Raw genomic sequence first — 57,671 nt, 5'->3', positions numbered from 1 at the left:
AAAAGCCCAAACAAAGAGAATATTTTGCTATATTTTTGGAAGTTTACGAAATGAATACCTAATTATTGTTATTTACTTGACAAATAAGGTAGAACACTTGTATATATAATATTAAACAGTTTAACATAATACAATATGGTGTTGTCCGTTCATAAATGCGGATAACTTAAAAAGGAATCTGGTAAAAGCCAGGACAGCCCCCGCTACTGTGAGAAGGACGAAACTCAAAGACCACTGGAGCCATCCGGGAAGGTGAGGAGTAGAATGAATTCGAGTCAGGAGACTTGCCATATTGCGTTGTTACAGTCATATTCGGTGGGAATTTGAATGTATGGACAGCACAGGGAAGAACGTTCGGGGGCAGATGTACGTCTGCCTCTTTTTTTGTGGAACAGAAAAGAGCTTGTTCACACTGATATGTGAAAATTCTTTTTATCGTTTAAACGTTCTGCTACGAATAAGCGTTTAAAAAAAGATATTGTCCGCTTGCGGCGGACCGCGTGTGCTGATAATTCCAGAAAAAACTCTGCAGATTCTCCATCGTTTTTGAACAACAATTGGGGGACGCAGAGTTTTTTTATTATAGCGGGATACACATACAGAAAGGTGTCAAGAAAGGAGAATGAAATGGAACTGAATGAAAAAATCAAGGATTACTGGGAAGGAGAAGCTGATGTCTACAGCCGCGGAATCCAAGAAGAATTGAATGGACCTGCCAGACAGGCATGGAAAGAGCTAATCGGTGAATATTTGCCAGCAGAGAGAAATTTGAAAATATTGGACGTGGGAACAGGCCCTGGATTTTTTCCAATTATTCTAGGCGAAGAAGGCCATCAGGTCATTGGAATTGATATTACAGAGAATATGATCGCCTGCGCCAAAGAAAATGTCAAGCAATGGGGCCAGCAAGCACAACTTCTGACAATGGACTGCCAAAATTTAAAATTCGAAGACGAAAGCTTTGACGCAATCCTCTGTCGCAATATCACATGGACTTTAGACGACCCTAAGAGAGCATACAGGGAATGGTTTCGGGTACTAAAACCAGGCGGCAGTTTGCTGGTATTTGACGCCTGCTGGTATCTTCATCTTTTTGATGAGAGTCTGGGACAAAAATATAAAGAAAGAGAAGAACAGATTCGAAGAAAATACGGAAGAGGTATCCACGCTCACGCAGATGAAGAAAAAGGTAGAGTGCTGAGTAAAAGATTATATCTAAGCGACAAGCTCCGTCCCCAGTGGGATTTAGATTGCCTGCTCAAATTGGGTTTCTCCAAAGTGTTTGCCCAAAGGGACATCACAGATCGTGTGTGGGACGAATTGGGACGTGAATTAAACGGTTTGACTCCGGAATTTCTTGTGGGTGCACAGAAGTAAAGGAGTCTGCTATGGGAAAATACATACGTCTGATTACCTTTCTAGGTAAAGCTAAAAAAGAGACAGCGGTAAAGACCACAATCAGTCTTGCCGTCGTGGCGCTTAGCTTTACTCAGGCATTTTTTTTGGCCCAAGGAGTGAGCGCGGTGTTTGCCCAGGAAGAACTACAGACAGTCTTTACCTGGTTTCTTCTGTGTCTTGCAGCACTTTTGGCAAGGGCTTGGATTCTTCGCTTTCAGGAAGGATATACCAAGAAGATGGCAGCAAAAGTCAAAAGCGTTATTCGGGATGTCATGTTGGAAAAGTTGATGGAATTAGGTCCGTCCTACCGCAATGAGAGGCGAAGCGGAAATCTTCAGTCTCTGATTACGGATGGAGTGGAGTCCTTTGAGGCTTTTTTGACACAGTATCTTCCTCAGATTTTGGTTGTTCTGGCGACGACGGTTTTTTCCACAGTTTACCTCTGGTCTTTAGATCCTGCCGTAGGACTGCTGGTTTTGGTTTTGACAATCCTGTCCATTGTAATTCCACATCTTTTTATGCCCGCTGTCTCACGGGTGATGATTGAATACTGGCAAGAATATGCTCAGCTAAATTCCCAATACATTGATGACATGCAGGGAATGAGTACATTAAAATCTCTGGGTGCAAGTCAAAGAGAGGGAAAAAGACTGTCAAAAAGTGCATGGAAGTTCGCAGCAAATTCCATGAAGAATCTGGGAATCTCCTTGTCAGACTCGTCAGTGATTGTCGCCTGTACGACCATTGGCACTGCCGCTAGCGTAGCGTTAGCGGCAGTTCATATGGCACAGGGAAATATCAATTACCAGTCTTTGCTGATTATTTTGTTTCTGTCTGGAGAGTGTATGAAGCCATTAAATGACTTAAATACTTACTGGCATGGAAGCTATCTTGGGCTTTCTGTCGCAGAAGAGCTGTTTGAAGTTCTAGACGAACCGGTTACCATCAAGGATGGAAAAACAACTTGCTGTTTTTCCGATACACTCCCAGAAATTCAATTGAAAGATCTCACCTTTCGCTATGAAAAGGAAGGGTATGATGTCCTTAAACACGTTGATATGAAGATGGAAGCGGGAAAAGTGACCGCGATTGTGGGAAAATCTGGTTCCGGAAAATCTACTATAGTCAATTTACTGCTTCGTTTTTACGATTACGATTCTGGAACGATTCTGGTTGGAGAAAAAAGTCTAAAGGAATATGCGGCCCAGTCTTTTAGGAGTCAAATCGCGGTGGTGTTTCAAGAATCCTATCTGTTCTATGGAACTGTGAGAGAAAACATTAAGATGGCTCGTCCAGACGCCTCTGACTATGCGGTGGAGCAGGCAGCCAAGACAGCAAATGCTCACGATTTTATCATGGAGCTTCCGCAAGGATATGACACTGTCGTTGGAGAGAGAGGGGCTACGCTCTCAGGGGGTGAAAGGCAGCGGATTGCAATCGCCAGGGCAATCCTAAAAGATGCTCCAATCTTGATCTTGGACGAAGCCACTTCCAGTGTAGATCTCAAAAATGAGAAGGAAATTCAAGAGGCTTTGGAGCGCTGTATGCAAGGTAGGACAACTGTGGTAATTGCACACAGGCTTTCCGCAGTGGTGAAAGCTGACCGGATCTATGTGTTGGAGCAGGGAAGACTGTCTGGTTCTGGAACACACGCGGAACTACTCAGTAACAATAAGGTATATCAAGGATTAGTAAAGGCACAAAATTATGGAAAAGAAGAATCACAATAAGACAGGAAAGACAAGATTGCAAAATGTTATTCGCCTATCGACAAAAATAAAAGCGTACCGTCTGAGGATGTTTGGGGCTGTAGTCTGTGGCATAGGGCATCAGTTGTCTATCGTCGGGGTCTCTGTTGTGGGAGCCGGTCTGGTAGGAATGGCACTAGAAGGGACTTTGTTAGAACATCGACATCAAGTTTTTCTTTTGTTGGCAGCTGTGGCAGCAGCCAGAATTGTTTTCTACTTTTTGGAGATGTGGCTGGCTCACGATGTGGCCTTTAAAGTTTTGGCAAATTTTCGAATTATGTTGTTTGATGCCATAGAGAGAGTATCACCAGTACTTCTCTTGAATATGCGTTCTGGCCAACTGGCATCCACACTGATGAGTGATGTGGAATTGTTGGAATGGTTTTTTGCCCATTCTTTTGGAAGTATACTGGTGGCTACCTTTGTACCAGTGATTTTAATGATCTGCCTAGGATATCTCTCACCTATTTTGCCAGGAGTCCTGCTCGTTTTTCTCATACTCATTCTCTGGATTCCAGCTTGGATGAGAAAAAAAGCAGACAGACAGGGAAAAATCGTTCGGGAGCAACTAGGAGAAGCCAGTGCGGTGACGATGGAAGGAATTCAGGGAATGAAAGAAATTCTGTCTTTAAACAACCGCTCCCGTTACCGCAGAAAAAATACTGCTTATATGAAGCGTCTCTATGACAGTCAGCTGGCATATGGGAAACGTCTCGGAACAGAAGGTGCCTTTTTGCAGGCAACTCTCGGAATATCCATGTTGTGCGTGGCTGCCATTGCAGCACAGATGGCTGCAAAAGGGGCGTTGAATACAGCTATGTATCCCGTAGTTGTAGTGTTGGCCGGGATGGTACTTGGGCCGGTGGTGGAGGTTTGCGGTACAGCCCGTAATTTCGGATTAATTTTTGCGGCTGCTGACCGGGTCTACCGAGTATTGGAGACCAAACCGTTAGTTGAGGATCTTGGGGAAAATATCAGCCCTGAGGAAATACTGCCTGAAATCCAATTTGAACATGTTCGTTTTCAATATCGCGAAGAGCTGGAACCTGCGTTAAAAGATATCTCCTTTTGTGTACGGTCTGGAGAGACAGTCGCCCTTGTGGGACCGTCCGGAGCAGGGAAGAGTACCTGTATTCAGCTTCTGTTAAGATATTGGGAGCCTCAAAACGGACAGATTAAAATCGGAGGAAAAGATCTCAGAGAAATCTCTTTAGAGAGTCTTCGTCAGCTGTCTTCTGCTGTTTTGCAGGACGTTTACCTCTTTCGGGATACTCTGCGTGAAAATATCCGTCTGGGAAGATGGAACGCTTCCGATGAGGAGGTGGAGGCAGCTGCAAAGATGGCTCTGGCTCACGATTTCATTGTTAAGATGAAAGACGGGTACGACACCATTGCCGGTGAGGGCGGCGTAAAACTTTCCGGTGGACAGCGCCAGAGAATTGCTATTGCCAGAGCACTGCTGAAAGACACGCCTATCCTAATTCTGGACGAGGCTGTGTCAAACCTGGATACGGAAAATGAGAGAGAGATCCAGGAATCCATCCGTACTTCCAGCGAAAACAGAACTACTTTGATTGTAGCGCACCGCCTGTCTACGATACGTTCTGCGGACCAGATCGTCGTTTTGAGAAATGGTCAGACAGTTCAAACCGGAACTTATGAAGAACTGTCCTCTGAGGACGGATTTTTCAAAGAACTGATCTCCTCTCAGTTTAAACAATCGTAGGAAAAACTTTAACAGATCTATACATAGGATTTGAAAGGATAGAAGGGAAGAAAAAAATTGATAAAGTATATTGGAAAAAGGTTGCTGGCGCTGATTCCCATTCTGCTGGCAGTGTCAATGTTAGTATTTGGACTAAGCGTTCTGTCCTCAGGAGATGCCGCAAGAGTTTTAGCCGAACAAATCTATGAACATCCGACTCAGACCGAAATAGAACAGGTACGCCACGAAAATGGTTTAGATCAGCCAGTATACCGGCAGTATATTCGATGGTTTACGAACGTTCTGCACGGAGATTTTGGGGAATCCTACTCTACCCGTAAACCTGCGATGAAAGAGCTTATGAGCAGATTTCCAGTCACGTTGGAGCTGGCTGTGACTGCACTAGTCATCTTGTTGGCCGTATCCATTCCTCTTGGGATTATCTCGGCAGTCTGGGAACATTCTTGGATAGATAAAATTCTGCAGGTGTTTTCCTTTTTCAGCGTCTCCCTGCCGCCTTTCTGGATCGGACTTATGCTGCTATATTTCTTCGGTGTAAAGTTTCAGTGGATCTCCGTTATCGGTGGTTCTACCGGGGGAATTCCAATACTAGCAGCTATCACGATGGATATTGGTTATTTTGGAATTTTAATTCGTCTGATGCGGACAAATTTAAGTGACACCTTAAAAAAAGACTACATTCGCGCTTGCCGGGCAAAAGGCTTGCCAGGCTTTTGGGTTGTTTTGAAACATGGAATGAAAAATGCGATTCTTCCGGTCATTACGCAGCTTAGCACCATCTGTGTGAGTCTTCTGTGCGGTTCCGCGGTAATTGAATCTATTTTTTCTATTAAAGGAATCGGTGAGATGGCTTTGGAGGCAGTATACACCAAAGACCTGCCTTTGCTGCAGTGCTTCATTTTGGTGTTGGCCTGTTTCGTGGTGATTATGAATTTACTGGTAGATCTTATCTATTCTATGGTTGACGCCAGAATTCAGTTAAAGTGAGGAGGCAGACAGATGAAAAAGAAAGTAAAAGAGCTTGAAAAGAATGGTGTCTTCCATAGTCAATGGAGTGCGTTGATGAGTCAGACACGTTCGAAAATAGGTCTGGCAATCGTTCTGCTTTTTGTCGCGGCAGCAGTTTTTGCGCCGCTGATTGCCCCCAATGATCCACTTCTGGTAGATGTTTCTCACAAACTGGAAGGCCCAAGCAGCACTTATTGGTTGGGAACCGATCAGCTGGGACGCTGTATCGCATCTCGTTTGCTTTGGGGAGGACGAAATTCTCTTCTTTACGGCGCGATTGTATTGGTGATTACACTGTTGGTTGGTGTTCCCATCGGTTTGATCTCCGGCTATGTGGGTGGAAAAACAGACCTATTTTTTATGAGAGTGATTGATATTTTTATGGCGATGCCAAGTTTTATTGTCGCGTTGGCCATTGCCGGTACACTGGGGGCTAGTGGAAAAAATCTGGTTTTGTCTATGTCTTTTGTCTATTGGGCAGGATATGCAAGGCTTTCCCGGGCATTGACCATTCAGGTGAAAGAACAGAACTATATGATGGCCCTAAAAGCAGGAGGGTGCGGCCACACACGCATTATTTTCAGACATGTTCTCAGAAACATTGCCCCTTCCATCATCGCTCTGGCCACAATGGAAATCGGAACTATTATCTTGGCTATTGCCGGATTTTCTTTTATCGGACTTGGCGTACAGCCGCCTACACCGGAGTGGGGAATTATGCTAAGCGACAGTAAGAATTTCATTCAGACGTTTCCGCAGTTGATGATTTATCCGGGAATCGTAATTGTGATCGTTGTAATGGCTTTTAATTTACTGGGAGAGGGAATGAAAAATGGAATGGCAGGAGAATAAAACTTTGAAAATTCAAAATCTGCGAGTGGATTTTCTGACAAAAACAGGGACCATACAAGCTGTCAAAGGAGTGAATTTAACGGTCCCAAAAGGGAAAATTACTGCACTGGTGGGAGAGAGCGGCAGCGGAAAGTCTGTAACTTCTCTGGCTGTGCTGGGGCTACTGCCTCGAAACGGAAAAATCGTGGAAGGAGAGATCACAGCGGAAGGAATGGAGTTTGGAAAGCTCTCCAAAGAACAGAAAAAGAGATGGAACGGTAGTACTGTGGGGATGATTTTTCAAGACCCCAGTGCTTCTTTAAATCCCCTCTATACTGTGGGAAACCAGATCACTGAGGGAATTCGGCAGCGGCAGAAAATGAAAAAGGAAGAAGCGGAAAAATTAGCTTTATCTTATCTGAAAGCAGTCAAACTTCCAAATCCGAAGCAGCTTATGAAGAAATATCCGTTTGAGCTAAGCGGCGGGATGTGTCAGCGGGTAATGATTGCAATAGCCATGGCGTTGAAGCCCAAATACTTGATAGCAGACGAGCCTACCACTGCCTTGGACGTGACGGTTCAAAGGCAGATTCTCTCGGAAATTTATCGGATGAGCCGAGAACAAAAAATGGGAATCCTGTTTATCACTCATGACCTTGGAGTCGTGGCTGAGATTGCAGATCAGGTCTACATTATGCAAGTTGGAGAGATCGTGGAAGCTGCTCCGGTAGATGAGATTTTTCACAGACCAACCCATCCGTACACGAAAAAGCTGTTAAGTGCTATTTTGTAAAGGAGACAGACAAATGGAATTTTTATTGGAGACAGATCATCTAAAAAAATATTATGGAAAAGAAACGGCATCGAAAGGTAGCAGAAATTCCATAGTAAAAGCTGTAGACGGAGTCTCTTTAAAGATCGAAAAAGGAAGATCTTTGGCACTGATCGGAGAGAGCGGCAGCGGAAAGACCACATTTGGAAAACTGGTAGCTGGTCTGGAAAAACCTTCCGAGGGAACCATTTCTTTTTTGGGCAAGGAAGTACAGAATTTAAAAGAGCGGGACTTTCGGCCATTCAGAAGAGAACTACAGATGATTTTTCAGAGCAGCAATGGCGTCTTTGACCCCACTTATACCATTGGGGAAAGCATTCGGGAAGTCATGCAAAATTATATGCCGATGTCTCCAGCAGAATACGAGGATGCCATTGACGAGATCTTGGAAAAAGTGGGATTGGAGCCAGCGATGAAACATCGGTACGTAAGCCAGTTAAGTGGAGGACAGTGTCAGCGGGCCAATATTGCCAGAGCTTTGGTACTGCGTCCTAAATTGGTCATCTGTGATGAACCGGTATCCAGCCTGGATTTTTCTATTCGAAAGCAGATTTTAAATCTGTTAAATGATATGCAAGAGGAGTTCGGTCTTACTTATTTGCTAATCACCCATGATTTGTCAAACGTTCCTTATGTGTGCAAAGCAGTAGCCATTATGTATCAGGGAAAAGTGGTAGAGTACATAGACCGAACAGACTGTATTTGGCAGCTTGCCTTCCACCCTTATACGAAACTGCTGTTTCAATCCATCCCGGCTACGGATCCTCGTAAAAGAAAAATCGGAATGAATGACACAGAGCTGCACATCTCTGAAACCGCTGCGGTACAGGGCTGCTGTTATCAAAACCGCTGCAGTTTATGCACGAAAAAATGTAAAATAGAGGAACCGGAGTTGGTATTGGCAGGAGACGAACATTGGGTCGCCTGTCACCATTTCGAAAACATGAAATAGAGGAGAAATGAAAAATGAAGAAAAGAATTGTACAATTATTTTTGACTTTGACTGTAGTCGGCGCTACATTGCTGACGGCAGGATGCGGAAAAAAAGAACAAACTGCTGCACAAGGAGACTCAGACGGGCAAAAAGTCATCACTGCCTTAGTCTCATCTGATTTGAAGCCGGAAGAAGCAGATACCATATCTGGGATTAACGAAGATTTCCGTCTGTTTGAGATGGTTTTTGATCCGTTGGTGAGGTACGGAGAAGGTGGCGAGATTGAACCAGCTCTGGCAGAATCCTGGGAAATCAGTGAAGATGGAAAATCCTATACCTTTCATCTGAGAAAAGATGTAAAATTTTCTGATGGTACTAAATTTAATGCTGACAATGTAATTTTTAACGCTTCACGTTGGGATGAGAAGCAAACATTCTCAGCAAAATTGCTAGATGTAAAAAAAGTTGACGATTACACGGTCACCTTTGAGTTTGACCAGGTGGCATATCCTTGTCTGATCGAATTTACATACCCCAGACCTTACCGGATGCTTGGAGAAAACGGAGTAGACGAAGAAGGAAACTTCAAAGAGATGATTGGTACTGGCCAATGGATGATAGAGAGCTATAAGACCAACCAGGAGGTAGTTCTGGTTCCGAATCCCAATTACTATGCAGACGCACCGAAGGTAGATAAAGTTGTTTTAAAATTAGTCGACGACGGACAGGCCAGAACGATGGCACTCCAAAGCGGTGAGGTGGACATCTGCCTTGCGGATCTTCCCACTGAGAGCTGGCCTGTAATTGAACAAGATGAAAATTTAGAAGAATTTGAAGCGCATGCCACTCAGACCTACTATCTGATTCTCAATTATGAAAATGAATTCCTGAAAGATGAAAAAGTTCGCCAGGCCTTAAATTATGGGATCGACAAGAACGGACTTGTAAATGACCTTCTGGATGGGGATGGCACACCGGCAAAAGGGTTGTTTCCAGATAATACGCCCTACGTGACAGATGAAAATAGCCCCGGATACACTTATGAACCTGAAAAAGCAAAAGAACTGTTAAAAGAAGCCGGATATGAAGATACAGACGGAGATGGAATCGTAGAAAAAGGCGGAAAGAAGCTGTCCTTGCGTCTGGTCTTCCAAACAGAAGAATACGCTAACTGGAAAACGATCTGCGAATATCTGCAGTCAGAATACGAAAAAATCGGTGTGGAGATCGAGCTAAATCAGATGGAATCTGCCGCATATTACGACGCGATCTGGTCTACCCGGGATTACGATATGATTATGTACCGTTCTTATGAAGATTCCTGGAATCCTCACGGATTTTTGAGCAGCATGTTCTATCAGACAGAAGGGAATCCAGCTGTGTGCTGGTATGATGAACAGATCAGTACACAAATTGGGCAGGTTTTACAGACTTTAGACGAGAATAAGCGCACTGAATTATACGATTCTATTTTAGGCAGAATGGACGAACAGGCAGTGACAGTTCCTCTTTACTATCCCAGAAAAGTATATGTCTACAATAAGAATCGCCTTACGGGTATTGAAGAGGCTTCCACTTCCTATGAAGCAATTCATTGGGGAACCGTGGATGTACTTTCTTAAATTTTACCTTATGAAACCCTCTGCCATGTGCAGAGGGTTTTTACTTTCTCAACAACACAAAGTCCTCCTGGAGCCAAGCGGAAAAATTATCAACTGCTCCAATTATTCTCTGAACTCTAAAGAAATAAAAAAGTATAAAATATTTTAAATGAAACTCTTGACGAATACTTAAAGTTATTATATACTAACTTACCGTAAGGAGATGTTATTTTCCAGAAAAAGAGCATATCGTGCATTTCCAGTGCTAGTTGATAAATACAGTATATTGAGTGGATTATTCAAAGTAAGATAATAAGCGTAGGAACATGGTAAGGAGAATTGAAAAATGAATTTGTTGGATGCCAAAGAAGGAGAAGAATATATCATAAAGAGCATTTTGTCAAACGATGAAGAATTGGAAGCCTTTTTGTTTTCTCTTGGGTGTTACAGCGGTGAACCGATTACTGTAGTTTCCCGAATGAAGGGCGGCTGTGTTGTTTCGATCAAAGACGCCAGATATAACATTGATACTGATTTAGCGAAAGCTATTTCAATATAAGTAACAGTGATTTAGTTCGCTGTTTTTTTGCAAAACAGGTTAGTGAAGAATAACTTCATAAGACCAAATGAAGGAGGAGATTGTTGCTATGAGAATTGCTTTTGCTGGAAATCCAAACAGTGGAAAGACAACCATGTACAACGCGCTGACAGGCAGAAATGAACGTGTTGGAAACTGGGCCGGCGTTACGGTGGAGCGGAAGGAAAGTCTTATTAAAAAAGGGTATTATGACGGAACACAAGAGGTGGTCGCAGTGGATTTGCCAGGTGCATATTCCATGTCGCCCTTTACTTCAGAGGAGAGTATTACTAGCAGCTATGTGAAAAAGGAAAATCCAGATGTGATTATCAATATCGTGGACGCTACAAACCTGAGCCGAAGCCTTTTTTTCACCACACAGCTTTTGGAACTTGGAATTCCGGTAGTGGTTGCCTTAAATAAAAGTGATATTACAGAAAAGAAACAGACTCAAATTGATGTAAAGCGTCTATCTGAGAAATTAGGGTGCCCAGTTGTCAAGACGATATCTACGTCTTCCGGCCATGAAGGACTGAAAGAAGCTGTCAGCCAGGCCGTATCTCTGAAAGGAAAAGGACAGAAGGCGCCTTATGTTCAGGCTGATATCGACTTGAAGGATAAAGACGCAGTAGAAGCTGCTGATAGAAAACGATTCGATTTCGTCAACAGTATTGTAAAAGATGTTGAGAAGAGAAAAGTTCTGACAAAAGACAGAAACGCCCAGGATAAAATTGATGATATCATCACCCACAAGATTATCGGTATTCCGATCTTCGTAGCTGTTATTGTTCTGGTGTTTTACATATCCCAATCTACTCTGGGTACTTGGATTGCAGACTGGCTGGTAGGTTGGATTGAAACCTTCCAAGGCTGGGTAGGCGGATTACTGGAAAATGCAAATCCATTCCTGTACGCACTTCTGGTAGATGGTATCATCGGCGGTGTCGGTGCGGTAGTTGGCTTCCTGCCGTTGGTAATGGTAATGTATTTCCTGATCGCATTGTTGGAAGACTGTGGTTATATGGCACGTGCTACTGTTGTGCTGGACCCGATTTTCAAGAGAGTTGGTCTTTCCGGTAAATCCGTAATTCCAATGGTAATCGGTACCGGTTGCGCGATTCCTGGAGTTATGGCTTCCCGTACTATCCGTAACGAGAGAGAACGGCGAACCACTGCGATGCTGACTCCTTTTATGCCCTGTGGTGCTAAGCTTCCTGTAATCGCGTTGTTTGCAGGTGCATTTTTTGCAGATTCCGTTTGGGTAGGTCCTGCCATGTATTTAGTGGGCATCGTTTTGATCTTGCTGGGCGCTTTGCTAGTGAAGAAAATTACCGGTCAGAAATACCGTAAATCTTTCTTCATTATCGAACTTCCCGAGTATAAAGTTCCGAGTTTGAAAAGAGCTACATTTTCCATGTTGGAACGAGGGAAAGCTTACATTATCAAAGCAGGAACCATCATTTTGGTCTGCAACACAGTTGTACAGATCATGCAGAGCTTCAACTGGCAGTTCCAGTTGGTGGAGGAAGGCGCAGAGGGAACCTCTATTCTCGCCTCTATCGCTCACCCGTTCTCTATCCTGTTTATCCCTCTGGGATTCGGTGTATGGCAGTTGGCAGCAGCGGCTATCACTGGCTTTATCGCGAAAGAGAATGTAGTCGGTACTCTGGCTGTTGTATATGGCGTTACTAGCTTAATTGATACTGACGAATTGGCCTTGGTAGGCAGCGGAAATGAAGTTGCTACTATTATGGGACTTACCAAAGCAGCAGCACTGGCTTACTTGATGTTTAACCTTTATACACCCCCTTGTTTTGCTGCTCTTGGAGCGATGAACTCTGAGATGCAAAGTAAGAAATGGCTATGGGGTGGCATCTGCCTTCAGTTGGGAACCGGTTATACAGTGGCATTTTTTGTATACCAGATTGGTACTCTGATTACAACGGGTTCCCTCGGAACTGCATTTGTTCCCGGACTGATTGCAGTCGCTGTACTGGCAGTGATTTTGATAGTAATTATTCGCAGATCTGACCATAAATTTGCGACAGAATATAGCCTGCATGCAAGTGCAGCCACACAGAAATAAATAATAGACGGCAGGCAGAATCTAATATTCTTGTCTGCCGTTATTTTGCTATAGAAAATAGACGAAGGAGAACAGAATATGGAGAATTTTATTGTGATTGTTGTACTGGCATTGATCGTTGGAGCTGCGACTGCTTATCTCGTGAAGGCCAGAAAAAGTGGAATAAAGTGTATCGGCTGTCCATCCGGTGCAAACTGTCCCAATAACCCCAAAAGCTGCAAAAAGACTAACGTTTCTCATACATGCGGCATACAAAGCAGTGAACATTGCAAAACTTTTGGAAGTGACTGTATATCTTGTAAAGATCAGGAGGAGTCTAAAAGAAAAAACAACAGTTGATACAATTCCATTTAAGATTTATAATAAAGATAATGTCCATGAAAGATCTGCATTTTAGCAGATCTTTCATAAAATTCTGAAAAAGTAATGTTTGTGTAGGTAAAATCCAAACCTATGCAGAAGGAGACTCTGGTGTGACCAAACAAATGAAAAAAGCTGTGTCTGCGGACTCTAATACAGATAAAGCAAAAAAAAATCAACACTATTATTTGATCTGTGAACGGAAATGGCTCTATTTTGTCTTGATTGCCGTGGCAGGGTTTTGGGGAGCTTTTACTTATCTGCTCCGGGGGGATGTCTTTTGCAATGCGCAGACGGGAAATGTAGTTCTAATGGGAATGGCCTTAGGAACCGGGCATTGGATGGAAGGACTCTATTATCTCATTCCAATATCGGCGTATATGCTGGGGGCTTTTGTATCTGAGCTGCTGCCAAATCCCATTAAACACCGGCTTTTGGTACGGTGGGACACTTTGTTGATTTTAATTGAGATGGCGGTTGTTTTAGGCATCGGTTTCCTTCCAGAAAGCGCACCTGTGCAAATATCGCAGGTAGCCATTAACTTTATTGCTTCTATGCAGTATAATACTTTCCGTCAGGCGGAGGGAATTCCGGTGGCAACCACTTTTGCCACAAATCATATCCGTCAAATCGGCATTGGCCTTGCAAAGGAAATTCGTCATCGGCACACTGATGAAAAATCTCATCGGATTAAGCTGAAAATGCATCTGAAAATGCTGTTTTTTTTCGCTGTAGGCTGTATCGCAGGAGCTTTCCTATCCAATCATTTTCTGGGAAAAGCTATCTGGGCGACGCTACTCCCACTTGCCTTCGTTTTCTGTGTTCTACTTTATGCAGATCTTGTGGCGGAAAAATCCCGAATAGAAGAAAAACCTGCTGGCCATTGAGAGTCGAGCTTGCAGTTCTCATCTAAAATGTATATAATATTGAAGATTCTGTCCAGCTCTTGGAGCTTGACGAGATAAACTTCAAAAAGAAACTCTTTCAACAACGGAAAGGAAAACTATGAGAAAATTAGCTTTGAGTGATGAAATATTATTGCAGGTGGAAAATCCCGCCCGTTATATCGGTGGTGAGATCAATGCAGTGATGAAGAATCCAGATCAGGTGAAAATCAGGTTTGCAATGACATTTCCGGACGTCTATGAAATCGGCATGTCTCATCTGGGAATGCAGATTCTTTATCATATGTTTAATCAACGTCCGGATGTCTGGTGCGAGAGGGTATTTTCTCCCTGGACAGATTTGGACAAAATTATGAGACAGCAACGGATTCCTTTGTTCGCTCTGGAATCCCAAGACCCTGTCAGAGACTTTGATTTTCTGGGAATTACGATTCAGTACGAGATGTGCTACACTAATATTTTGCAGCTTTTGGATTTGAGCCAAATTCCTTTGTCTGCTGCAGATCGTGACGATACCTGTCCCATCGTCATCGGTGGAGGGCCTTGTGTGTACAATCCGGAGCCCATCGCAGAATTTTTTGACTTATTCTATATCGGAGAGGGAGAGACTTCTTACGACGCACTTTTGAATCTTTACATTCAAAATAAAGCAGAGGGAGCCGGGCGCAGAGAATTTTTGCAAAAAGCTGCGTCTATCCCCGGAATTTATGTGCCCTCGCTCTATGAGGTTCGTTACCATTCGGATGGAACTTTGGCTGCTTTTACCCCAAGCTTTCCTGGTATCCCTGAAAAAGTTGAGAAACAGGTGGTCATGGAGCTGAATAACTCAGCCTATCCTACAAAACCAGTTGTGCCATTTATCAAGGCGACCCAGGACCGGGTGACTCTGGAAATCCAGCGAGGCTGCATCCGTGGCTGCCGTTTCTGCCAGGCAGGGATGATCTATCGTCCCACCCGCGAAAAAGACGTGGAACGTCTGAAAGAATACGCGCGTCAGATGCTGGAGAATACCGGATACGATGAGATTTCTCTGAGTTCTCTTAGTTCCAGTGACTACTCCCAGCTCAAAGAATTGGTCAATTTCCTGATTGATGAGTTTAAAAGTCAGGGAGTTAACATCTCTTTGCCTTCTCTTAGAATTGATGCTTTTGCCCTGGATGTTATGAGCAAAGTACAGGATATCCGAAAGAGCAGCCTGACCTTTGCTCCGGAAGCCGGTTCACAGAGACTGCGGGATGTCATTAACAAAGGGCTGACTGAGGAGGCCATCCTGCAAGGGGCTAAGAGTGCGTTTCAGGGAGGGTGGAACAAAGTAAAGCTCTACTTTATGCTGGGTCTACCCACTGAGACGGAAGAGGACATGAAAGGAATCGCTCATCTGGCAGAAAAAATAGCTGAAGAGTACTATGAGATTCCCAAACCGCAAAGAAATGGAAAAGTGCAAATCACCGTCAGCACCTCTTTTTTCGTTCCGAAACCATTCACCCCCTTTCAGTGGGCGCCGATGTTCACCCAGGAACAGTTCGTGGAAAAAGCAAAGGTTGTCAAAGGAGAAATCAGAGCTCAGCTAAACCAGCGGAGTATCCGCTACAATTGGCATGAGGCTGATGTGACAATCCTGGAAGGATTCTTAGCCAGAGGCGATCGGCGTGCAGCCCAGGTAATCCGCTGTGCCTATGAAAAAGGAGCTCTGTACGATGCCTGGTCAGAGACCTTCCGGATGGATTTGTGGCTAGAAGCCTTCTCTCAGACTGGAATCTCTCTGGATTTCTATACCCTTCGCCCACGAAAGACAGAAGAACTTTTGCCATGGGATTTCATTGACGCCGGAGTTACAAAAGAATTTTTAATTCGAGAGTGGGAGCGGGCAAGAGAGGAAAAAGTAACTCCGAATTGCAGAATGCGCTGTTCCGGCTGCGGAGCCAAACGTTATCAAGGAGGTGTCTGTTATGAAGGTCAGAATTAAATTTTCCAAAGAGGGAAGTCTAAAATTCATCGGACATCTCGACACGATGCGCTATTTCCAGAAAGCGCTTCGCAGGGCAAAACTGCCGGTAGCTTACAGTGAGGGCTTCAGTCCGCATATCATTATGTCCTTTGCGGCTCCTCTGGGTGTGGGGATTACTAGCAGTGGGGAATACTTTGATGTTCAATTTACCCAAGAGATGTCCACTACTGAAATCAGCCAACGTCTCAATGCTACTATGGCTGAGGGAATACGGGTAATTTGTACCAGAAAGGTGGAAGACGGAAAGGCCAGCAAAGCAATGTCCCTGGTGGAAGCCGCCGATTATCTGGTAACATTTCATTCTGGTAAAGAACCTGAAATGGATTGGAAACGTCAAGTGGAAACATTCTGCGGTCAGGAGCAGATTTTAGTCACCAAGAAAACAAAACGCAGTGAGAAAGAAGTAGATATCCGCCCTTTCATCTACGAGATGAGGGTAGAAGATGACGGCCTATTTCTGCGTTTGGCAGCGGCCAGCCGGAATTACACGAAACCGGAGTTGGTTATGGACACCTTTTTAAAAAGCCTTGGCATTTTGCCGAACCCTTTTTCCTACCAGGTACACCGCTGTGAGATTTATGCTGACCGGTCAGAATCCTCAGAGTGCCATCTCTTCGTCCCTCTGGCCGACTTAGGAGAAGAAATTGAGTAGATTACTGTTTACAAAAATGAAAATTCATGAAGTTCCCTGTCTTGTCAGCGCCCTGGAAGAAGCTGGGAAGATATTAGAACTGAACTTTGTGAGAGAACAAAAAAAGAGTATTTTGGGAAATATCTATGTGGGGCAGGTGCAAAATCTAGTGTCAAACATTCAGGCTGCTTTTATACAGATTCAAAATGGCCTTCCCTGTTACTATTCTCTGAGGGAACAAGACACTGCCATCTATGCCCAGGAGCGCACCCATGAAAAACTGGTTCCCGGCGATCAGGTATTGGTTCAGGTATCAAGAGAAGCCATGAAAGGAAAAGCCCCCAGTGTGACTACAAGGCTGAATTTCACAGGGACTTATCTGGTGCTCACCACAGATAGCAGAAAAATTGCGTTTTCCTCCAAACTTGACGCAGACTCCAAAGAGAGGCTGGGAGCGCTACTTTCACCTCTGTTGGATGGAACATTTGGAATGATTGTGAGAACCAATGCGAAAGAAGGGACGCCAGAACAGATTCTTCAAGAATTTAGAGAGCTGAAAACCAGACTAGAACGGGTCTTGTCTCAGGGCAAAAACCGTCGCTGTTTCAGTCTGTTGGACGAAGCGGAGCCTTTCTGTCCAAAGATTTTGCACAATACCTACACCGAAGGTTTAGAAGAAATTGTCACCGATGACCCGCAGATTTATCTCAATCTCCAAGAGCTTTTGCACATGGAGAGAACTCTGGATATAAGCTTGCTGAGGTTCTATGAGGATTCTCTGCTGCCGCTGTATAAGCTGTACAGGTTGGAAACTGCCCTAGAGGAAATCGCCAGTGAGAAGGTATGGCTAAAAAGCGGGGGATATCTAGTGATTCAGCAGACGGAGGCTTTCGTGTCCATCGACGTCAATTCCGGCAAATTCGCGGGAAAGAAAAAAGCCGAGGAAACTTACCGCAAAATCAATCTGGAAGCCGCGGCACAGATCGCCCGTCAACTGCGCCTTCGCAACTTGTCAGGAATCATTCTGATCGATTTTATCAATATGGACAATTCGGACCACAAGGAGGAGCTGCTCCATGTACTTCAAAAATATCTGCGCAAAGATCCGGTAAAGGGCGTCGTCGTAGATATGACAAAACTCAATATTGTAGAAGTAACCAGAAAAAAAGTACGGCGTCCTCTTTTTGAGGACTTGTCTGAATTACGGGAGGAAACAGTATGTTAAGCTTTAACCATTTTAATTTCAACGTTTTGGATTTAAACAGAAGTCTGGAATTTTACAAAGATGCCCTGGGTCTTCTCCCAGTGAGAGAAAAAAATGCGGAGGATGCGTCTTTTAAATTGGTCTATTTGGGGGACGGACATTCCGAATTCACACTGGAGTTAACTTGGCTGAGAGATCGAACGAAACCCTATGACTTAGGAGAGCAGGAATTTCATCTGGCCTTTACCACCGATGAATACGAGGCTTTCCACGAACGCCACAAAGCGATGGGATGTATTGCTTTTGAGAATCCTGCCATGGGGATTTATTTTATCACGGACCCTGACGGCTATTGGATTGAAATCGTTCCTGAAAAATAAAACGTATTGTGTAACTATTCAGCCATAACAGCTTGGATTAGCTGCTATGCAGCTAAATCCTCGCTTATGGCTAAGCGCCATATGCTGATAAGAGCAAAACTCTTCTTCAAGCAAGTTCACTCCGAATTTTTGTTCTTATTAGCCGCATGGCTGAATAGTTATCATATTGCTGAATTTTTGTAAAAGACTTCTATACATTTGTCGGCTTTTTGTGTTATGATAGTAAAAATACACAAAATCAGGAAGGAGATATTCTAATGGTGTACAAAAAATTTGAAGAACTCTTGGCTCTGGTTGACACAAAAGCCGACAAAAAGACGGTGGCATTGGTGAGAGCGGAAGATGACCATGCCCTCGAGGCAGTCGCAGAGGTTGTCAAAAAAGGGCTGATCGATGCTGTCTTGGTAGGTAACCGGGAAGCAATCAAAAAGACAGCCGAGAAAATAGGTTTTTCTGTCACCGACGACCAGATTGTTGACGCAGAAGATCCAGAGTCCGCAGCGGCAGAAGGAGTAAAACTCATCAGAGAAGGCAGAGCAGATTTCCTGATGAAAGGAAAATTGGAGACTTCCCAGATGCTCCGGCCAGTGGTAAATAAACAGACTGGGCTGAACAAAGGTGGAGTCATGAGCCATGTGTCCCTCACTGAAGTTCCCGCCTATCACAAGATGGTGTTGACCACTGACGGCGGTATGCTGCCTTATCCGACTCTAGAGCAGAAAAAACACATCATCGAAAATGCAGTGTACGTGATGAACCGTCTGGGGTACGAAGAGCCCAAGGTATGTGTGCTCGCAGCGTCTGAGACACCAAACCCCAAAATGCCGGAATCCATGGAAGCAGCCGCACTCAAAGAGATGAATCAAAAAGGTGAGATCGAAAATTGTATCGTGGAAGGTCCTATCTCCTTTGATTTGGCTATGGTAAAAGAAAAAGCCGAAATAAAGGGATACGAAAGTCCTTGTGCAGGAGACGCGGATATCCTGATCGTTCCCAACATTCATGCTGGAAATATTCTTGGCAAGTGTCTCATAGAGATGGCAAACTCTAAGATGGCAGGATTGATTGTGGGAGCTCAGTGTCCCATTGTTCTCACTTCAAGAGGAGCTTCCTCCGAGGAGAAATTCAATTCTTTGATGTTGGCATGCATTGTGAGCGGCAAGTAAAAGGCTGCTCTTTGTTACTCATTTTCATGCACGATGCACAAAGCATGATTTTGAACATGCATTTCTTATAAATACTGAAGAAGCTTTTGATAGCTGAATCAAGTACATCCAAAATTATAGGGGGTTTACAGATGAACAACAATAAGAGATGGAGTTATCTGATTGCTGGAACAGTTATGCTTTTGTTTCTGGGGTTGATCTATGCCTGGTCCATTTTCAAGGCTCCTTTCAATGAAATTTATACGGATTGGACAGAATCACAGCTGTCCTTGACCTTCACCATATCCATGATATTTTTCTGTCTCGGAGGATTTTTCTCAGGAATACTCCTGAAAAAGTTCCCGGCGAGAATCGTGCTGTGGTTTTCCGCAGCTTTGCTGTTTATTGGATTTTTTGGAGTATCCAGATTAAATCCAGAGCAGTCTCGATCAAGTCTTATGCTTTTGTACGTCATGTATGGATTTTTCTGCGGAGGTGGTGTCGGCATTGGTTACAACGCCGTCATCAGTACAGTCAATAAATGGTTTGTGGACCGTCCAGGAATTGCCTCAGGTCTGATGCTGATGGGCTTTGGACTCGGTGGTATCATTCTGGGAAGTGCAGTGAACACTATGATCAAAGCTGTGGGACTGTTCACCACATTTTTGCTATTGGCAGTGATTGTGACCGTCATCTTAATTCTGGGTTCCTTCTTCATGAAAACACCGCCGAAAGTTGCCTCCAAAAACATGGAGTCGTCGGCAGAAGAAATTCCCAGCACCACGACCGCCGAAATGTTAAAGTCGCCTGCGTTCTGGCTGTTTGTAATCTGGGCAATTCTGCTGAATTCCGCCGGTCTTTTGGTAATCAACAGTGCGGCTACCATTGCGATTGCCTTTGGTGCTCCGGCAGTCGTCGGTCTAGTCGTCTCACTGTGCAACGGTGCCGGAAGAGTGATTATGGGAAGTTTTTTCGATAAGTTCGGCCCAAAACCGTCTTTGTTCCTAAATGTTTGCTTTACGTTCTCTGCCGGCCTTTTCCTGTTTTTAGGCGCGGTAAAACTAGGGATTCCTTTTATCTTAATCGGTCTTCTAATCGCGGGAATTGCTTATGGGAGCACTCCTACGCTGGGGTCTGCTTTTGTGCACAGACAGTTCGGCCCGAAATATTATCCGGTGAATTTCAGCCTCTCAAACTTTGCTCTGATTCCAGCTGCAATCATCGGTCCTATGATCTCTAGTATACTGATTGAACGTTCTGGTGGTGCCTATGATTCCACCTTTATCATGATTATGTTGCTGGCCATTATCGCTTTGGTTGTATATCTGGTCTTAAATAGATATCTCAAAAAGTCTTGACTTCATTAGGTTTCCATGCTATTATTATCAAGTATGCCGCACAAAGAGGTTCTAAGAGCCGCGAGGCCACCGTATTTGGCGAGTAATGTTTATAGGAGGTGCCATATGTACGCAATTATTGCAACAGGTGGTAAACAGTACAAAGTATCCGAAGGCGATATCATTAAGGTTGAGAAACTTGGTGTGGAAGCCGGAGAAACTGTTACTTTCGGTGATGTCCTTGCAGTCAGCAATGACGGTCTGAAAGTGGGCAGCGATGTGGCAAATGCCAGCGTTACCGCTTCTGTAATTGAAAACGGCAAAGGTAAAAAAATTGTCGTTTACAAATACAAGAGAAAAACTGGATATCACAAGAAAAACGGACACAGACAGCAGTACACCAAAGTTAAGATCGAAAAGATCAACGCTTAATCCGCTGTCAGTATTATGATTCGTGTAACAGTTGAAAAAAGCAATGACACATACGTAAGCTTTCGTTCAAAAGGACATGCTGGTTACGCCCCAGCAGGAGAGGACATCGTATGCGCGGCAGTCTCCGCGTTGATTATCACGACTGTCAACTCCATAGAGACTTTCACAGAGGATGCTATGGAGTTGAAGGAAGATGACGGATATCTGTTCTTTCGATTCACGGGTGTGGTCAGTGCTCAGACCAGATTGCTGATAGATTCGTTGGTATTAGGACTGAGTCAGATTCAGGAAAGCTGCGATAATAAGTATTTAGAGGTAATAACCAAGGAGGTGTAAGGCCATGATGAAAATGAACCTTCAGCTTTTTGCTCATAAGAAAGGAGTTGGTTCTACCAAAAACGGTAGAGATTCCGAGTCCAAGAGATTAGGTGCGAAAAGAGCGGACGGACAGTTTGTAAAAGCTGGTAATATTCTTTACAGACAGCGTGGAACCAAGATTCATCCAGGTTTAAACGTGGGATGCGGTAGAGATTATACTTTGTATGCTTTGACAGATGGTGTTGTGAGATATACCAGAAAAGGAAGAGATAAGAAACAGGTTTCTATCGTTCCGGTATCTGAGTAAGCAGTAACAGGAGGCTTCAAATCGTTCAGGTTTGGAGCCTTTTATGATGCAAGAAGGAGGTAAGCATGTTTGCAGACAGAGCAAAGATAATCATCCGGTCTGGAAAGGGCGGAGACGGCCATGTGAGTTTTCGGCGAGAACTGTACGTCCCCAACGGAGGACCAGACGGCGGGGACGGCGGAAAAGGCGGCGACGTGATTTTTGAGGTGGATAAAGGTCTCAATACTCTGACTGACTATCGTCACCGTAGAAAATTTCATGCTCAGGACGGAGAGCCGGGCGGTAAACGCCGCTGCCACGGGGCCAATGGAGGAGATATTATTCTAAAAGTTCCAGAAGGAACCGTTGTGACGGAAGCCCAGAGTGGAAAAGTGATCGCCGATATGTCAGGAGAAAATACCCGTCAGATCATTTTGAGAGGCGGCCGTGGCGGCAAAGGAAATATGCACTATGCTACCGCTACCATGCAGGTGCCGAAATATGCTCAGCCTGGACAGCCTGCCCAGGAGCTGGAAGTAAAATTGGAATTAAAAGTGATTGCTGATGTGGGACTCGTAGGCTTCCCCAATGTGGGAAAATCTACCTTTCTGTCCAGAGTGACCAATGCACAGCCTAAGATTGCCAATTACCATTTCACAACTCTAAGTCCAAATCTGGGGGTTGTGGACCTTGATAACAGTGGTTTCGTCATTGCAGATATTCCTGGCTTGATCGAGGGAGCGTCTGAAGGTGTCGGTCTAGGCCATGAATTTTTGCGCCACATCGAGCGTACTCGCGTAATCATCCACATCGTTGATGCTGCTTCCACGGAAGGGAGAGACCCAATCGACGACATTTATAAGATTAACCGGGAGCTGGAAGCCTACAATCCAGAAATCGCCAAACGTCCTCAGGTAATCGCAGCCAATAAAATTGACGCTATTTACGATGAGACGGACAGTCCGGTAGAACTTTTAAAGATGGAATTTGAGCCCCAGGGCGTCAAAGTCTTCCCCATCTCGGCAGTCAGCGGGGAAGGTGTCAGAGAGCTTCTCTATCACGTACAGTCTCTGTTAAATTCCACAGAACAAAAGCCAATTGTTTTCGAACAAGAATTTTTCCCGGAGGACGTCCTCATCACAGAAAATCTGCCCTACACAGTCACGGTGGACGAAACGGATGCCCACACTTACATCGTGGAAGGCCCAAAGATCGAGAAGATGCTGGGGTATACCAATCTGGACTCCGAAAAGGGCTTCGCCTTTTTCCAGCGTTTCTTAAAGGACAGCGGTATTTTGCAGGACTTAGAAAAAGAAGGAATTCAGGAAGGCGACACTGTCCGCATGTACGGATTTGAATTTGACTATTATAAGTAGAGAGGTAACAGTATGACAAGTAAACAAAGAGCCTACCTAAAAGGGCTGGCGATGAAGATAGAGCCAATTCTTCAATTGGGTAAAAATGGTGTGACTCCGGAAAATACTGCCTCTGTGAATGAGGCGCTAGAGGCCAGGGAGCTGATTAAAATTTCCGTGCTACAAAATTGCCTGTACGATCCCCGTGAGATGGCCGAAGTACTTGCAGAGCGCACACAGTCACAGGTGGTGCAGGTGATTGGCAAAAAAATTATCTTGTACAGAGAAGGAAAAAAAGAGAAAAAGAAAATAGAGCTTCCCCGCTGAAAGAGGATAGAGTATGAGCCAGACAAGAGACGAAAAACGCAGAAGAATCGGAATCATGGGGGGAACCTTCGACCCTATCCATATCGGTCATCTGATTTTAGGTGAGAAGGCATATGAACAATTAGGTCTGGAAAAAGTTCTATTTATGCCTTCTGGAAATCCGCCACACAAAAGACACCGAGCAGGCAGAGCTAGCGACGAGCAAAGAGTAGAGATGGTAGCTAGGGCCATCGCAGGAAACAGCCATTTTGAGCTTTCTACTGTGGAAATGCATGAAGATGGGTATTCCTATACCTACCGGACTTTAGAACAGTTAAATCACGCAAATACAGACGTAGAATACTATTTTATCATTGGAGCAGATTCTCTGTTTAATCTGGACAGCTGGATGAAGCCAGAGCGTATCTGTGCCGCATGTACAATGGTCGTAGCTACCCGTAATCACACCTCTGTCTCTAAGATCAACAGTGAGATGGCACGGCTTAGCCAAAAGTACCAGGGTAGATTCCTCAGACTGGACACTCTGAATATCGATGTCTCCTCAGAAATGCTCCGAAGCTGGGTACAGAGGGGAAAAAGTATTCGATATTACTGTACAGATTCCGTAGTCTCCTATATCGAGGAGCAGAAAATATATAGAACGCCAAAGGAGTGAATTTCATGGCGATATATGATCTGTATCAAATGCAGAAAAAACTAGAAAAATATTTGGATGAAAATCGTTTTCTCCATACGTTAGGAGTCATGTATACCTGTGCCGCTCTGGCAATGGTTCACGACTGTGATCTAGTGGACGCGCAGGTGGCAGGGCTGCTTCATGACAGCGCAAAATGTATCCCCAACAAAAAAAAGCTGAGTATGTGCGCGAAATATGGAATTTCCATCACAGAATTTGAGAGAGAGCACCCCTTTTTGATTCACGCAAAGCTCGGGGCCTACATTGCCAAAGAAAAATATGGTATTCAAAATCCGGAAATTCTAAGCGCAATCACTTGGCACACAACTGGAAAACCAAAGATGTCCAAGTTGGAGAAAATCGTCTATGTTGCGGACTATATTGAGCCCCAAAGAGACAAAGCACCGCATCTTGACTCCATACGCAGACTTGCCTTTCAAGATTTAGATGAATGTATTCATGAAATTTTAAAGGATACATTAGCTTATCTGGATGGCGGACCCGGGGATATTGACAATGCTACGAGAGAAGCATATAGTTATTATCATGAAATCCATCAAAATCGAAAACAGGAGGAAGAGAATGAGTATAGGAAAAGAAATGGCTAGGACAGCCTGCAAAGCTCTAGACGAAAAGAAGGCTCTGGATTTAAAAATCATCGATATCGCAGAGGTTTCCACAATCGCAGATTACTTTGTTATCGCCAGCGGCAGTAACCAAAATCAAGTGCAGGCCATGGTCGACAACGTGGAAGAGAAGCTCGCAAAAGCAGGCTACGAGCCAAAGCAAATCGAAGGCACACGCAGTTCCAGTTGGATTCTGATGGATTATGGAGATCTGATTGTCCATGTGTTTGACGAGGAAAACCGCCTTTTCTACGATTTGGAAAGAATCTGGAGAGACGGAAAAGAAATTGATCTGGAAGCATTAGCAGAAGAGTAGTAGTTTACTGTAATTATATTATGTAAACAAAAGCAACAACTGTAATTTCATTTACAGCTGTTGCTTTTTTATGTAATGTCTCACTCAAATAGACGGAACACACCGAACACTTTTCCCAAAATCTTAAATTCCTGATCGGAATCCACAATGATCGGTTCCATGGTATCATTCTCAGGTTGGAGTCGATAACAATTTTTTTCTTTGTAGAAGCGTTTTACGGTGGCTTCTTCTCCTAAAAGAGCCACAACAATTTCTCCGTTCTGCGCGTCTGGCTGTTGTTGTACCAGCACTTGGTCTCCATCGAGAATTCCAGCATTGACCATACTTTCTCCCTGGACATTCAGAATAAAACACTGTTGGTTTGGCATAAACTCAGCAGGCACAGGAAAGTAGCTCTCGATGTTTTCCACTGCCAGAATAGGCTGACCGGCAGTCACTGTCCCCACAACCGGTACATTCACCATCTCCCGGCGTAGAAGATTAAAGTTGTCGTCTAAGATCTCAATGGTCCGGGGCTTCGTCGGGTCACGGCGTATGTAACCGTTTTTCTCTAACGTCTCCAAATGTGCGTGCACAGAGGAGGTGGATTTCAGCTCTACCGCCTCACAAATTTCTCGGACGGAAGGCGGAAAGCCTCGATTCAAAATTTCGTTTTTTATGTACTCTAATATTTCTCTTTGTTTATCTGTAATTTTTCCATATCCCATGACAGGCTCCTCCATATCAAGATTTCTTATCTACGTATTATATATTTTTTATCATACCATATTTTTTGCCTGAATGCAAACAGACATTCGAGAAAATACTGATCGAGCAAGAAAACTACAATGGCAATTACTTTTTCTTATTCTTTCATTATATTTTTTAATTTCCATTCCGGTAATCTCATCTTATATAATGATATTTACAGAAAGTCGACATATCATGATGAGAGAGGAGAGGGGATATGGAAAACGAAAAAATTTTGGTGATCAACCCGGGCTCAACGTCCACAAAAATTGCTGTCTACAAAGGGGAATGCTCCCAATGGTCCGAGAGTATTCCCCACAGTTTAGAAGAATTAAGCAATTATACTTGTATCTACGATCAGCTAGAAATGAGAAAATCGTTGATTCAAAACTGCCTAGAAAAGCATGGAGAAGCCATGGAATCGTTTGCCGCGGTCGCAGCTCGAGGAGGCAACATGCCCGCAGTACATGCAGGAGCTTATGAAGTGAATGATTATATGGTAAATTTTCTTCACTATACGCCTGGTGACCAGCACGCTTCCAATATGGCGTCCCAGTTAGCTCTAGATTTGGCATCTCCTCAGGGGATTAAGGCATACACCTACGACGCTGTGACGGTAGATGAATTGTTGCCTGTAGCTGCTATGACAGGCCTAAAGGGAATCCCAAGGCAGGCTCGCGGCCACAATCTAAACACACGTGCTGCAGCGCTGACTTTCTGCAAAAACCACGATTTGAATTACGCCGATACCAATATGATTGTAGCCCATCTAGGAGGGGGCATCACCATCAACCTCCACAGCGAAGGAAGGATGATCGACATGGTGATGGATCAGGAAGGACCTTTTTCACCAGAGCGTGCCGGAGGCCTTCCCACCTACACCGTGGTGGATATGGCCTATAGCGGAAAATACACAAGAGAAGAGCTGATGAAAAGGCTTCAGAGAACTGGAGGGCTGATCTCATATTTTGGGACCTCTGATTTAAGGGAGGTGGAAAAACTCATTGAGAACGGAGACGAAGAGGCTGCCTTCGTGGAGGAAGGAATGGCTCTGGCAATTGCCAAGAGTATTGCGAAATTGGCGCCCACAGTGGAGGGAAAGGTCGATTACATCATCCTCACCGGAGGTCTCGCGCATTCTAAGAGGCTGACGGACCTGATTCAGAAAAAAATTGCATTTTTGGCTCCGGTCGCCATACTGCCTGGGGAAAATGAAATGCAGGCATTGGCTGAGGGAATTCTAAGAGTACTCAGAAAAGAAGAGACCGCCCATATTTTGCAGCCTTGAAATACCAAGCCACACAGAAAAAAACAGTTGAAGTTTTTCTTTGTGTGGCTTATAATTAAAAATACATCTATTTGAAAAACCCAGGTTTTTCAAATAGATGTATCGTTATTTCAAAGGAGGCGCTTTTAAGTATGGAAAAACGAATTACTTATCATGAACAGACCGATGTAAAAAATACTCTGAAACTTCGAGAAATTTTAAAAACCCTTCCGCCTTTTTGCCGTGATTATTTCCGAGCGCTAGAGGCCACTACAACCACCAAAACGCGAATCTCCTACGCCTATGATATCCGCGTCTTCTTCCAATATCTCTTAGAGGAAAATCCTACGTTCAAAAACCGCCCCATGGACCAGTTCACCGTGGATATCCTAGACCAGCTCCAGGTTCTGGATATCGAGGAATACCAGGAATATCTAAAAGTATATCAAAACCAAAATAAGACTACCACCAACGGTGAGCGCGGATTAAAGAGAAAGATGTCCTCCTTGCGCAGCTTTTATGCTTACTATTATAAAAGGGAAATGATAGAGACAAATCCCACTTTGTTGGTAGATATGCCTAAACTCCACCAAAAAGCAATTACTCGGTTGGACGCTGACGAAGTGGCTCTGCTCTTAGACTACATCGAACACGCCGGCGATGAGCTGACCGGACAAAAAAAGGTGTACTACGAAAAGACCAAGGAACGCGATTTGGCACTTGTCACTCTTCTACTGGGCACAGGGATTCGAGTGTCGGAATGTGTGGGGCTGGATGTGGAAGATCTAGATTTTAAGAACAATGGAATCAAAGTCACGAGAAAAGGCGGTGGCGAGATGATTGTCTATTTTGGCAGTGAAGTGGAGACTGCTCTTCGTCGTTATCTGAAGGCACGGGATAATATTACTCCCGTGGTAGGCCACGAACACGCACTCTTCTACTCCACTCAAAGAAAACGCCTAGGAGTTCAGGCTGTGGAAAATTTGGTTAAAAAATACGCCTCCCAGATCACCACCACAAAAAAAATCACACCTCATAAACTGAGGAGCACCTATGGCACTGCCCTCTACCAAGAAACTGGAGACATCTATTTAGTAGCTGATGTCTTAGGGCATCGGGACGTAAATACAACCAAAAAACACTATGCCGCCATTGATGACAGCCGCAGAAGAAAGGCTGCCTCTGCGGTTACACTGCGGGAGAAATAACATTTCGATGGATACGGATGCCATCCTGCGTCTGACAGAACAAGGAATCAAATTTACTCAACAAGTTAAAATATGTGAGAGCCGTCATGACAGCCCATGATTTCTTTGAATCAAAGCTGCCTTGACGGCTCTTCTTTATTATTCTTATTCTGTCTAATGTTTTGGTTCTGTCACATAATCCAGTGGATCTACATAAGAACCGTTGGCTTTCACTCCAAAGTGCAGATGCGGTCCCGTGGAATTACCTGTGGAGCCCACATAACCGATCAGCTGCCCTTTGCTCACCCTATCTCCCACTTTCAACCCAGGAGCAAACTTGCTCTGATGCATGTACTGGGTTTCCAACGCTTTCCCATTGAGTGTTCCGTGGGAAATCTGAATATAGTAGCCTGCAGAAGAACTGTACTGACGGATAACAATAGTTCCGGAAGCCGCCGCATAGATCGGAGTTCCACTGTTCGCTGCAATATCAATGCCCATGTGATTGGTGGAGCCAATTCCCCCCGGTGAATCTCTGCCTCCGAAATAACTAGAGATGTAAGACCAACTCTTGAGCGGCCAGGCTAGAGTATTGGCTTGGTTTACTTTTCCTTCTTCCCACACTCCATCGCTTCCCATATAATGTGTGGAATCCACCCAGGTGTTTCTGGCCATTATGCCCGTACTCTCATAAAAGTAATACAGTTTTTTATTGATGTGATTAAATCCTGTCAAAGCAAATCCATACCGTTTACTGAAATAATACCGGTCTCCTCCGATGTCCTGCCAACCTAAAAGTAGAGCACCGCTGGAGCTTGCGTAATAAATTTTACCACCCTTTTTTACCCACTGGCTCGCGTAAGCGGCGCCATTGCTACCAAAGTAGTAAAATTTACCGTTAATCTTCATAAGGCCAGTCTGGCGTACACCGGTGGATGGATCGAAATAATACAACTTTTTATTAATACGATTCGCACCTGTGAGCATATGCCCGTCTTTACTGTAGAAATAGCGGTATTCTCCCTTGGAGTTCTTCAACCAGCCTTCCGCCCTCCAGCCATTGTAACGGACATAGTATTTGTATGTCTTTCCGTTTTCCTTGGAGGTAATCCAACAACTCTTTAACATGTGGCCGTCTTTACGGTAAAAATAGTAAGTATGCCCGTCTTTATAGTCCAGCCACCCGCCTTTGTACAGCTTGCCGTTCTTGTCATAGTAGTATTTTTTACTACCGATCGTGACGATGGTATTCTGTGCCCTTCTTCCGGAGCTCTGGAAATAATACTCCGCTGAGTCAATGTTCTGCTTTCCAGTGCGCATCACGCCGTCGTCACCGAAATAATAATAATTTCCGGCCTGGGTCTTAAACCATCCAGTCTGCATATAGCCGTGCACAGAATTGAAATAGTATTTCTTTCCGCCGATTGTGCGCAGTCCTGTATACCGCACACCGGTAGACGGTTCAAAATAATATTTCTTATGGTTAATGCTGTTCCAGCCTGTGAGCATATGGCCATCCTTGCGGTAGAAATAGCGGTATTCTCCCTTGGAGTTCTTCAGCCAGCCTTCCGCTCTCCAGCCATTGTAACGGACATAACGTTTATATGTCTTTCCATTTTCCTTAGAGGTAATCCAACAACTCTTTAACATGTGGCCGTCTTTACGGTAAAAATAGTAAGTATGCCCATCTTTATAGTCCAGCCACCCGCCTTTGTACAGCTTGCCGTTCTCGTCATAGTAGTATTTTTTACTACCGATCGTGACGATGGTATTCTGTGCCCTTCTTCCGGAGCTTTGGAAATAATACTCCGCTGAGTCAATGTTCTGCTTTCCAGTGCGCATCACGCCGTCGTCACCAAAATAATAACAATTTCCGGCCTGGGTCTTAAACCACCCAGTCTGCATATAGCCGTGTACAGCATTGAAATAGTATTTCTTTCCGCCGATTGTGCGCAGTCCTGTATACCGCACACCGGTAGACGGTTCAAAATAATATTTCTTATGGTTAATGCTGTTCCAGCCTGTGAGCATATGGCCATCCTTGCGGTAGAAATAGCGGTATTCTCCCTTAGAGTCCTTCAGCCAACCACTTTTGTACAGCTTTCCTTCTTTATCGTAATAATACTTTTTTCCTTTTACTGTGACAATCTCATCTTGAGTCATTCTTCCAGAACTCTTGAAGTAATACTGTACAGATTCGATTTCTTGAACACCGGTACGCATGACACCATCGTCGCCGAAATAATAATAGTTTCCTGCCGATGTCTTATACCATCCAGTCTGCATATAGCCATGCACAGAATTAAAATAGTAGGTTTTCCCACCTATTTTCGTCTTCCCCTTTGCTTTCTGTCCGTCGATATAGTAATACTTCTTACCGTTTTCCGTGACCCAGCCATTTTGCTTTTTCACAGCCGCGGCGTGAACTGTCACCTCCGCATATGACATTGTGCCTAAACCAAAGCACAGCATAAGAATAAGAAACAGACCATACACATAATTTCTTTTCTTCATACTCTCACCCTCTTCGTTGTTTTAATTTTGGTTTGCTCCCATTCCAATCTATCCCATCAGCGATTCATCCAGAATCACTGTAAATGGGCCATCGTTTTCCAGACTCACCTTCATGTGTTCCCCAAAACATCCTGTCTGGACTACGGAAACCTGTTCCCTGGCTTTTTCTACCATATACTCATAGAGCTCATTCGCCATGTCCGGCGCTCCGGCTTCTATGAAACTGGGACGGTTTCCTTTCCTGCAGTTCGCGTAGAGCGTAAATTGTGAGATCATCAGCAGCTGTCCCTTCACATCGCTCAAAGACAAGTTTGTCTTGTCATTTTCATCCTTAAAAATTCTAAGGCCTAGCATCTTCTTTAAATACTTATCAGCAGTCTGTCGGTCGTCATTTTGTCCGACACCGATCAGCACCACAAAGCCTTTTTCAATTTTCCCCACTACTTTTTCATTTACTGTCACGCTCGCGTGATTTACTCTCTGTATCACCATTCTCATGATTTTCTTCTTTCTCCTCCGCTCTCTTTTTATGACTGTGATGTTTTTTCCTCAAATTTAAATTCTCCATCTTCTGAGGCTGCAAAGTCTTAGGATCTAGACAGTCAATATTATAATAATCCACTGCATCCGTCGGCAGTTTTCTCTTTTTCAGAGACCTTCGAATAATTTTCCAGGTCATCGCGTACAACACCGCACAAACCGGCACTCCTACAAACATGCCAAAAATTCCGAACAGTCCGCCTCCCATTAAAATTGCCAGGATCACCATGAAACTGGACAGTCCTGTGGACTCTCCTAGAATTTTCGGTCCTAAAATGTTTCCGTCAAACTGCTGAAGCGCGAAAACAAAAATCACAAAATAGATACACTGTATTGGGTCCACCAATAAAATCAGGATGGCACTGGGAATCGCTCCCAGATAGGGACCGAAAAATGGAATTACATTTGTCACACCTACGACGACGCTGATCAATGTGGCGTAAGGAGTTCCGATCAGATTGGTCCCTATATAGCAGAGAATCCCAATAATCAGAGAGTCCAGAAGTTTACCATTGATAAAGCCGCCGAAAGTTTTGTGGGTGAATCTCATGCTGCGAATCACCACATTTGCCCTTTCCGGGGATAAAAAAGAGTAGAGCCACATCTTGCTCTTGGCTACAAACCCTTCTTTGTCGGCCAAAATATAAACCGATACGATCGCTCCGATCAATAAATTTTTCAGCACATTGAGCATGTCAAAAACGCCCTCTGAGAAATTCTGCAACGTCTCTTGCAGTTTAGGCAGAATATTACCAGTGAGATAGGCCTCAATCTTCACAGAATACTGGCTGAGAAATTCTTGAAAAAAAGAATGGAGCTGAGAATTCCCTTCTAAAACATCATTAATCCATTTCTGTGCGCTTAAAATATAACTTGGAAAATTATAGATAATATTCACAATGCTTCGTATTAGCTCAGGCAACAGCATCATCAGCAGTGAATAGATAATACAGCACATAAATACGAGAGAAAGCAAAATACTCACATAGCGCACCACGCTCTTTATGCGTTTGGAGAGATGAAAATGCCTGTGCTCTAGGAATCGAAAGAATACCTTTCTCTCCAGAAAATTGGTGATTGGACAAATCAGATAAGCAATCGCGGCTCCATAGAGGATTGGCATAAGTATATGAAGAAAAATACTGATACCGCGAATTAAAACGCCCATCTGGAAAATTCCGAAATAAAAAAGCATACTGGCTGCCACTACGACAAACCCAGTTACACCCCAATACAAGTATTTGTTATCCCAACGGAATTTCATAACCAACCTCCACTTTTAGAAATAGCTGGTAAAATTATAACATGAATTTTAATATTTGTCACAGATTTTTAAATTTTTTCCTATCTTTTTTAACATAAATTCGATATAATAAACTCGTTATCGTATCGAGCGATACTGGGATAAAAAAACTAATTTTGAGGGTTTTCCCAGTTCCGCAAAAAACTATGGAGGATAAATACAAGATATGAAATATCAACAGTTGTTGAGCATCACTAGAAAAGCAGTCGATGAATTTCACCTGATAGAAAAAGGAGACAAAATCGCTGTGGGAATCTCCGGCGGAAAAGACAGTCTGACACTCTTATATGCATTGGCAGGGTTGAGACGTTTTTATCCAAATCCTTTTGAGCTAGAAGCAATCACAGTGGACATGGGATTTGGAGATTTCCACACGGATAAAATACAGCAGCTTTGTGACAAATTGGAAGTTCCCTACACTGTTGTTCCTACAGAGATTTCTAAAATCATCTTTCAGGACAGAAAAGAAAGCAACCCCTGTTCTCTCTGTGCCAAGATGAGAAAAGGGGCGCTTAATGAGGTTGCAAAAAAATTAAATTGTAATAAAATCGCCTATGCCCACCACAAGGATGATGTGGTAGAAACCATGCTGCTCTCGTTAATTTTTGAAGGGCGCTTCCACACGTTCTCCCCGATGACTTATTGGGACCGCATGGATCTCACACTCATCCGTCCTCTCTTGTATGTCGATGAGGCGGATATCATCGGTTTCAAAAACAAATACGATCTTCCTGTGGAGAAGAGCGCCTGTCCCGCTGACGGCAATACCAAACGCGAATACGCGAAAGATCTTCTGCGCACGTTAAATCTGGAAAATCCAGGCGTCAAGCAAAGAATGTTCACCGCCATTTTGAATGCAGACTTGAAAGGCTGGCCTACAAGGTACTCTCGAAAATCTTGATCGCCTCCACAATGGCCTTGACGGAACCGTCGATTCCAAATTTTCCACTGTCCACACAGAGATGATAGCTGGACGCCTCTCCCCATTTCTTATTCGTATAATAATTATAGTAGCTAGAACGACTCTTATCTGTCTTTAAGATCACATCTTTTGAAGCACTTGCCTTCTTGTCGTATTTCTCTGAGATTCTCTTGATCCTTTGATCTAAATCACAGTGAATAAAGACACTGAAGGCATTCTTCATGTCTGCGAGCGCATAATCTGCACACCTGCCTACCATAACACAGGGGCCTTCCGCAGCCAGCTTCTTGATGGCGTCAAACTGCGCTAAAAAAACTTTGTGGTTCATGGGCATGTCTGTAAAGGCCGCGGAGGAATATCCAAAAGAATAGGTATCCATCACTAGAGAGTACAGAAAACTGTTGGTGGGCTTTTCATCATGATTTTCAAACAATTCCTTACAGATTCCGCTGTCATTGGCTGCATGTTCCAACAATTCCTTGTCATAACATTTTATCCCAAAAATCCGTGCAACCTCCTGACCAATCTGTCTTCCGCCGCTTCCGTACTGTCTTCCAATCGTAATAATCGCATTTGTTTTCATATCGGTCACTCCCTTCACCAAAACCCTTGCTGTCCTGATAGCAAAAGGACTTTCACGCATTAACGCGACAAGGCCATTCCTATTGTATAAAAACATTATACAATACTTTTTGTTGGATTTCCATTTATTTTCTTAATTTTTCCAACATTTTTTGAAAATACTCTGGCAAAGGTGCCTCAAATTCGACATATTTTTCATAATATGGATGTGTAAATCCTAAAACCATGGCGTGCAGAGTCTGTCCCTGAAGTTCATAAGGGTTCTTAGAAGAACCATAAACAGTGTCTCCTAGCAGAGGATGTCCAATACTGCTCAGATGCACCCGTATCTGATGCGTTCGCCCGGTCTCTAGCCGACACTCTATATAAGTAGCCTTCCCAAAACGTTCCAGCACTCTGTAATGGGTCACTGCATCTTTTCCATTCTTAAAGTTGATCGACATCTTTTTTCGGTCCACAGGATGCCGCCCGATGGGGCCTTCCACAGTTCCCTCGTCAGCGGACAGATTGCCGGTTACAATTGCCCGATACCTGCGGGTAATTGTGTGCTCAGCAAGCTGAACCGCAAGATTTCGGTGCGTTTGATCGTCTTTACAGACTACCAGAGCTCCGGTGGTATCCTTGTCAATTCGATGAACAATGCCGGGACGAAGCACCCCATTAATTCCTGACAGTTGTCCTTTACAGTGAAACAGGACGCCGTTCACCAGCGTCCCACTGTAATGTCCTGGACAGGGATGTACGACCATCCCCTTGGGTTTGTTGATGACCAGCAGATAGGGGTCTTCATAGAGAATATCCAGCGAAAGATCTTCCGGCTCTATATCCGGCTCCCTGCTTTTGGGCATCTGAAAGTAAATCTCATCCCCGCATTGCAGGCGGTCGCTCGCCTTCGCGACCTTCCCATCGATAAATACTCCCCCGTCTTTCAAAAGTTTCTGAAAATAGGAACGAGAGATCTCCGGCATCACCCGTGCTAAATATTTGTCGATTCTTTGATTCTCATCCTGCTCTTCGGCTTTCAGCCATACATTCTCTGAGTCACTCATCTACTTCGTCTCCATTTTAGAAAAGAATAGTCTTCCTCTTTGTACACCACAAGTACGTTGAACAGCATCAAAATGCCTCCGATGACCACGCAGCAGTCCGCCACGTTGAAGATAGGAAAATGAATGAGGGAGAAATAGATAAAGTCCACGACATACTTGTGTAAAATTCTGTCCACGAGGTTTCCCAGAGCACCGGCTGCAAGCAAAACTGCCATCAGGCGAAACAGCCAATATTTTTTCTCTAATGGCAGTCGGTAGTAAAAATAGGCTGCTATCACCAGAAACACACAGCACAGCAGAATAAACAGCCACTGTTGGTTCTGCAAAATCCCAAATGCCGCTCCTCTGTTCTCCAAGTATTGAAATTCCAGCACTCCTGGAATAAGCTCCACACTTTCCTTTCCCTTCAAGTTCCTCACCGCCAGCAGTTTTGTTCCCTGATCCGCCAGAAAAAAGAGAAGAAATCCTAAAATTCCTTTGATTATCGCTGTCTTTTTTGTCATTTTTTGCTCCTACTTATAGATATCTTTTCACTGAAACACGGTATCTCCCCTTCTTTGTCTGAGTCAGGATTTGCTCATAGATGAATCGTCCTTTCTGTCGGACAGAAATCAGGTCCTTCTCTCTTGGGGTATAGCCATTAGATGTGATCTGCCGTCCATTGACAAATACCTTTCCTCCTTCAATGAACGGAGTGATTCTGCTTCTGGACTCGCCGAAAGCCAGTGCAATTAGGACATCCAGACGAATAGAGGGAACGGTTCCTTGGATCTCCCGGAATTTGGGTTGTGGAAGCTCCTCCATCTCCATAACCTGAACCGTCAGGACCGCCGTATGTCTCACCCGTGTCAAGTTGTCTTGAATAAAGCCTGCCATCGTCTCCTTACAGAAACAGTACGCTCCAGTTTCATCAATCAGCAGATCTCCGAGCATGGAACGTTCCAGTCCCAAATTCAGCAGAGCTCCTAAGTAGTCTCTGTGGGACAGCTTTTCTGAGAACTTTAGAGAAAGAGGCTGTATTTTAAGGCAGACTATGGGATAGCTCAGTATCTCCTCCATAAGGTAAGAAAGAGCATCAGGGAGAAATGCTGCCATCTGACGCTCTGCCAAATCATAGCCGCCGAAGGTACAAACCGTCACTGGAAGGCTCCCCGAAATCAAGCTATGAATCTTATGTAGTTCATCCAGATTCAGAAAATCCGTATACAACACAATATCTCTGTTGTAGGCACGGCTTGCCAAATCTTTCATTCGTTTTTCAAATAACAAATCTTTATCCATGTATCAATATCCTGTCCTCATGGATGGTACCGCTCCGTTTAAAATATTCTGGAAATCTCCCGTGATGTCCACGTTATACGGAGTCAGAATAAAAATATAGCTGGACACTTTCTGCAGGCTGCCGCCCAGAGAATAACAAGCACCGGAAGTAAAATCAATAATCCTCTGTGCCAGTTCCACGTCCATTCCTTCCAGATTCAACACAACCGTAGAATTGTCAACCAATGTGTCCGCGATTTCCCTGGTATCTTCCATGGAAGCAGGTTTGATTACACAGACTTCCATTGTCTGATTATGGCTGGCTTTCTTGGAGTTGCGCATTGGAGTAATTTTAGACGGTGCCGGTCTGGAAGCCTGCCTTGTGGGCCTCTCTACAACTTTAGAAGCTGCCGCTGTCTTAGATGCTCTTTTTGAGGCTCTCTCCACTGGCTCGTCATCAAAATCATCCATGTCCTCATCGAACTCAAGGTCTTTCTTCTTAGAAAATTTATCAAAGAACTTTTTTCGCGGTTTTTCTTCTATCTCATCAAAATCGTCGTCCAGAATATCGTCATCTAAAAAATCATCGTCCTCAAAGTCATCGTTTAATTTAATGGCATCTAAAAACTTATCAAAAACACCCATTTTTAATCTCCATTTCCTAGTCTTATCGTGAATAATCACGTGCGCCGAAAATACCGGTTCCTACACGTACCATGGTTGCCCCTTCTTCAATCGCTACTTCATAATCATTGGTCATTCCCATACTCAGCACACTCATAGTAACATTATTAATGTTTTTGGCCGTAATGTCAACACTTAATTTTTTCAAACTTCGAAAGATTTCGCGGTTTTCCTCAGGATTTTCTACAAAAGGAGCTACCGTCATCAGTCCCTGAACCCTCACATTCGGAAGTTTTGAGACTGCCTCTATCAATGAGACCACTTCTTCCAATGACAATCCGAATTTACTGTCCTCCTCAGCCACATTGACCTCGATCAAAACTGGGACCACCACATTTTTTTTCTGGGCCTCTTTGTCAATGGTCTCTGCCAGCCGCAGAGAATCCACAGAGTGTATCATCTTAACCTTGTCCACAATATATTTTACTTTATTTCTCTGAAGATGTCCGATCATGTGCCAGTGGATATCCTGGGGAAGCTGATCGTACTTCGCCGTGATCTCCTGGACCTTATTTTCCCCAAACTCCCTAGCTCCCGCATCATAAGCCTCCTGAAGCATCTCCACAGGCTTTGTCTTGCTTACTGCAATTAAAGTCACCTCTTTGGGATTTCTGCCACTTCTTATACAGGCACCTTCAATTTTTTTCTCTACATCTCTCAGATTTTCTGACAGCATGGTATCTTCCTCCTTAATAGACAATATCTGATTCTTTGACACTGTCCGCTTTCTCCGCGATATGGTCATATCTGGAAAGCCCATAAGTAGTGTCTTTGCGGACAATCGCGTACTCTTCATTTTGGTCAATTAGCTCAATTCGACGGAAAACGGCGTATCCTTGATTGATACAGTAGACTCCTTCTAATGCGCCCGTATCTCCCACCACATAACGATCGGAACTATCTGGTTTTAGGATTGCATCTCCTTCTCTGAGAACATTCTCTGAATTGTTGTCACCGTTCTCATCTCCCATCTCAAAATAATAGTAATCGTCTGTGGAAGCGTAGATTGTCGGACTCACAAACTTTGTGGAACTCTCCCCGTCTTTACTGGTTGTAACAAGATCAAATCCTTGATAAGCTCCGCTCTCATCCACCTGCGCAAAATCCTTGGGTACAATATAGAAGTCCTTCGTCGTAATGGCAGAAAGCGGAACCTTCAACCCCGTCTGCGTATTTGTAACCAGCTCAATATCCAAAAAACGGTCTGACGCATAACGGATTAATCCTTTGTTGAAATCTATCTTTCCATATTTCTCCCCATCAATTTTTTCAATGGAAAAACTCCCCATCTGTGTCATACCATCTTTTTTGAACTTTACACGGATAGTGTCGGTATCCGTCAGCTGGGCCGCCTGTTTATCGCTGAGAGGAATCAACAAACTCCAGCGTTCGTCTGTAACCAAAGTGTAGACAGGATCACCAGTCTTCACTTTTTGGGAAGTTTTTAAGTCTTCCTTTTCATATGAATTCTGATCAAAATCTTCTGCTTTCAATTTTTCCAATGTTTTTTTCTCGTAGCCATCCATAGAGTATAGCACAATTCCATCGGTTGTGGTTTTGGACAAAATCTGCCCAGCCGTATTTACAACGGCGGCCGTACCGTCATCGGAATCTGCGGTACTCTGGTCATTTACTCCTGCATAATTTAAAATTTCACCGGCCAGCTCATATTTGAAGCTATAAGTAGAGTTAAAATTCGCAGGGTCAAATCCATAGGAAAAGTTGCTCATCTGACTGCGTATTTTAGACAAATCTTCCTGATCTAAAGTTTCTGAACCATTCAGGGCCTGATCAGAGCTCAAACCGAAAACCACCCCATTGGCATTGATTTTATTTCCCTCCCGGGCGTAATAAGTGACATACCCATCCGCATCGGCTTTCACCACCTCTTCCTCCCGTATTGCCAATCCTGTGTACATCTCATTACTGGCAAGAGGACCCGAGGTAACTTGATAAGACTCAAAATGCGAGCTGGTCATGTATCGTATTCCAAGGATCAGCAAATACAAAAACAAAATGCCAAACATTACTGTACCGATGTTCAGTGTAAACAGCTTCTTCAGATCTTTGAGTGATATTTTTACTTTCGGTAAAGATTTCTTTGGTTTTGGCAATAAGCAACTTCCTTTCTCATCTGATAAATCATACAGCGCTATTGTATCATTTTCCCACTCAGATTACAAGTCACCATCTTCTCCTTTACAGCGGCAGCTATCGAGAGATCAAAACGATAGCATGGAATCAATGTCGCCTGCACCGCGTGGTAAAGATCCGGCTTTCCAGGCCAGACAGTTTTCACAACCTGATTGTCTTTGTTCAACTGGTGAAACCAAGAGCCCTTTTCATGATCCAACACAAAAGTATCCAGATACTGCATAAAACTTTCGTAATCTCTAGAATACTCTGCTTTTCCCGTAGCCTGGTACAGAACTGCAGAAGTGTTAATCGCCTCAGCCAACGTCCAGTGCATCCGGTCATGGACAATCGGTCGCCCGTCCCAGTCTGTCGTGTAGACAAGTCCAGGGGCCCCGTCACAGTTCCAGGCGTCTGATATAGCCCTGTGGTACAGTAGCTGCGAGGCCTCCATATAGGAAGCTCTATTCTTCTTCGCCAGAGCTGAAGATGCCCACTGTATAATAAGTCTGGCCCACTCTATCCCATGCCCGGGCGTTGCCCCGTACGGTTTAAAGGGATCCTCAGGACAACTTTCGTTATATTGAAGCTGTGGTGTCCATGACTTTGTAAAATGCTCTGGGATTCTCCATTGGTTGCCACTGGCCCACCCAATTACGTGATCGATGATGCGTCCCGCCCTCTCTGTGTACTCTCTTTTTCCTGTGGCATCCGTTGCGGCCAAAAACGCCTCCACTGTGTGCATATTCGCATTCAGCCCACGATATTCCTCTAAGATTGTAAATTCCGTATTCCAGGTATCACAAGACAGCCCCTTTTCTTCATCCCAAAATCTAAGGTCATACAAGTCTAATGCCATCTGCAAAAGTTCCTCAGCTCCATTTTTTTGAGCCAGAAGCCCAGAGGAAGCCGCCAAAATGACAAAAGCATGGGCATAACATTGTTTTTGAGGCAGAGGAACTCCCTGGGAGGTGAGCCCGGTATACCAGCCGCCATTTTTGTCATCATGAAGTTCTCTGAGAAGCCCTTGGATTGCTGCATCTGCCAGCCCCTCTCTTTGCCTATTCCCCAACAGTTCATCCAAACAATATACGTGTGCCATACGGCTGGTTATCCAAGTCTCTCGCGGTCTGTCCTTCCAAGGCGTACCATCGTCTCCCAGATAATAGGCACTACCCTGGGGAGAAGCATACTTCTCTCCGAATCGAAATAGTCCCTCACGAATTCTTTTCAGAAAATCTTTGTTCTCTTCCGTTCCAAGTTGATATTTCCTATTCATCTTTTCCCTCCAAATTTGTAACAACAATTAGTGTAACAAGGTCTTTCCTATTACATAAGAAAAAGAGAAACCCTAGATTCTTCCAGTGGTTTCTCTCACTTTTGCTTCTGATAAACTTCTCTATGGAAATGTTTATGTAGATTTATTCTCACTGTGTCCATACAAAGTGATACACTTACATCGGTATCAAAGATTCCCTTTGCTACACTGCCTAGAGTGCCACGCTCACATTCTCAGTATAGGACTGTGGAAGCTCTTCTTTGTCCAGGGAAACACTGATTACAAACTTAACGGAAAATTGTTTGCCGATCTCATCTAGCTGTTCCAACGTGGATGCGATATCCAATCCTTCTAATCTGGCGATCTTCAGAAAACTGTCCAAATAGATCTGCTCTAGATCGTGATCCTGGGAAAGAATTCCGCAAATAAATCCAACAAATTCATCACTGTTCTTCACAGGGTAGCTGGTCACATCGATGAGACGTACCTTATTGTTCAGCTCATACATGTGCTTCGTGCTTTTGTCTAGATAGACAATATTTCCGCTTACTTCTTTCACCGCACTATTCACTTTGTCTAACAATACTTTTGTCTTACCTTTGCCTTTTTTTCCTACAATTAGTTCAACCATGCTGTTTTCCTCCTTAGACACGTATAATATGAATTTTTACTAAAAACCATATTTAATATGTTTCAATTATAGTGTATTTCAACAAAGAATTCAATCCTTATTTAAAAAAAGAGTAACAAATTTTCCCCTTTCTCATCCATTTATCTGGGAAAGCAAGGTATTCATCTGCTGATACAAAATTTCTTTGGTGGAGGCATTCATGACAATACAAACATATGGCTGTCCATACGCGTTTTGCACAAGCAAAGCCAGACAGTTTCCAGCATCAGAAGTAGTCCCAGTCTTTCCGCCAAGGACAGTCACATCCTTAGGAGGCGTCGTCTCACCGGTCAGATAGTGATCGGTGGATTCCAAGGTGATGCTCGCCTCGCTGCCGTCTGCATGTTCAAAATTCGCCGTATAGGAGGACAACTGGGCAATCTCCAGATACTCACTGTAGTTCATAGCTTCATTAAGCATCAGATAGATATCATAGACTGTGGTATAATGATTCTCCGTGTGCAGCCCATGGGGATTCTCGAAATGTGTTCCTGTCATTCCCAGTTTTGCCGCGTAATCGTTCATCATAGCCACAAACTTCTCCTGACTGCCACCCACATAACGGGCAATCGCGCTGGCCGCATCATTTCCCGAATATACCAAAAGGCAGCGTACCAACTGGTCCAATGTCACCTGATCTCCCACCATGAAGCCACAGACTTGGGAGCCAGACTCTAAGTCTAGATCTTCCTGCTGAATCGTCACAGTGCTGTCTAATTTACCGCTTTGAAATGCCAACATGGCTGTCATCAGCTTCGTGATGCTGGCAGGATAAACTTTTTCATACAGATCTTTGCTGTAGAGCACCTCACCGCTGGAAAGATCAAACAGCGCACCCTCCTGTCCCTCCCCTAAGTTTGCCGCATCCATGGGAGTGTCACCTTTCTCTGACACACACAGCTTTGATGCAAAGGCTTCTGCTCTCTTCCCCAAATTCGAGGAAACTGCTGAAAATTCACGGGCAGAATCATAACGGACTGGCAGGCTCTTTAAGGTGTCTCCACGGAATTTATACACCAAAAAGACCACCCCTGCTCCTATCAGAAACAGAAGAAGCAGCATCCATATCGTATTCTGAAGCCTTCGTTTTCTCAATTTCTGAATTCGTCTCTGACGTCTGGCTTCCTCCCTGATGTCAGCGGAAGCTCCGGCTGCTGACGACTTTTGGGGAACTGAGGACTTTGCCCTCTCTTTTCTGTCTCTCATCTATAAATATTCCTCTTTCTTGGAAATTTTCTGTAAATCACGGTATTCACTGCTTTGCAGACCTACGTTCAGCACAATGCCCATTCCCAGATAAAGGCTGACCATGGAAGTCAGACCGTAACTGACAAAAGGAAGGGGAGTTCCTGTGTTTGGCATCAGTCCTGTCGCCACGCAGATATTGATAAAGCTCTGCAAAGCGATAATCGTACTGACCCCGCAGCAGATGATCTTTCCGGAGAGGTCCTTCGACCTCAGACTCATCCTCAGACACTCCCAGCAGATAAACAAAAGAAGCAGAATAATCAGCACACAGCCCAAAAAGCCCAACTCCTCTCCTGCCACTGCAAAGATAAAGTCTGTCTGAATCTGTGACACAAAATTCCCTTTATTCGCTGAGGAGACACTGTTGTTGTTCAGTCCCTTTCCGGTCAGCTCCCCGGAGCCTATTGCGATGATGGAGTTTCTCTGCTGTTCTATGTCATCCGAATACTCCTCGTTCTCCGGATACAGCCAGGACATAATACGATCTCTCTGGTAATCCTTGATTAATTTTTGATCCGGCTGAACCACAATGGACAGGAAGATAATCAACAGCGGTACCGCAATCAAGACCGCGCCTCCGATGACCTTGTAGCTGAGTCCTGCCATATAAATCAACACACAAAAGAGGACGATCACCGTGATGGTGTTTTTCAAGTCCGGCTGAATACAGATCAAGACCAAAGGGACCAAAAGCAAGAGCGCAGCTTTCGCGATCGTGCGGACCGTGTTCAGATCTTCCTCATGGTCCATAAAAAATTTTGCAAAAAACAAAATCAGTATGATCTTTGACAGCTCCGTGGGCTGAAACTGAATGAAACCTAAATTCAACCACCGCGTCGCTCCACCTGCTGTGGAACCAAAGATCCGCACTCCCAACAGCATCACTATATTGAAAATATACATGATCCAGTAGAAGTTCAAAATCCAGCTAAAATCCATCAGAGAGACGATCACCATGGCGATCAGCCCCAAAATAACGCCCATTAACTGTTTACTGCGCAAGGATTCCATCGCGCTCCCCACTAACAGAACGCCAATGGTACTGATGGACAGCAGCAGAATAACCAGTCTGAAATTGTAAAATCGCAGCTTATACTGTTTTATCATAAAGTATCACCTAGAATTATTCTTTATCTGAAGGGGGATGCAGATTCGCAGGGTTGGCGGCTGATCTTTGATCTCGAAAGTCACGCCAGTGTCTTTGACTGGAAAATAGCGGGCCGCTGTCTTCTGAAAATCATTCTGCATCATGATAATTGTCTGTGTGGAGCAGTTCATCCGTTCCGAAACCAAAAGCAGTTTCATTCTATCTTTTGCAATCTTACTGGATTTTCTTTTTTCTGTCAGGAACGACCACATACCTGCCCCTCCTTACTTCTTGCGAAATCTGGAAAACAGTCCCTTTTTCGCCTGAATCGACGGAAATGGAATCTCCTCCCCCAGCAATCTTTTGCAGATATTTTTGTATTCTTGCTCTGCCAAAGAACGTTTACCAGATAGGGGATCTCCCTGATTGGTGGAAATGACGATCTGTTCGTCGTCAGGAACTGTTCCGATGAGATTGACCGCCAGAATATCCACCACATCGTCCACGGACATCATATCTCCTCTGCGTATCATGTCCGGTCTGAGGCGGTTAATAATCAAGTGAATATTTCTCAGTTCACTCGCCTCCAACAAACCGATAATCCGATCGGCGTCTCTGATAGCAGAGACTTCTGGCGTCGTCACAACCAGAGCGTGGTCCGCACCGGCTATTGCATTTTTAAAGCCTTGTTCAATACCCGCGGGACAGTCCAGCAGCACATAGTCAAATTCCTCTCTCAAAGCATCGGTGAGTTTTATCATCTGTTCCGGCGAGACTGCGGATTTGTCCTTCGTCTGCGCGGAAGGCAGCAAAAATAGGTTTGGATTTCTCTTATCTTTAATCAATGCCTGCTTCATGCGGCAATTTCCGTTGACTACATCTACCAGATTATAGACAATTCTATTTTCCAGACCCATGACCACGTCCAGATTGCGCAATCCGATATCTGTGTCCACCACCACTACTTTTTTGTCCAGCATGGCAAGGCCCATACCGATGTTGGCGACTGTGGTAGTCTTTCCGACGCCGCCCTTTCCTGAGGTAATTACAATTACTTCGCTCATATCTGTTCCTCCCAATGATAATACGTACATCCCCTGCCTGCGGGTCTTATCTCTTTGTGCTTTAGTCTGTAGAAGAATTACTGGTGTCAGAAGACGCAAATCCAGTGATGATATTTTTTTCATCTGTCAGTTCAAAGATATATTTAAATATATCATTGGCAGCTAGACAAGCATTACCGGAAGAATATCCATGGGGGATACGGATTGCCAAAGCCACCTCAGGGTCGTCCGCCGGAGCATAACCGATAAACAGCCCATGGTTCGGCCGTGTCGGCGACTCCTCGGCTGTCCCCGTCTTGCCCGAGACTTCCATTCCCAGATTGCTAAATTCCCCATGGGTCTGAACCACACGACGCATTCCATTGTGAATATAATCCCAGAGCTTGCTGGGTAAATCCACCTCGCTTTGAATTCCCGGCGTGTAGTCTTTAATCAGCTTTCCCTTTGAATCCGTCGTCTTGTCCAAAAGGGAGAGTTGGAAGCTCGTCCCCTCATTGGCAAGAGTAGTCACATATCTGGCCAACTGGCTGGTGGTGTACAGATGAGTTCCCTGGCCGATGTAAGAAGGAACCGCAAACTCATCAGATACCTGGGGCTCCGACTCTGTGATCTCAATGCCAGTCTTTTTATCCAAATCCATCAGACTGGCGTAGGTCTGAAGAGTCTCAAGACTGGAAGTCTCAGAGAAATCTCCTTCAGAGTTCTCCCCCGCCATAAAGCCAATGGTCGTAAAAAACACGTTACAGGACTGTTCGATGGCTGAGGTCAAATCCAGACCGCCATGTCCACTCTTCTGCCAACAATTAATGGGCGGCTGCACCAAGTCAAAAGAACCGGTACAATTGATTACGGAATAGTCATCGATCAAATCCTCCTCTATTCCGGCAATCGCGGATACCAATTTAAAGGTAGAACCTGGCGCTGTCCTCTGCTGCGTCGCCTTGTTAAAGATCGGAGAAGTCAAATCGGTATTTAACTTCGCAAAGTATTCCTGGTCCATATGATTTGCCAAACGGTTGTTGTCATATCCCGGATATGTCACACAGGCCAATACCTCTCCTGTGTCCACATCTGTCACCACACAAGACGCAGAGCAAGGGTCCAAAGCCAACTGTCCCGGTGTGATCTCCAGACTGCTAATCTTCGAAATCATAAAGTCGTAAGCGGAGGTCGCGCCAGACACCAAAGACTGATACATCTCGTCTCCTTCTTTGGGGAGGACTCCCTGGTCATAGAGAACTGTACACAGTTCTGTGCCTGAGATCGTGTCTTCCTGCAGCATATATTTATACAACAGCTTTCCAAACTCCGTGTCCGTCTTCAGATATTCCGTGATGTATTCGGCCAAGGATAGGTATACTTCCTTAGAGTCCAGATAATCACCCTCTGGGGAAATCTTAGAGATGTCAATCCAGTTCTGTCCTGCCGCATAAGTTAGATAGTCTTGTAGGCTGATGCTGTGCTCCTGTTCCCAGGCCAAATACGTCTCGTCGTTGCGGTCAATGGAATTACTCAGAAGAATTCCCAGCTTTTCTGTCAACAGAGTATCCGCGATATAGGAGACATATTCCTGCATTTGTTCGTCCAAGTCTTTATATGCTTTCGGAGAATCACCGGTAAGCTCCTGAGTTATTTTATCAAATATTTCCTGCTGCTTTTGTTGAAATTTGGCATATAAATTTTTTTCTGTCTCAGAGGCATCTTCCTCCTTAAAATGTTCAATGTCAATGACACTGTTTGCCACAAGCGCATTGTAAACATTATAGATGGGAATGCGAATCTGGCTGGCATCTGAGACAGCGTTTACGTCAAAAGTCTTCCCTGGGTCTATCTTAGACAGTAAAATACCTGCCACCCTCTGTTCCAAAATGTGATAGATATTCTCCTGCCAATCCTTATCAATGGTCAGATACACGTCATTTCCAGCCTTAGGCTCCACTCGGCTATCCTCGTCGATCTGAAGGACCTTTCCCAAGTTATCCACGTAGACAGTCTCCTGCCCGTCTGTGCCTTGCAGCTGTGTCTCCATATACTGCTCCATTCCAGTTTTTCCAATCACAGAGTCAGCCGCGTAGGAGTCATCCTCCTCCCTCAGCTTTTCCAGCTCCTCGCTGGAAGCCTTTCCGGTATAGCCGACAATGGAAGAATAGTAAAGTCCGTTGTCATACGTGCGGATGGAATCCTCCACCACATCCACACCCTGAAGCTCATCTTGATTCTCCATAATGGAAGCGATAGATTCGTTGCTCACCTGTGTGGCGACCGTCACCGGCATATATTTCTGAAAGCTGTTGGTGGACAGCGCATACCTCATCTTCGTCATGTCCATCAGTTCTTCCTGGGTAAAGCGCTCTGGCAGTCCATATTCTTTCAGCTCTTTTTCTGTGTAAGCGTCTTCCCCGGTCAGCACCAGAGAAAACCGCTCCTCTCCCGTGAGATAGTCCATAATCTCTTCCGCCGTGGAGGAAGCCTCTTTCTCAGTCATATCATCAACCAGGGCTTTTCCATAGATATCCGCGCGAAAGCGGTCCAGAGTAACACCTTCGTCCACATCGAAGACATAATCGCCGTTTTCATCCAATATAATATGAAAGGTCACATCCACGGAGTCTCCGTTTTCTTTGAAAATCTGCAAAACTTTGTAGATTGTCCCGTTTAAGGTCAAATTTTTCACACGGTCACTGTCATAGGTTCCGTTGTCCTCCAAAGTGATGGAATAAGCCAGTTCATTGGAAGCCAGAACCTCACCGTTTCTATCGTAAATATTGCCTCTAGTACTTTTCAGAGTTCTAGTCTTCGTAGATCTGAGCTTAAAATCATTTACATAATCTTCACCTTCTATAATCTGAAGATCAAAAAGTTTGTGTACGAGTACACAAGCCATAATCAAAAACACAATGCCGAGCACCGTAGTCCTCGGAATTGACAATTTTTTTAATTTTTTTCTTATTTTATTAACCAAAATGAATCACTGTCCTTCGTTGTGCGCATTCCCATGAAGCGGTAGTTGATCGTATAGAGGAGCTTGTACACCAAAAGTGTCAAGAGCACGGTATATAAAAGCTCCGGTATCATAATCTTTAGAAAATAAGTCCCAAAGCCCAATCGTCCTCTCAACAGAAACTGCAGGCCGTAGACTGCAAAATTATAGAGCAGGTCTCCGATTCCCACAAAGCACATGGGTACCTTCATATCATCGTCGTAGTAGATCTTACATCCAAATCCAGAAAAATAGCCCAGATACATATAGATTAACGCATATAGCCCAAACACCGGTCCATAAAACAAATCTACCAGGATTCCACAGAAAAATCCTGTAAACATTCCCGTTTTCTTTCCCCGGAGTAGTCCCATGGACACACACAGAATCACCAGAAGATTCGCAGAGATGGAGCCGATGGCAAAAGTCTGAAGTACGGTACACTGTAAGAGAAAAGAGAGCAAAATTAAGGCTGCCAAAATCAGTTTATTCTTCATCCTGCGTCTCCTCCTGCCCCTCCTTCAAAGTCGTAATCACCAGAACGTTCTCTAGATGTGCAAAGTCCACCGGGGACACAATGGTTCCTGTCTTCGTCAGGTTGTTAGAATCCATCTCCACATCCCCCACATACCCGATAAACAGTCCTTTTACAAATTTTTCACTGATGTTGGAGGTGACGATTCTCTCCCCTTCTTTGATCTTGTCCTCCTCGTCATAGAGCTGAGAAAAGCGAAGTTTTCCCTCATCAATCAATTCTAGATCTCCTTGCACTACACAGGTGTCAGAGGTACTGACTGTCTGTCCGCTCACATTGCTGCTGTCATCGATAATCGACCGGACCGATGCCCAGTGAGCGCCAACCTCAGTCACGATTCCCACCAGTCCCCGGTCAGCGATCACATTCATATCCTTTTGAATTCCGTCTTTGCTTCCCTTATTGATGACAAAAACATTGTACCAATTTCCAGGGTCCTTAGAAATCACCTGAGCCGCAATCTTAGGATAGTCTGCGTACTCCTGGTCCAACTCATACAGTTCCCGCAAACTTTCTAAATCTGCCTGGTCCAAAATCAGCGCATTGTTCTGTTCTGTCAGATCTGCAATCTGCTGCTGCAGTTTTTCATTTTCATCAATCAAATCCTGTTTCGACTGAAAACTCTTCTTGACCTTGGTCAGTCCCTTGCCGATCTCATTGATACTGTTCTCAAAAGGAACCACGACCATTCCGGCAAAATCCCGCAGAGGAGCCGTAGTGATTCCCGACGCAAAGACAGCCACAATCAGACTGACACAGAGAAATGTCATAATCACAAGCGTATGCTTACTTTTTATTTTTATATGAATTTTAAATTTTTTCTTCATCACAGAATCCTTACTCCACTGTTTCCGACTACAATTTTCTCTGTCTAATCGGCGACGCCCACTGCTGCAGTCCACTGTCCTGTATAATCTTCTCCAGTCCTTGAATCGTGCACTGCTCATAAAGCCCTGAGAGCTTAAAACTATAACCGGTATCATTTCCCAAATAACTCTCAATAAAAGGCAACCGTGTGCTTCCCCCGGTGAGATAAATCCCTTCCTGAGCAATTTGATAGGCAATCTGAGGCGGTGTCCGTTCCAAAAAAGTCTTGATTTCCTTTGCAATTTCATCGACACAGGAAGAGATACCCTCATTGACCACGACGGAAGAAACCGTCTCTTCCCTTGGCAGCCCTGAGACGCTGTCAATCCCAACGACCTTTCTGGCTTCCTTACTCTGAGTGTTCAGCCGTCCCACAGCTGTCTTCAGGCGATGGGCAGTCCTTCTTCCCAGATGTAGATTGTAATTCTTGCGAATCTCACTGATGATCCCCTCATCCATCTTCATACCACCCAGCTGCAAGCTCTTACTTATGATTACTTTGCCGCCTGCGATCACCGACAACTCCGTGCTCTGAGCCCCAATATTGACGATCATGCTCCCCTTGCTCTCTTGGGGGGAAATTCCCATAGCCAAGGCATCTGCAATCGGTGACTCCACCATCAGAACTTTGTTGTTTTGAAGCATACTTCCGTTCGCCACCGTAAAATAAGCTCTCTTCTCGATTGCTGTGGCGTCCACGGGAACGGTAAAATACATCACGGCGCCAAAGGGTGTGTATGGTTCAATCTTCTTTAAAAGACTGTACAAACCCACCTCCATGACGGAGATATTCGCAATTTTGCCATTTTGAATGGGACAGTTGACCTGAATATTTCTAGGTGTCTTCTCATACATTTCGTAGGCGTCATTGCCCACAGCGATGACCTGCCGTCCATTGCGTATCGCCACCATATTTTTTTGCATATATTTTTTGTTTTTTGAAAGCGAGTAAATCTTGACACTGCTGGTGCCAAGATCCACCCCGTACACTCTGCGAAGCATACCTCTTCCCCTTATTTTTATCTTTTCATTTTCCACCAAGATAAATACGTCTGATGCTCTTTCACTCTATCAGTCCCTCACTGCGCATACTGACATAACGCTGGTCCCCGATCACAATGTGATCGAGAAGCCGGATATCCAGTAACTCTCCCACCTGAAAAATCTTCTGGGTCGCTAAAATATCCTCCCTGCTGGGTGTGGGATCACCGCTGGGATGATTGTGGATCAATAGAATATTCACCGCCTTGTTTCTTAGCGCTTCCAAAAATAATTCCCTGGCAGAGATCAAGGATGCATTCACTGTCCCTGTTGTGATTACACGTTCTGCCAGATACTGATTCTTCGTGTTCAACATCACACAAAGCAGGTTTTCTTGCTCTTCATGGCGAAACCGTTCCATATAATATCTGGCTACCGTCTCCGGCCTGGTAAAGACGAGGCTCTCTTTCGCTTGCATAGCTGCAAGACGCACAGACAGCTCTCCGATACATTGAAGCTGAATTCCTTTGACTGCTCCAATCCCTGGAATCTCCATCAGCTCTTTCAAGGAGAGGTGATAGATTCCCAGTAGTCCCTCATAGGGCGGCTGAGCAAGCTTCAGCACCTGCGAAGCCATCTCTAAGCAATTTACACCAGAGGTGCCGCTGCGCAGAATCACCGCCAGTAGTTCCGAATCAGACAGCCCCTTAGGACCAAGCCTCTGGCATTTTTCATAGGGCCGTTCTTCTCTTGGTATTTCTTTCATCATATGCGCTCCTTCCTACTCTCTTCAGGTTTGCGTAGGAAAATCGCACATTACATTCTAGCACAAAAAGAGTGTGATGTACACACTCCCTCTTGGAATTTTAAGATATTTCACATTTTTGGAATCTGCGTGAAATCCCCTCCGCCACCTTCATTCCATCCATAGCAGCCGAGGTAATTCCGCCTGCGTAGCCGGCTCCTTCCCCGCAGGGATAGATTCCAGACACCTGACTCTCACAATTTTCCCCTCTCAGAATTCGCACAGGAGACGAGGTCCTGCTCTCCACCGCGCTCAGCAGGGCATCTTCTCTGGCAAATCCAGGAATTTTTTTGTCGAAGGCATAAATGCCCTCCTCAATGGAGTCCCCAATCTGTCTGGGAAGGATTTCCCGCACATTGGCCAAAGTCCAAGCGCCTTTCATCAAAGGCTTTACCTGGCCAAGACTACTGCCGGCCTGATTTTTACAGTAATCTTTCAAAGTCTGAACTGGAATCTTCCCTCCGCCTGCCTCATAGGCAGCCTTTTCCAGCTTTCTTTGGAAAGCTACTCCGCCTAAAGGTCCATCCTCTGGAAAGTCCTCTGGCTTCACCGTCACAATCAGAGCGCTGTTGGCATTGACTTGGTCTCTGGCCTGATAGCTCATCCCGTTGACAGCCAGATATCCCTGCTCCGATGAGGCGTTTACCACATAGCCTCCGGGACACATACAGAAGCTGTAGACTCCTCTCCCCGTCGAAGCTTGATGAGTCACCTTGTAGCTGGCGGCTCCTAGCTCCGCACTTTCTGCCTCCCCATACAGAGCCTGGTTTATCATTTTTTGAGGATGCTCTATGCGCAGGCCCACCGCAAAAGATTTCGGTTCCATGGGAAGACCGCAGCCATGGAGCATAGAAAACGTATCCCGCGCGCTGTGGCCAATCGCCAGCACGCAGACTTGGGCTTTAAGTTCTTCCTCTCCGTTCAGAATCAGGCTTTGCAGCGTGTTATCCTCCAGCTTCAGTCCAGTAAGCTTAGTACCGAACCGGAAGCTGCCGCCCATGGCTTCAATCTGCTTTCTCAAAGTCTCGACAATGGAAGCCAGGACATCCGTTCCCAGGTGCGGTTTTTGTTCGTAGAGAATTTCTTTTGGCGCTCCCGCTTTCACAAATCTTTTGAGTACTTCTTTATTCCTACCGAGAGGATCCTTCACCAACGTGTTCAGCTTTCCGTCGGAGAAAGTTCCCGCTCCTCCCTCGCCGAACTGTACATTAGACTCCGAATCTAAGATTCCCTCCTTCCAGAATCTCTCCACCGTCCGCCTGCGCTCCCGGACCTGCTCTCCCCGTTCCAAAATCAGCGGACGGTAACCAGCCCGTGCTAGATACCAGCCACAGAAAAGCCCAGCAGGACCACTTCCCACAATCACCGGCCTAGTAATGAGAGGCTCTTCTCCCGATTTTGGAAAATGATAACGGGTTTTATTGATTGACATAATGTTTTTATTGTGAACTTTTTTGAGTATCCTCTTTTCGTTGGAGATTGTCACGTCCAGAGTATACCGATAGACCTTTTCCTGAGGATTCCTGGCGTCCAGGGAGCGCCGCTCAATCTCATAAGTGAATGGTTCCGAGGAAATCCGAAGGAGTTTTCGAATTTTTCTCTCCAACGCCTCCCTGTCATGGGAGACTGGCAGGGATACCTGTGTCATTCGAATCATAGTATCTCATCCTTTCTCTCTCCCGGCGCTGCTGCCCGCAATCGCGCCGGTGCTCCATGCCCATTGCAAGTTGTAGCCACCGCAGGCACCGTCAATGTCCAAAATCTCGCCTGCAAAATACAGGCCCGGGCATAAGGAAGATTCCAGTGTTCTGGGCTGAACCTGCGTCACATCCACTCCTCCGGAGCAGACTTGGGCATTGGTCATCGAGTGCGCTGACTGAACTTGCAGTCTTAGCTCTTTTATACTTTGAGGGAAACCTGTCTTTAGAAGAATCGGTATCAGCTTGTCGGGAAACAAACCGCACAGCAGCTCCTTCTCATTTTTATAAGGACACTGTTCTCTTCTCATTTGCAGGAAGGCTCTCAGATTTCTCTCCTCAAATTCCGGTAAAAAGTCCAGCAGCAATTCTGCCTGCCTTCCATCGTCCAGGGCACGGACCGCATAGCCGCTTAACTGAAAAATCGGAATTCCGGAGACTCCATAGTTGGTCATCTGCACCTCGCCTCTCTCCTGCGCCTTCTTCTCCTTGTCAATCAAAAGAGTGACCTTCGCATCCACGCGGATCCCCGCCCAGGAGGAGAACCATTTTCCCTTGCATCGAAGCGGCACTAAGGCAGGCAAAGGCTTAATCACCTGGTGTCCCAGCATCCTTGCCAATTGGTACCCGCTGTCGTCTGCGCCGTAGATGTTGGAGGCCGGAGAACCGGTACACAAAATCACCCGGTCCGCATGGTAAGTCCAATTCCCTGTCAAAACTCGAAAACTGTCTCCTTCTTTCGCAATCACCTTCACTTCCTCGCAAGTCTTCAGCTTCACTTTCCGGTGTCTAGCCTCCATCATCAGTACATCCAAGACACTAGAAGCCTGCTGGCTGTGGGGGTACAGCCTTCCCTCCTGGTTCATCGTATAGATTCCCAGTTTTGAAAAAAATGCGATTGTCTGTCGGTTATCGTATCTTTCCAGAACCTTTGCCGCAAACTCTCTGTGGCTACCACGATAGGAGTCCCCATAGATCTGCACATTTGTCAGATTACATCTTCCGTTTCCTGTGGCCAGCAACTTTTTTCCAAAGCTCTGGCTGTGCTCCAAAACTGTCACGGCGGCCCCCTCCTTTGCCGCAAAGATCGCTGCCATCAGCCCAGAGGCACCTCCTCCGATAATCATCACCGATTTTCGCTCGGACATACTCATTCCTCCCTATGGAAGTCTCACAAGATTCTCATCCACAAGTTTCTGCAGGGATTTCAAAATTCCCAGTTTTGCGTGTTCCCAGGTCAATCCGCCCTGGAAATAAACCGCATATGGCGGTTTCATCGGACCATCGGCACTCAGCTCTATAGAAGAACCCTGCACAAAAGCTCCCGCCGCCATAATCACCTGACTGTCATAACCCGGCATATCCCAAGGTTCCGGTTCCACATAGCTGTCCACTGGCGCCGCCGCCTGGATTCCCTTACAAAAGGCAACCACCCCTTCAGGACTTCCTAAAGTCACCGCCTGAATGATGTCCTGTCGCGGCTCCGTGCCGTTTGGAATCACCGGAAAACCAAGTTTCTCATAGACATTTGCTGCAAAAATCGCCCCTTTCAAAGCCCCTTTTACAACCATCGGAGCCAGAAAGAACCCCTGGTAAAAAGCTTGGTTCACTCCCAAAGTTGCCCCTACTTCCATTCCAAGTCCCGGGGAAGTCATCCGGTAAGAAGCATTTTCCACTAACTCTTTCTTGCCTACAATATAACCACCGATGGGTGCTAGACCACCGCCAGGGTTTTTAATCAAAGATCCCACCATCAAGTCTGCTCCTACATCTGTAGGTTCTATCACATCCACAAATTCTCCGTAACAGTTGTCTACCATGCAGGGAAGCTCTGGCCGGCATTTCTTCACGAATGCGATGGCCTCACCGATCTGCGCCACGGAAAAGGACGGGCGGGTCTGATACCCTTTGGAGCGCTGAATCGTCACCAGCTTCGTCCTGTCATTGATCGCTTCCTGAATCTTTTCATAATCAAAGCTTCCGTCCTCGTGCAGCTCTACCTGGCGGTAGGTAATCCCATACTCGGCCAGCGATCCTTTAGAAGGCCGGATTCCGATCACTTCCTCCAAGGTGTCATAAGGTTTTCCTGCAATAGACAGTAGTTCGTCACCTGGTCTTAGATTGCCGAACAGTGCAATGGCCAGCGCATGTGTACCGCAGGTAATCTGTGGTCTCACCAAAGCAGCCTGCGCATGAAAAGTGTCTGCGTACACCTGCTCTAAGGTATCTCTTCCCAAATCATTGTAACCATATCCGGTAGAGGTTCCCAGGCACGCCTCGCTCACACGGTTTTTCTGCATTGCGCTCAGCACCTTCAGTTGGTTATACTCTGCGACCTGATCTATTTTTTCAAAACGCTCTTTTAAGCCTTCGATGATTTCCTGTCCAAATTCATAAACCCGGGAACTGATTCCCAGGCTTTCATACATCTTTTCCACTAAAACTTCTTCCTTTCTCTCAACAGATTCCCCGTTCTTTGCAGATTTTTGTCATAGCCTCTAGAATCGGTTCCTCTTCATAATGATAGTTCTCCTTTTGTATCCAGATCACCTCCGGTTCCCTTTTAAACCAAGTGATCTGTCGCTTTGCAAAATGCCTCGTATCCCTTTTCAAAATGCGGACAGCCTCATCCAGAGAAATCTCTCCCTCCAGATAAGACAGAATCTCTTTGTAGCCCAGCCCCTGCATGGAGATCATCCCTCGATGGCAGCCGAGAGCCTGCAAGGCTTTAACCTCATCCACCAATCCTTCTTCCATCATCTGATCGACTCTCTGATCAATCCGTCTGTACAAGAGTTCTCTAGGTGCGTTCAAAACGAAATAGGCCAACTGATAGGGGGAAGCCTTTTGCTGTTCCTGCCGGTTATGCTCCGAGATCGGATAGTGATTCTCCTGATAAAATTCCAGCGCGCGGATGACCCTTTTTACATTGTTTGCATGAATCTTCTGGGCACTGGCCGGGTCCACCTTTTGAAGCTGGCTGTGCAGATATTCCGCGCCTTGTTCCCGGGCGGTCTCCTCCAACTGCCTGCGGTATTCGCCGTTTTGATCTGCGCTGGTAAAATCAATATCTCTGGTGACGGACTGGATATAAAACCCTGTGCCTCCCACCAGAATCGGTATCTTCCCTCTGTGGTAGATCTCTTCCATGGCTGCCTTTGCCAGCTCCTGAAATTTGACAATGTGAAACTCCTCCCACGGTTCCAGGATGTCGACCAGATGATGGGGAACCCCCTGCATTTCCTCCGGCCTGATTTTCGCGGAACCAATGTCCATGTGCCGGTAGACCTGCATGGAATCCGCAGAGATGATTTCCCCTCCCAGAGCCTTCGCAAGTCCGATGGAGAGGCTGGTTTTTCCGACAGCGGTGGGGCCTGTCAATACAACTAATGGTCGTCTCATACTTTTTCCTCTCTCATACAATTCGTTTAAATTTTTTTTCCAGTTCCGTCCGTGTCATAGCGATAATCGTCGGCCTTCCATGGGGACAGTGGTAAGGATTGTCCAAAGTAAGCAGTTGATCGATCAGCTCATTGGCCTCCGCAAAAGACAACTGTGTGTTTCCTTTCACCGCTGCCTTGCAGGCCATGGTTGCCATCCTGCCGGCGAAAACTTCCATAGACAATTGGCCGTCTTGTTCTAGTGCATCTATCATCTCCACAAAAAGCTGTCCTTCTGTGTATCCATATAGATCGGCCGGAACTGCATGAATGCTGTACTCTTTTCCGCCAAAGGGCTCAATCTCAAATCCAAATTTCAAAAACATCTGCATATGTTCCAGCAGTAGAGTCTCCTGCTGCATGGTCAGACTCACCACAACCGGCGGGCTGATGTACTGGGAGATCATTTCTCTTTCCTGATACTGCCGGACAATTTTTTCATAGAGCACCTTCTCATGGGCCGCATGTTGGTCGATGATATAGAATTTATCCTCATACTCAACCAACCAGTAAGTATCAAAAACCTGACCAATCAGCCTGTGCCGGCTTCGCGCCTTCTGGGAGAGCATCCGTTCCTGAAACAAATCTAACTGCTTGGCTAAAGCCTCTGTCTGAACTTCAAAGGAGGTGTCTTCCCGGTTCTGGGTTTTTGGCTCTTCCTTCGCCGGAGTCTTTTCGGAGAGTGTTCCTGAAAACAGTGCATCCTCTTCTGAGTGAAGCACCGGTTTTTCCCTGAGAATCTCCCAGTTTTTTTTCGGTCTACCCGTATTCCAAATCTCAGCCACCTTTTTTTCCTCAGTCTTGAGTGCAGGTTTTTGGATATCTAAATTTTTTCCTTCCATCCGTTGTTCTAAAAGTTCCCAGCGGTTTTTCTGTTGTCTATCCTCTTCGTAGATAGTCTGTTCCCTCAGCCGCTGCCGTTCCTTGTACTCAAAGGGTTCCGGTATCTGGCCAGATTTCATCTTAGGTCTTTCTTCCTTGGCTTCCCGTCCCTGATCCGCTCGAACTTCCGGAATCATCTCTTTTTTCTTCAAAGTCTGCAAGATAGCCTCATAGATAGCTTTGTAGACTTCGTCTCCTCTGGAAAATCGTACCTCCATCTTGGCAGGATGGACATTCACATCCAGGTCGTTCCCTGTCATTTCAATCTGAAGAGAAGCAAAGGGAAAATTGTGCTGCATCAGAAAACCTTTGTAGGCATCCTCAATGGCTTTGGATATGATCTTATTTTTCACATATCGCCCATTGATATAATAATTCTCAAAATTACGGTTTCCTCTGCTGACAGAGGGCTTTCCAATATATCCTTCCAGGCTGAGAAATTCATTCTCATAATGGACCTCTAAGATTTCCTTGGTGATGTCTCTCCCATAGATCTGATAAATCACATCCCTGCGGCTGAAATTCCCCGAGGTGTGCAGCTTTACCTGGCCATTTACAATATATTTAAAAGAAATCTCTGGATGAGATAAGGCTAACTGTTCTATCAGACTGCTCACATAGCTACCTTCGGTGGCCGCAGTTTTTAAAAACTTACTTCTGGCCGGTACGTTGTAAAACAGATTATGTACCAGAAACGTAGTTCCCTCCGGCGCCCCGATCTCTTCGAGAGATTTTTCTTCTCCGCCCTCGATCACATAGCGAACTCCCGTGATGGAAGCCGGCGTCTTCGTGATCAGCTCCACCTGTGCCACCGCCGCAATACTAGAAAGTGCCTCCCCGCGAAATCCCAGCGAGACAATCTGCTCTAAATCTTCCACTTTCTCAATCTTGCTGGTGGCATGACGCACAAAAGCCATCG

The 57,671-nt window shown here is 45.0% G+C and carries 56 protein-coding genes and 1 riboswitch (1 of these 57 cut by a window edge); of the genes, 29 read left to right on the top strand and 27 right to left on the bottom strand.

From position 1 onward, the window contains the following. Positions 1–119 precede the first annotated feature (119 nt). Positions 120–306, top strand: a riboswitch (cobalamin riboswitch). Between the two features lie 321 nt (positions 307–627). The 26 genes from BLHYD_RS08315 to rsfS all read left to right on the top strand — a co-directional run bounded on the left by BLHYD_RS08315 (position 628) and on the right by rsfS (position 25,047). After that, entirely contained in the window at positions 628–1,377 is a 750-nt protein-coding gene (locus BLHYD_RS08315; RefSeq protein WP_021845777.1) for a class I SAM-dependent methyltransferase, read from the top strand. Between the two features lie 11 nt (positions 1,378–1,388). Beyond that, complete coding sequence (locus BLHYD_RS08310; protein WP_005945662.1) at positions 1,389–3,128, top strand: ABC transporter ATP-binding protein; 1,740 nt, start codon at positions 1,389–1,391, stop codon at positions 3,126–3,128. Continuing rightward, the gene (locus BLHYD_RS08305) at positions 3,106–4,872 is read left to right on the top strand and encodes an ABC transporter ATP-binding protein (protein WP_005945660.1); all 1,767 of its coding nucleotides are present in this window, start codon (positions 3,106–3,108) and stop codon (positions 4,870–4,872) included. Before BLHYD_RS08310 ends, BLHYD_RS08305 begins: the two co-directional genes overlap by 23 nt. Positions 4,873–4,929: 57 nt before the next feature. Beyond that, on the top strand, positions 4,930–5,859 hold the full coding sequence (locus BLHYD_RS08300; protein WP_005945651.1) for an ABC transporter permease: 930 nt from the start codon (positions 4,930–4,932) through the stop codon (positions 5,857–5,859). Positions 5,860–5,871: 12 nt separating this feature from the next. After that, a complete protein-coding gene (nikC, locus tag BLHYD_RS08295; RefSeq protein ID WP_005945649.1) occupies positions 5,872–6,732 on the top strand; it encodes a nickel transporter permease in 861 nt (286 codons plus the stop codon). Positions 6,733–6,736: 4 nt separating this feature from the next. Beyond that, a complete protein-coding gene (locus BLHYD_RS08290) occupies positions 6,737–7,504 on the top strand; it encodes an ABC transporter ATP-binding protein (protein WP_242648369.1) in 768 nt (255 codons plus the stop codon). Positions 7,505–7,517: 13 nt separating this feature from the next. Then, a complete protein-coding gene (locus tag BLHYD_RS08285; RefSeq protein ID WP_040350277.1) occupies positions 7,518–8,495 on the top strand; it encodes an oligopeptide/dipeptide ABC transporter ATP-binding protein in 978 nt (325 codons plus the stop codon). Between the two features lie 14 nt (positions 8,496–8,509). Beyond that, on the top strand, positions 8,510–10,099 hold the full coding sequence (locus BLHYD_RS08280) for a nickel ABC transporter substrate-binding protein (protein ID WP_005945646.1): 1,590 nt from the start codon (positions 8,510–8,512) through the stop codon (positions 10,097–10,099). Positions 10,100–10,424: 325 nt separating this feature from the next. Beyond that, positions 10,425–10,637 carry a FeoA family protein gene (locus BLHYD_RS08275; protein WP_005945644.1) on the top strand — a complete coding sequence of 71 codons (213 nt, stop codon included), beginning with the start codon at positions 10,425–10,427 and terminating at the stop codon, positions 10,635–10,637. Between the two features lie 88 nt (positions 10,638–10,725). Continuing rightward, positions 10,726–12,741, top strand: a complete 2,016-nt coding sequence (gene feoB, locus BLHYD_RS08270; RefSeq protein WP_021845782.1) for a ferrous iron transport protein B — start codon at positions 10,726–10,728, stop codon at positions 12,739–12,741. Between the two features lie 78 nt (positions 12,742–12,819). Next, positions 12,820–13,080, top strand: a complete 261-nt coding sequence (locus BLHYD_RS08265; RefSeq protein WP_005945642.1) for a FeoB-associated Cys-rich membrane protein — start codon at positions 12,820–12,822, stop codon at positions 13,078–13,080. A gap of 134 nt (positions 13,081–13,214) precedes the next feature. After that, a complete protein-coding gene (locus tag BLHYD_RS08260; RefSeq protein ID WP_242648368.1) occupies positions 13,215–13,988 on the top strand; it encodes a YoaK family protein in 774 nt (257 codons plus the stop codon). A 118-nt stretch (positions 13,989–14,106) separates the two neighbouring features. After that, complete coding sequence (locus BLHYD_RS08255; protein WP_005945630.1) at positions 14,107–15,972, top strand: TIGR03960 family B12-binding radical SAM protein; 1,866 nt, start codon at positions 14,107–14,109, stop codon at positions 15,970–15,972. Continuing rightward, a complete protein-coding gene (locus BLHYD_RS08250) occupies positions 15,956–16,666 on the top strand; it encodes a TIGR03936 family radical SAM-associated protein (RefSeq protein ID WP_005945628.1) in 711 nt (236 codons plus the stop codon). The genes BLHYD_RS08255 and BLHYD_RS08250 overlap by 17 nt, the downstream gene beginning before the upstream one ends. Further along, positions 16,659–17,870: a ribonuclease E/G gene (locus tag BLHYD_RS08245; protein ID WP_021845785.1), complete on the top strand. Its 1,212-nt coding sequence runs from the start codon at positions 16,659–16,661 to the stop codon at positions 17,868–17,870. The genes BLHYD_RS08250 and BLHYD_RS08245 overlap by 8 nt, the downstream gene beginning before the upstream one ends. Beyond that, entirely contained in the window at positions 17,864–18,229 is a 366-nt protein-coding gene (locus BLHYD_RS08240; RefSeq protein ID WP_005945624.1) for a VOC family protein, read from the top strand. Before BLHYD_RS08245 ends, BLHYD_RS08240 begins: the two co-directional genes overlap by 7 nt. A gap of 257 nt (positions 18,230–18,486) precedes the next feature. Further along, complete coding sequence (locus BLHYD_RS08235; RefSeq protein ID WP_005945623.1) at positions 18,487–19,395, top strand: bifunctional enoyl-CoA hydratase/phosphate acetyltransferase; 909 nt, start codon at positions 18,487–18,489, stop codon at positions 19,393–19,395. A gap of 131 nt (positions 19,396–19,526) precedes the next feature. After that, positions 19,527–20,732 (top strand): MFS transporter, encoded by a 1,206-nt coding sequence (locus BLHYD_RS08230; RefSeq protein ID WP_005945622.1) that lies wholly within the window; start codon positions 19,527–19,529, stop codon positions 20,730–20,732. A gap of 105 nt (positions 20,733–20,837) precedes the next feature. Beyond that, on the top strand, positions 20,838–21,143 hold the full coding sequence (gene rplU, locus BLHYD_RS08225; RefSeq protein ID WP_005945621.1) for a 50S ribosomal protein L21: 306 nt from the start codon (positions 20,838–20,840) through the stop codon (positions 21,141–21,143). A 15-nt stretch (positions 21,144–21,158) separates the two neighbouring features. Beyond that, entirely contained in the window at positions 21,159–21,479 is a 321-nt protein-coding gene (locus BLHYD_RS08220) for a ribosomal-processing cysteine protease Prp (RefSeq protein ID WP_005945620.1), read from the top strand. A gap of 4 nt (positions 21,480–21,483) precedes the next feature. Then, entirely contained in the window at positions 21,484–21,768 is a 285-nt protein-coding gene (gene rpmA, locus BLHYD_RS08215) for a 50S ribosomal protein L27 (RefSeq protein WP_005945619.1), read from the top strand. Positions 21,769–21,833: 65 nt separating this feature from the next. Further along, entirely contained in the window at positions 21,834–23,123 is a 1,290-nt protein-coding gene (gene obgE, locus BLHYD_RS08210) for a GTPase ObgE (protein ID WP_005945618.1), read from the top strand. Positions 23,124–23,135: 12 nt separating this feature from the next. Beyond that, positions 23,136–23,429 carry a ribosome assembly RNA-binding protein YhbY gene (yhbY, locus tag BLHYD_RS08205; RefSeq protein WP_005945617.1) on the top strand — a complete coding sequence of 98 codons (294 nt, stop codon included), beginning with the start codon at positions 23,136–23,138 and terminating at the stop codon, positions 23,427–23,429. A gap of 13 nt (positions 23,430–23,442) precedes the next feature. Next, on the top strand, positions 23,443–24,084 hold the full coding sequence (gene nadD, locus BLHYD_RS08200) for a nicotinate-nucleotide adenylyltransferase (protein ID WP_005945615.1): 642 nt from the start codon (positions 23,443–23,445) through the stop codon (positions 24,082–24,084). A 5-nt stretch (positions 24,085–24,089) separates the two neighbouring features. Further along, entirely contained in the window at positions 24,090–24,713 is a 624-nt protein-coding gene (yqeK, locus tag BLHYD_RS08195; protein ID WP_005945613.1) for a bis(5'-nucleosyl)-tetraphosphatase (symmetrical) YqeK, read from the top strand. Further along, positions 24,688–25,047, top strand: coding sequence for a ribosome silencing factor (rsfS, locus tag BLHYD_RS08190; protein WP_005945611.1), 360 nt, complete (start codon positions 24,688–24,690; stop codon positions 25,045–25,047). Before yqeK ends, rsfS begins: the two co-directional genes overlap by 26 nt. Before the next feature lie 80 nt (positions 25,048–25,127). Here the strand turns inward: rsfS and lexA are convergent, their stop codons facing one another. Then, positions 25,128–25,754: a transcriptional repressor LexA gene (gene lexA, locus BLHYD_RS08185; protein ID WP_021845790.1), complete on the bottom strand. Its 627-nt coding sequence runs from the start codon at positions 25,752–25,754 to the stop codon at positions 25,128–25,130. Positions 25,755–25,993: 239 nt separating this feature from the next. On the opposite strand from lexA, the gene buk reads away from it, so the two are divergent. Both buk and BLHYD_RS08175 read left to right on the top strand, forming a co-directional pair. Then, positions 25,994–27,064: a butyrate kinase gene (gene buk / locus BLHYD_RS08180; protein ID WP_005945607.1), complete on the top strand. Its 1,071-nt coding sequence runs from the start codon at positions 25,994–25,996 to the stop codon at positions 27,062–27,064. A gap of 131 nt (positions 27,065–27,195) precedes the next feature. Then, a complete protein-coding gene (locus BLHYD_RS08175) occupies positions 27,196–28,251 on the top strand; it encodes a tyrosine-type recombinase/integrase (RefSeq protein WP_005945605.1) in 1,056 nt (351 codons plus the stop codon). Between the two features lie 153 nt (positions 28,252–28,404). Here BLHYD_RS08175 and BLHYD_RS08170 read toward each other — a convergent pair whose 3' ends face one another. Genes BLHYD_RS08170 through BLHYD_RS08160 form a run of 3 tightly spaced genes read right to left on the bottom strand, consistent with a single transcriptional unit; the run spans position 28,405 to position 32,548 of the window. Further along, positions 28,405–30,744 carry a peptidoglycan DD-metalloendopeptidase family protein gene (locus BLHYD_RS08170; protein WP_260784508.1) on the bottom strand — a complete coding sequence of 780 codons (2,340 nt, stop codon included), beginning with the start codon at positions 30,742–30,744 and terminating at the stop codon, positions 28,405–28,407. A 48-nt stretch (positions 30,745–30,792) separates the two neighbouring features. After that, positions 30,793–31,242 (bottom strand): D-aminoacyl-tRNA deacylase, encoded by a 450-nt coding sequence (gene dtd, locus BLHYD_RS08165; RefSeq protein WP_040350276.1) that lies wholly within the window; start codon positions 31,240–31,242, stop codon positions 30,793–30,795. Next, positions 31,193–32,548, bottom strand: coding sequence for an AI-2E family transporter (locus BLHYD_RS08160; protein WP_005945597.1), 1,356 nt, complete (start codon positions 32,546–32,548; stop codon positions 31,193–31,195). The genes dtd and BLHYD_RS08160 overlap by 50 nt, the downstream gene beginning before the upstream one ends. A 205-nt stretch (positions 32,549–32,753) precedes the next feature. Here BLHYD_RS08160 and BLHYD_RS08155 point away from each other — a divergent pair, with 205 nt between their 5' ends. After that, a complete protein-coding gene (locus BLHYD_RS08155) occupies positions 32,754–33,488 on the top strand; it encodes a tRNA lysidine(34) synthetase (RefSeq protein ID WP_005945595.1) in 735 nt (244 codons plus the stop codon). Here the strand turns inward: BLHYD_RS08155 and BLHYD_RS08150 are convergent. The 23 genes from BLHYD_RS08150 to mutL all read right to left on the bottom strand — a co-directional run. Next, entirely contained in the window at positions 33,463–34,092 is a 630-nt protein-coding gene (locus tag BLHYD_RS08150) for a cytidylate kinase-like family protein (RefSeq protein WP_040350365.1), read from the bottom strand. The two genes, BLHYD_RS08155 and BLHYD_RS08150, sit on opposite strands and share 26 nt — an antisense overlap. Before the next feature lie 124 nt (positions 34,093–34,216). After that, positions 34,217–35,140: an RluA family pseudouridine synthase gene (locus BLHYD_RS08145; protein ID WP_005945591.1), complete on the bottom strand. Its 924-nt coding sequence runs from the start codon at positions 35,138–35,140 to the stop codon at positions 34,217–34,219. Beyond that, complete coding sequence (lspA, locus tag BLHYD_RS08140) at positions 35,137–35,643, bottom strand: signal peptidase II (protein WP_005945590.1); 507 nt, start codon at positions 35,641–35,643, stop codon at positions 35,137–35,139. Before lspA ends, BLHYD_RS08145 begins: the two co-directional genes overlap by 4 nt. Before the next feature lie 13 nt (positions 35,644–35,656). After that, a complete protein-coding gene (locus BLHYD_RS08135) occupies positions 35,657–36,421 on the bottom strand; it encodes a YlmH family RNA-binding protein (RefSeq protein WP_005945588.1) in 765 nt (254 codons plus the stop codon). Between the two features lie 3 nt (positions 36,422–36,424). Next, entirely contained in the window at positions 36,425–37,045 is a 621-nt protein-coding gene (locus BLHYD_RS08130; protein WP_021845798.1) for a cell division protein SepF, read from the bottom strand. Between the two features lie 22 nt (positions 37,046–37,067). Further along, the gene (locus BLHYD_RS08125; protein ID WP_021845799.1) at positions 37,068–37,760 is read right to left on the bottom strand and encodes a YggS family pyridoxal phosphate-dependent enzyme; all 693 of its coding nucleotides are present in this window, start codon (positions 37,758–37,760) and stop codon (positions 37,068–37,070) included. Positions 37,761–37,773: 13 nt separating this feature from the next. Beyond that, on the bottom strand, positions 37,774–39,198 hold the full coding sequence (locus tag BLHYD_RS08120) for a biotin/lipoyl attachment domain-containing protein (protein ID WP_005945580.1): 1,425 nt from the start codon (positions 39,196–39,198) through the stop codon (positions 37,774–37,776). Positions 39,199–39,236: 38 nt separating this feature from the next. Beyond that, positions 39,237–40,496, bottom strand: a complete 1,260-nt coding sequence (locus tag BLHYD_RS08115) for an AGE family epimerase/isomerase (protein ID WP_005945579.1) — start codon at positions 40,494–40,496, stop codon at positions 39,237–39,239. Between the two features lie 211 nt (positions 40,497–40,707). Then, positions 40,708–41,127: a hypothetical protein gene (locus BLHYD_RS08110; protein WP_005945578.1), complete on the bottom strand. Its 420-nt coding sequence runs from the start codon at positions 41,125–41,127 to the stop codon at positions 40,708–40,710. 132 nt (positions 41,128–41,259) lie between these two features. Further along, on the bottom strand, positions 41,260–42,372 hold the full coding sequence (locus BLHYD_RS08105; RefSeq protein ID WP_005945577.1) for a D-alanyl-D-alanine carboxypeptidase family protein: 1,113 nt from the start codon (positions 42,370–42,372) through the stop codon (positions 41,260–41,262). After that, entirely contained in the window at positions 42,373–43,521 is a 1,149-nt protein-coding gene (locus BLHYD_RS08100) for an FtsW/RodA/SpoVE family cell cycle protein (RefSeq protein WP_005945576.1), read from the bottom strand. A gap of 6 nt (positions 43,522–43,527) precedes the next feature. After that, on the bottom strand, positions 43,528–43,773 hold the full coding sequence (locus BLHYD_RS08095; protein ID WP_005945575.1) for a cell division topological specificity factor MinE: 246 nt from the start codon (positions 43,771–43,773) through the stop codon (positions 43,528–43,530). A 12-nt stretch (positions 43,774–43,785) separates the two neighbouring features. Continuing rightward, positions 43,786–44,565 (bottom strand): septum site-determining protein MinD, encoded by a 780-nt coding sequence (gene minD, locus BLHYD_RS08090; protein WP_021845803.1) that lies wholly within the window; start codon positions 44,563–44,565, stop codon positions 43,786–43,788. Between the two features lie 61 nt (positions 44,566–44,626). Continuing rightward, on the bottom strand, positions 44,627–47,527 hold the full coding sequence (locus BLHYD_RS08085; RefSeq protein WP_005945573.1) for a penicillin-binding transpeptidase domain-containing protein: 2,901 nt from the start codon (positions 47,525–47,527) through the stop codon (positions 44,627–44,629). Further along, entirely contained in the window at positions 47,512–48,042 is a 531-nt protein-coding gene (mreD, locus tag BLHYD_RS08080; RefSeq protein WP_005945572.1) for a rod shape-determining protein MreD, read from the bottom strand. The genes BLHYD_RS08085 and mreD overlap by 16 nt, the downstream gene beginning before the upstream one ends. Next, positions 48,032–48,907, bottom strand: coding sequence for a rod shape-determining protein MreC (gene mreC / locus BLHYD_RS08075; protein ID WP_005945571.1), 876 nt, complete (start codon positions 48,905–48,907; stop codon positions 48,032–48,034). The genes mreD and mreC overlap by 11 nt, the downstream gene beginning before the upstream one ends. Before the next feature lie 28 nt (positions 48,908–48,935). Next, positions 48,936–49,949 carry a rod shape-determining protein gene (locus BLHYD_RS08070; protein WP_040350275.1) on the bottom strand — a complete coding sequence of 338 codons (1,014 nt, stop codon included), beginning with the start codon at positions 49,947–49,949 and terminating at the stop codon, positions 48,936–48,938. Positions 49,950–50,010: 61 nt separating this feature from the next. Beyond that, positions 50,011–50,697: a RadC family protein gene (gene radC, locus BLHYD_RS08065; protein ID WP_005945569.1), complete on the bottom strand. Its 687-nt coding sequence runs from the start codon at positions 50,695–50,697 to the stop codon at positions 50,011–50,013. A 97-nt stretch (positions 50,698–50,794) separates the two neighbouring features. Continuing rightward, the gene (locus tag BLHYD_RS08060; protein WP_260784509.1) at positions 50,795–52,390 is read right to left on the bottom strand and encodes an NAD(P)/FAD-dependent oxidoreductase; all 1,596 of its coding nucleotides are present in this window, start codon (positions 52,388–52,390) and stop codon (positions 50,795–50,797) included. Between the two features lie 6 nt (positions 52,391–52,396). Then, positions 52,397–53,578 carry a BaiN/RdsA family NAD(P)/FAD-dependent oxidoreductase gene (locus BLHYD_RS08055; RefSeq protein WP_040350274.1) on the bottom strand — a complete coding sequence of 394 codons (1,182 nt, stop codon included), beginning with the start codon at positions 53,576–53,578 and terminating at the stop codon, positions 52,397–52,399. A 12-nt stretch (positions 53,579–53,590) separates the two neighbouring features. Further along, entirely contained in the window at positions 53,591–54,859 is a 1,269-nt protein-coding gene (locus BLHYD_RS08050) for a methionine gamma-lyase family protein (protein ID WP_005945564.1), read from the bottom strand. A 28-nt stretch (positions 54,860–54,887) separates the two neighbouring features. Beyond that, entirely contained in the window at positions 54,888–55,832 is a 945-nt protein-coding gene (gene miaA / locus BLHYD_RS08045) for a tRNA (adenosine(37)-N6)-dimethylallyltransferase MiaA (RefSeq protein ID WP_005945563.1), read from the bottom strand. 13 nt (positions 55,833–55,845) lie between these two features. Further along, on the bottom strand, positions 55,846–57,671 hold the 3' portion of the coding sequence (mutL, locus tag BLHYD_RS08040) for a DNA mismatch repair endonuclease MutL (protein ID WP_005945561.1). It continues 208 nt past the right edge of the window; 1,826 of the gene's 2,034 nt are visible here — the last part of the coding sequence; its start codon lies beyond the right edge, outside the window; it ends in the stop codon at positions 55,846–55,848.

This window comes from Blautia hydrogenotrophica DSM 10507, assembly GCF_034356035.1.
Classification (GTDB): Bacteria; Bacillota; Clostridia; order Lachnospirales; family Lachnospiraceae; genus Blautia_A; species Blautia_A hydrogenotrophica.
Note: the sequence above shows the minus strand (reverse complement) of the source record. Positions and strands in the feature narration are given on the sequence as shown.

Excerpts from the sequence above, each read along its gene's own strand:
- BLHYD_RS08315 (WP_021845777.1), top strand. The coding sequence starts at position 628 with ATGGAACTGAATGAAAAAATCAAGGATTACTGGGAAGGAGAAGCTGAT.
- BLHYD_RS08310 (WP_005945662.1), top strand. The coding sequence starts at position 1,389 with ATGGGAAAATACATACGTCTGATTACCTTTCTAGGTAAAGCTAAAAAA.
- BLHYD_RS08305 (WP_005945660.1), top strand. The coding sequence starts at position 3,106 with ATGGAAAAGAAGAATCACAATAAGACAGGAAAGACAAGATTGCAAAAT.
- nikC (WP_005945649.1), top strand. The coding sequence starts at position 5,872 with ATGAAAAAGAAAGTAAAAGAGCTTGAAAAGAATGGTGTCTTCCATAGT.
- BLHYD_RS08285 (WP_040350277.1), top strand. The coding sequence starts at position 7,518 with ATGGAATTTTTATTGGAGACAGATCATCTAAAAAAATATTATGGAAAA.
- BLHYD_RS08280 (WP_005945646.1), top strand. The coding sequence starts at position 8,510 with ATGAAGAAAAGAATTGTACAATTATTTTTGACTTTGACTGTAGTCGGC.
- BLHYD_RS08275 (WP_005945644.1), top strand. The coding sequence starts at position 10,425 with ATGAATTTGTTGGATGCCAAAGAAGGAGAAGAATATATCATAAAGAGC.
- feoB (WP_021845782.1), top strand. The coding sequence starts at position 10,726 with ATGAGAATTGCTTTTGCTGGAAATCCAAACAGTGGAAAGACAACCATG.
- BLHYD_RS08265 (WP_005945642.1), top strand. The coding sequence starts at position 12,820 with ATGGAGAATTTTATTGTGATTGTTGTACTGGCATTGATCGTTGGAGCT.
- BLHYD_RS08255 (WP_005945630.1), top strand. The coding sequence starts at position 14,107 with ATGAGAAAATTAGCTTTGAGTGATGAAATATTATTGCAGGTGGAAAAT.
- BLHYD_RS08250 (WP_005945628.1), top strand. The coding sequence starts at position 15,956 with ATGAAGGTCAGAATTAAATTTTCCAAAGAGGGAAGTCTAAAATTCATC.
- BLHYD_RS08240 (WP_005945624.1), top strand. The coding sequence starts at position 17,864 with ATGTTAAGCTTTAACCATTTTAATTTCAACGTTTTGGATTTAAACAGA.
- BLHYD_RS08235 (WP_005945623.1), top strand. The coding sequence starts at position 18,487 with ATGGTGTACAAAAAATTTGAAGAACTCTTGGCTCTGGTTGACACAAAA.
- BLHYD_RS08230 (WP_005945622.1), top strand. The coding sequence starts at position 19,527 with ATGAACAACAATAAGAGATGGAGTTATCTGATTGCTGGAACAGTTATG.
- rplU (WP_005945621.1), top strand. The coding sequence starts at position 20,838 with ATGTACGCAATTATTGCAACAGGTGGTAAACAGTACAAAGTATCCGAA.
- BLHYD_RS08220 (WP_005945620.1), top strand. The coding sequence starts at position 21,159 with ATGATTCGTGTAACAGTTGAAAAAAGCAATGACACATACGTAAGCTTT.
- rpmA (WP_005945619.1), top strand. The coding sequence starts at position 21,484 with ATGATGAAAATGAACCTTCAGCTTTTTGCTCATAAGAAAGGAGTTGGT.
- obgE (WP_005945618.1), top strand. The coding sequence starts at position 21,834 with ATGTTTGCAGACAGAGCAAAGATAATCATCCGGTCTGGAAAGGGCGGA.
- yhbY (WP_005945617.1), top strand. The coding sequence starts at position 23,136 with ATGACAAGTAAACAAAGAGCCTACCTAAAAGGGCTGGCGATGAAGATA.
- nadD (WP_005945615.1), top strand. The coding sequence starts at position 23,443 with ATGAGCCAGACAAGAGACGAAAAACGCAGAAGAATCGGAATCATGGGG.
- yqeK (WP_005945613.1), top strand. The coding sequence starts at position 24,090 with ATGGCGATATATGATCTGTATCAAATGCAGAAAAAACTAGAAAAATAT.
- rsfS (WP_005945611.1), top strand. The coding sequence starts at position 24,688 with ATGAGTATAGGAAAAGAAATGGCTAGGACAGCCTGCAAAGCTCTAGAC.
- lexA (WP_021845790.1), bottom strand. The coding sequence starts at position 25,754 with ATGGGATATGGAAAAATTACAGATAAACAAAGAGAAATATTAGAGTAC.
- buk (WP_005945607.1), top strand. The coding sequence starts at position 25,994 with ATGGAAAACGAAAAAATTTTGGTGATCAACCCGGGCTCAACGTCCACA.
- BLHYD_RS08175 (WP_005945605.1), top strand. The coding sequence starts at position 27,196 with ATGGAAAAACGAATTACTTATCATGAACAGACCGATGTAAAAAATACT.
- BLHYD_RS08170 (WP_260784508.1), bottom strand. The coding sequence starts at position 30,744 with ATGAAGAAAAGAAATTATGTGTATGGTCTGTTTCTTATTCTTATGCTG.
- dtd (WP_040350276.1), bottom strand. The coding sequence starts at position 31,242 with ATGAGAATGGTGATACAGAGAGTAAATCACGCGAGCGTGACAGTAAAT.
- BLHYD_RS08160 (WP_005945597.1), bottom strand. The coding sequence starts at position 32,548 with ATGAAATTCCGTTGGGATAACAAATACTTGTATTGGGGTGTAACTGGG.
- BLHYD_RS08155 (WP_005945595.1), top strand. The coding sequence starts at position 32,754 with ATGAAATATCAACAGTTGTTGAGCATCACTAGAAAAGCAGTCGATGAA.
- BLHYD_RS08150 (WP_040350365.1), bottom strand. The coding sequence starts at position 34,092 with ATGAAAACAAATGCGATTATTACGATTGGAAGACAGTACGGAAGCGGC.
- BLHYD_RS08145 (WP_005945591.1), bottom strand. The coding sequence starts at position 35,140 with ATGAGTGACTCAGAGAATGTATGGCTGAAAGCCGAAGAGCAGGATGAG.
- lspA (WP_005945590.1), bottom strand. The coding sequence starts at position 35,643 with ATGACAAAAAAGACAGCGATAATCAAAGGAATTTTAGGATTTCTTCTC.
- BLHYD_RS08135 (WP_005945588.1), bottom strand. The coding sequence starts at position 36,421 with ATGGATAAAGATTTGTTATTTGAAAAACGAATGAAAGATTTGGCAAGC.
- BLHYD_RS08130 (WP_021845798.1), bottom strand. The coding sequence starts at position 37,045 with ATGGGTGTTTTTGATAAGTTTTTAGATGCCATTAAATTAAACGATGAC.
- BLHYD_RS08125 (WP_021845799.1), bottom strand. The coding sequence starts at position 37,760 with ATGCTGTCAGAAAATCTGAGAGATGTAGAGAAAAAAATTGAAGGTGCC.
- BLHYD_RS08115 (WP_005945579.1), bottom strand. The coding sequence starts at position 40,496 with ATGAATAGGAAATATCAACTTGGAACGGAAGAGAACAAAGATTTTCTG.
- BLHYD_RS08110 (WP_005945578.1), bottom strand. The coding sequence starts at position 41,127 with ATGGTTGAACTAATTGTAGGAAAAAAAGGCAAAGGTAAGACAAAAGTA.
- BLHYD_RS08105 (WP_005945577.1), bottom strand. The coding sequence starts at position 42,372 with ATGAGAGACAGAAAAGAGAGGGCAAAGTCCTCAGTTCCCCAAAAGTCG.
- BLHYD_RS08100 (WP_005945576.1), bottom strand. The coding sequence starts at position 43,521 with ATGATAAAACAGTATAAGCTGCGATTTTACAATTTCAGACTGGTTATT.
- BLHYD_RS08095 (WP_005945575.1), bottom strand. The coding sequence starts at position 43,773 with ATGTGGTCGTTCCTGACAGAAAAAAGAAAATCCAGTAAGATTGCAAAA.
- minD (WP_021845803.1), bottom strand. The coding sequence starts at position 44,565 with ATGAGCGAAGTAATTGTAATTACCTCAGGAAAGGGCGGCGTCGGAAAG.
- mreD (WP_005945572.1), bottom strand. The coding sequence starts at position 48,042 with ATGAAGAATAAACTGATTTTGGCAGCCTTAATTTTGCTCTCTTTTCTC.
- mreC (WP_005945571.1), bottom strand. The coding sequence starts at position 48,907 with ATGAAGAAAAAATTTAAAATTCATATAAAAATAAAAAGTAAGCATACG.
- BLHYD_RS08070 (WP_040350275.1), bottom strand. The coding sequence starts at position 49,949 with ATGCTTCGCAGAGTGTACGGGGTGGATCTTGGCACCAGCAGTGTCAAG.
- radC (WP_005945569.1), bottom strand. The coding sequence starts at position 50,697 with ATGATGAAAGAAATACCAAGAGAAGAACGGCCCTATGAAAAATGCCAG.
- BLHYD_RS08060 (WP_260784509.1), bottom strand. The coding sequence starts at position 52,390 with ATGATTCGAATGACACAGGTATCCCTGCCAGTCTCCCATGACAGGGAG.
- BLHYD_RS08055 (WP_040350274.1), bottom strand. The coding sequence starts at position 53,578 with ATGTCCGAGCGAAAATCGGTGATGATTATCGGAGGAGGTGCCTCTGGG.
- BLHYD_RS08050 (WP_005945564.1), bottom strand. The coding sequence starts at position 54,859 with ATGTATGAAAGCCTGGGAATCAGTTCCCGGGTTTATGAATTTGGACAG.
- miaA (WP_005945563.1), bottom strand. The coding sequence starts at position 55,832 with ATGAGACGACCATTAGTTGTATTGACAGGCCCCACCGCTGTCGGAAAA.